Here is a 57,671-nt window from a genome sequence, read left to right as displayed (position 1 = left end):
ACGGCGTCGCCGGCGTGAACTTCTCGTCGCCCTTCAGCGGCAGGTCGCCGTACACCTCGTCCGTCGAGATGTGGTGGTACCGCACCCCGTGGCGGCGCACCGCCTCCAGCAGGGTGAACGTGCCCACCACGTTGGTCTGCACGAACGGCGACGGGTCCGTCAGCGAGTTGTCGTTGTGCGACTCCGCGGCGAAGTGCACGACGACGTCCGCGTCCGCGACCAGGCCGTCCACCAGCTCCGCGTCGGTGATCGACCCCTGCACGAAGCTCACCCGGTCCGCGACCGGGTCCAACGACGACCGGTCCCCGGCGTACGTCAACGCGTCCAGCACCGTCACCACGGCGTCCGGACGCTCCGACACCGTCTGCTGGACGAAGTTCGCCCCGATGAACCCGGCGCCGCCGGTGACCAGAACGCGCATGAGATCTGAACCCATCCGTGGAGGGACGACCGGCTCAGCGCCGGCCGAGAGCACGATACTGCCAGCCGCTGCCGGTCCACGCGGCGCGGTCCAGGGCGTTCCGTCCGTCGAGGATCGTGCGCTGCGCGACGAGCGTCCCCACCCGCTCCGGGTCGAGGTTGCGGTACTGCTTCCACTCCGTGAGCAGGAGGACGGCGTCCGCGCCCGCGAGCGCGGCCTCCAGGTCACGCTCGTAGTGGAGGTGCGGCTGCTTGGCGCGGGCGTTGTCGATGGCCTGCGGGTCGTGGACCGTGACGACCGCGCCCAGCTCGGACAGGCGGGTCGCGACGTCGAGGGCGGGCGAGTCGCGGACGTCGTCGCTGTCGGGCTTGAACGCGGCGCCGAGCACCGTGACCTCCGCGCCGTCGACCATCCCGCCCAGCACCTCGGACGCCAGGTCGACCATGCGGGTGCGGCGCCGCACGTTGATGGCGTCCACCTCGCCCAGGAAGGCGACCGCGTCGCCCGCACCGAGCTCGTCGGCGCGGGCACGGAACGCACGGATGTCCTTGGGCAGACAGCCCCCGCCGAAGCCGAGGCCGGCGTTGAGGAAGCGCCGCCCGATGCGCACGTCGTGGCCGATCGCGTCCGCGAGGCGCGCGACGTCACCGCCCGCCACCTCGCACAGCTCTGCCATGGCGTTGATGAAGGAGATCTTGGTGGCGAGGAACGAGTTGGCAGCCACCTTCACCAGCTCGGCCGTCGGGTAGTCCGTGACGATGCGTGGCACGCCCGCGGCGAGCGGTCCGGCGAAGACGGCGTCGAGCGCGGCCACGGCCCGCTCCCCCGCCGCGCCGTCGGGCACGCCGTAGACGAGGCGGTCGGGCCGCAGGGTGTCCTGGACGGCGAAACCCTCGCGCAGGAACTCCGGGTTCCAGGCGAGCACCGCCCCGGGCTGCGCCGCCGCGACGACGCCCGCGAGTCGCTGCGCGGTGCCCACGGGGACGGTGGACTTGCCCACCACGATCTCACCCGTCCCGAGGTGTTCGACCAGCTCACCGACCGCGGCGTCGACGAAGGCGAGGTCCGCCGCAGGGCCGTCCTTCCGCTGCGGCGTCCCGACGCACACGAAGTGCACCTGCGACCCGGCGGCCGCGGCCATGTCGGTCGAGACGGTCAGCCGGCCCGTGCCCATGACCTGCGACAACAGGTCGTCCAGCCCCGGCTCGAAGAACGGGGCCTTGCCCGCGGCCAGCGCGTCAACCCGTTCGGCGTCGACGTCGACCCCCACGACGTCGTGCCCGAGGTGGGCCAGGCTCGCCGCGTGCACCGCGCCGAGATAGCCCAGGCCGATCACCGAGATCTGCACGTTCGCTGTCCTTCATCGAGGCATCCGTGGGATGACAGGGCGTCCAGGGATGCCCGCGCTCACTCTAGGATGCGGGGCGATGACGTACGAGGGTGATGTTCGGCAGGGCGCTGGCGCGCGCCCGGCTGACCTGTACGCCGACCTGTTCGGCAAGCACGCCTCCACCCTCGAGGTCGTCTCCACCGGCCGGCTCTCGCAGGTCGGCGCCCGTCCCCCGATCCGCACCTACCTCGCGCAGCTGTGGAAGCGTCGGCACTTCCTCTGGGCCGAGGCGCGCGCCAAGGTCACCAGCGGCACGCGCGAGACGCTGCTCGGGCAGGCGTGGCTGGTCATCAACCCCATGCTCAACGGGCTGGCGTACTACCTGATCTTCGGGAAGGTGCTGAACTCCAGCAAGGGGATCGACAACTTTCTCGGCTACCTCATCATCGGCGTCTTCCTCTTCCAGTTCACGACCCAGTCCGTGACCGGCGGCGCGAAGTCCATCGCGAGCGGGCGCAACCTCATCCGGGCCTTCACCTTTCCGCGGGCGTCGTTGCCGATCTCCGTGGTGCTCCGCGGCGTCTTGAACCTGGCCCCGACGCTTGCGGCAATGTTCGTGCTGCTCCTGGTGCTGCCGGAGCAGGAGCACTGGACCGCGGCCGCCGCGCTGTTCCCCGCCGTTCTCGTGCTGCAGGTCGTCTTCACCACGGGGCTGGCACTTCTCCTGGCCCGGGCGGCGTCCGCACTGCCCGACCTCAACCAGCTCATCAGCGTGCTGATGCGGTTCTGGCTGTACGGGTCGGCGGTGTTCTTCTCGATCGACCGGTTCAAGGACTACCCGTGGATCGTCGGGATCATGGAGGCCAACCCGATGTACATGGTCCTCGACGCCGCTCGTGACACCCTCCTCTACGGGGCCGTGCCGAGCCTGTCGACCTGGCTCGGACTGGGCGGCTGGGCGATCGGGACGCTCGTCGTCGGCTTCCTCGTCTTCTGGCGCGCGGAGGAGTCGTATGGCCGTGTCTGACCTCGCCGACCCTTTCGCCCACGCGACGGTAGCCGTGCAGGACGTCAGCGTCCGCTACCGCGTGCCGTCCACCGACGCCGCCGAGCGCCGCCGTCGGGCCAACCCGATCGTCAAGGCGGCCCGGACCGTGCTCGGCAACGACCCCAAGGTGCTGGTGCGCGCCCTGTCGGGCATCTCGTTCGTCGCCCGATCCGGTGAACAGATCGGCCTGGTCGGGCAGAACGGCTCGGGCAAGAGCACCTTGCTCCGCATCATCGCGGGGCTCGAGAACCCCGCGAAGGGGCGCGTGCTCGCGGAGAGCACGCCGGTCCTCATCGGCGTGAACGCCGCCCTGGTCCCGGACCTGTCGGGCGAGGAGAACATCCGGCTGGGCTGCCTCGCCATGGGGCTCACGCCGGCGCAGGCGGAGGCGGCGGTCCCCGAGGTCAAGGAGCTCGCCGGCCTGGGCAAGTCGATCTACCTGCCGATGAAGACCTACTCCTCCGGCATGGGCGCCCGCCTGCGGTTCGCCATCGCGACCGCGTCCAACCCGCACATCCTGCTCATCGACGAGGCGCTCGCGACCGGCGATGCCGCGTTCAAGGAGCGCAGCGAGGCCCGCATGCAGGGGCTGCGCCAGAGCGCGGGCACCGTGTTCCTCGTCTCGCACGCCGCGCAGACCATCGAGGAGAGCTGCACCCGGGCCCTCTGGCTCAACCACGGCCGGCTCGTCCTCGACGGCCCCGCCGAGGACGTCGCGCTGCGCTACCGCAAGTGGGCCTGGGCCATCGCCAAGGACAAGCCGGACGAGGCCAAGCAGATCATCGAGACCGCCTTCTCGGAACGTGAGCAGACCACCGTGCGGGTGGAGGAAGCACAGTCGTCCCGTCGATACACTTCCCGTCACGTGAGGCCCCGATCGACGCCACGGCCTCGCAACCGAGGAGACAGGACATAGTGGCTAGCAGGCGCCCACGCATCATGACGGTGTACGGCACCCGACCCGAGGCCATCAAGGTGGCCCCGGTCATCAAGGCCCTCGAGGCCAGCGAGATGCTCGACTCCGTGACCGTGGTCACCGGCCAGCACCGCGAGATGCTGGACCAGGTCAACAGGACCTTCGAGATCGGCCCCGACCACGACCTCGACATCTTCGAGCACGGTGCGTCCCTGTCGATGATCGTCGCGCGGGTGCTCGAGAGGCTCGACCCCGTGCTGGTGGCGGAACAGCCCGCCGCCGTCGTCGTGCAGGGTGACACGTCGACCTCGATCGCCGCGGCCCTCGCCGCGTTCCACCGCGGGATCCCCGTGGTGCACGTGGAAGCCGGGCTCCGGTCGGGGAACATCTTGTCCCCGTTCCCCGAGGAGGCGAACCGCAAGATCACCTCGCGGATCGCCTCCCTGCACCTGGCGCCGACCATGAGCAGTAGGGACAACCTCCTCCGCGAGGGGGTCGACCCCGAGACCATCAGCGTCACCGGCAACACCGTGATCGACGCTCTCCTGATGACGGCCGAGAAGAAGACCCCCTTCACCGACCCCGGTCTGGAGAGCCTCGCGGACTCCGGGCGTCAGGTCATCCTCGTGACCACCCACCGTCGCGAGAACTGGGGTGCCATGGAGGGCGTCGGGCGGGCGCTGGCGCGCCTGGCGACGATCTTCCCGGACGCCCAGGTGGTCATGCCCGCGCACCGCAACCCCGTCGTCCGCGAGGCCGTGCTGCCGCACCTCCAGGGCCTGAACAACGTCACCGTGACCGAGCCCCTCGCGTACGGCGAGTTCACCCGCCTGCTCTCACTCGCGAGAGTGGTGCTGACGGACTCGGGAGGCGTCCAGGAAGAAGCGCCCAGTCTTGGCAAGCCCGTCCTCGTCATGAGGCAGGACACCGAACGCCCGGAAGCCGTCGACGCGGGGACGGTCAAGCTCGTCGGTACGGACGAGGAGCGCATCGTCGACGAGGTGACGACGCTCCTCACCCACCAGGCCACGTACGACGCGATGGCCCAAGCAATCAATCCTTACGGAGACGGCCGTAGCGCCGCCCGCTCCGTCTCGGCCGTCCTCCACCTGGTCTGCGGTGGTCCTCGGCCGGGTGACTGGAAGGGAGGGAGCCCAAGATGACCAAGAGCCGAGTCTTCATCTACGGCTCGTGCGTCTCGAGAGACGCGTTCGAGCACTTCGACACCGACAGGTTCGAGCTGGTGCAGTACGTCGCGCGGCAGTCGGCGCTCAGCGCCTACACCCGTCCGGTCACCCTCATCGACCCGCCGAAGCTCGAGTCCGCGTTCCAGCAGCGCATGCTCTCCGGGGACTTCGAGTCGAGTCTCCAGGCCATCGTGCCGCAGCTGTCGGGCCAGACCGACCTCGTCCTCGTCGACCTCGTCGACGAGCGGCTGGGTGCGTACGTCCTGCCTGACGGCTCCGTGATCACACGGTCCGTCGAGCTCGTCTCCACGGGAGTGGAGAAGGACCTCCCCGCAGGTTCCCAGCACCTGCCCTTCGGCGGCGACCTGCACTTCCAGTACTGGTCGCAGGGCATCGCCTCCGTCGGGAACCTCATCCGCCAGCACCTGCCGGACGCCGCGGTCGTCCTCCTGGACATCCCCTGGGCCTCGATCGACGACACCGGCACACCGGCACCCGACAGCTTCGGGCTCTCCGCCGCCGATGCCAACGCCCTGTACCCCCACTACGTCCAGGCCGCACAGACGTCCCTCGACGCTCATGTCGTCACGCTCGGCGAGCACGAGGTCCGCGCGGGCAGCGCCCACCGGTGGGGACCGGCGCCGTTCCACTACTCCGACAACGTCTACGGGTACATCAGCGAGACCGTCGAACGGCACATCGCACCACGGACACCCGCTGCGGAGCACACGCCCGCCGCTTGCCGCAGCACGAGCGCCGTTCGCACCGCTCCCGCACGCGACGAAGGCTCTTCGCCGATGCCCAACCTCATCATCGCGGGTGCCCACCGCGCGGGCACCCTGTGGCTCTACAAGCAGCTTGCACGCCATCAGGACATCGAGATGGCCCCGGGCAAGGCGTCGAACTTCTTCAGTCGTCCTGACGCCCTGAGCGACAAGGCCGCCCTCGAAGGCTACAGCGCCCACTTCCGTGACATCCGGACGTCACCGTGGCGTGGGGAACGAACTCCTACGTACTTCTGGCAGACGACGGAGAGCGGATTCGGCGTCCCCAGGCCCAGCACGCCTCGCGTCATCAAGGAGGCCCTCGGACGCGACGTGCACATCCTCCTCTCGCTCCGGGACCCGGTGACGCGCGCGGTCTCCGCCTTCTGGCACTATGTCGCGAACGGTCGCGCAAAGGTCGAGGAAGGCATCTTCAGGGCCAATCCCGCGCTCGGCATCGTCGACATCGGATTCTACGAGCGTCACTATCGTCAATGGAGCGACGCTCTCGGCGAAGAGGCCCTCCACACGCTGATCTTCGACGACCTGGAGGAGTCGCCACGAAAGTACTTGGGCTCCGCGCTCGACGCGGTCGGCGCCCGCGACTACCCCGAGTTCTGGGAATCACCGATGGTGGCGCGACGGTACAACCACCATCCCGGCATCGACGCGATCCGCCGGGCACGCCCGGTCTCCACGCAGGAGATCATCGCGCTCGCCCACCTGTACGAGCGCGACATCCGGTTCGTCCAGGAGCTGACAGGACGAGACCTCACCGCGTGGCGTGACATCGACGCGCTCATCGAGCGCAACCAGGCGAAATAGGGACGCGCGGCCCGCCCTGTCACGGCACCAGGGCGGCCGCAACGCACGTCACCCCGCCGACAAGGACGCCCCCTTGGCCTCCAGGAGAAGGCCGTTCAGGTACTCCGAGAACGCTGCCGTGGCGCTCTTGCGTCGGTCGGTAGCCAGCATGGGCCGCATGTCCCAGGACCGGAAGTCCTCCATCTCGTCGACCGACATCGGCTCGAGATACTCGTTGATGCGGGCGGTCGAGAACTCCCGCAGGTCCGACGGGACGTTGTCCATCGACGGCACGTACCAATGGTTCAGCCACTCCACCGAGTAGCCCGACACACGCTCGTTCAGCAAGCGCATGAACTCACTGTCACCGTCCGTCGGGTAGCGCCTCGCGAAGAACGCGACGACACCCTCGTGCTTGAGCGGCTCCTTGAGGAAGAGCTTTGGCGTGTCCGCGCCCACCGCCATGGCGTTGATCTCTTGCGCATCCGGCCATTCCCCTGAGAGGGCGGACTCGAGAAGGATCTTGCGGGCACACTTCCAGCACCGACGGCAAGGCTCGCCCACGAACCCGCGCATGCACGACTGAGCGTACGAACCGTACTCCGACCTGCCTGCGATGATCGCTGTACCCACTTCGCTGACACCGGCGACAGGGTTGTAGACCGGAAGACCGACCGCCTCGAACAGAGGGCCGATTCCCACGAACCACGGGCTCTTGACATAGTCCCGGAAACGAAGGGAACCCACGCGGTAGGTGGACTCGAGAATTGCCCCCCAAGCGATCGACCCCAGGGCGTCACGGTCTGCGCTCAGAACCGCCGGCACCGCGTTGGAGAAATCATGCGGAAACCCGACGGGAGACCGAACGAACTCCAGATCCGTCTCGACCATGTTCACCGTGCGCCCCGCCCTCGTCAGCTGCGCGCAAGCGTGGTGCGCGGCTTCCTTGCGGTAGAGCCCCCGCCACTTTTCGTCCGGCCGGGCGATCCGATCAAGAAAGTACGACACCGTGGAATCGGGCATGACCGTCAGCGCGGCCGTGCAGTCGGCTCCCCCGCTGTAGCACAGCCCGGGAACCGAGTCAGCGGGACGGGACCTCGGTGCCAGGGCGGGGTCGACGGGCCCGACGTCGAACCCGGCCGCGTCTCGAGCAGCGTCGGCGAATTGCGCGCTGATCCCGAACTCGAACTCGAAGCGTCGCGACCACGGCGCGAACACGAGGATCGCCGCGAGCGCCATGAGGTCTGGGTGGACCTGGACCTCGGACGGCAGCCGCACACGCGCGTCATGGGCGGCAAGCGAGCCCGGAGTCACGACAGGCGTGTCGCCGTCCTCGATCTCGCACGAGAACCTGACCCACGCCTCGTCCCGGACGGCAGAGACCTTCATCGACGTTCTCCCCTGATGTCAGTAGCTTTGGATGGCGACGCTCAGCAGTTCTGAGCACGGTTGATCTAGAGATGCGGAAAACGCCGGTTCATGGAGTCCGCGATCCTCTCCCCGGCCGCTCCGTCCCACAAGGGCGGACGCACGCTCACGCCGCGCTCCTCAGCGAGCACCCTTGTCGCCGCGCGAACCACGTTCTCACGGCCGACGAGCTGATTGCTCCCGTGCGTGATGGTCACCGGGCGCTCGGTGTTCGGCCGGAGCGTCAGGCACGGGACACCGAAGACGGTCGTCTCCTCCTGGACGCCACCGGAGTCGGTGACGACAAGGCGGGATTCTCGTACCAACCCCATGAACTCGAGGTATCCAAGTGGCGGCACGACGTGCACCCGATCGTGCTTCTCGAGGCCCTGACTCCGCAGGCGGGCGCTCCCCCGCGGGTGCACAGGGAGGACGACGTCGACCAGGTCGGCGACTCCGTGGACCGCTTCGACGATCTCGCGGGCGTCCTCGTCCGTATCGACGTTCCCGGGCCGGTGGACCGTGACGGTCGCGTACTCGTGGGGCAGTTGAAGGTCACGGCGCAAGGCTCCCGCGTCGAACCTCTCCATGGAGAGGAGCAACGTGTCGATCATCGGGTTGCCGACGAGCTCGACGCCGTCGCCCGTGATGCCTTCTGCGGCGAGGTTCTCCACAGCATCCGAGCTGGTCGCGAAATGGACCGAGGCCAAGTGGTCGGTCACGATGCGGTTGATCTCCTCCGGCATGGACCGGTCACGGCTCCGCAGCCCTGCCTCGACATGAGCGACCGGGATTCCGAGCTTGACCGCGACCGTTGCCGCCGCGATCGTCGAGTTCACGTCCCCGTACACGATCACGCACACGGGGTCGATCGACCTTGCGACCGCCTCGAACTCCAGCATGATCCGTGCGATGACCTCGGAGTCCGACCCACCAGAAACACCGAGGTTCCTCTCCGGAGCGGGCATACCCAGCTGCCGGAAGAACACTCCGGAAAGCGCGTCGTCGAAGTGTTGGCCCGTGTGCACCACGAACTGAGGGGCACCACGCCGCCGAAGCGCGTCGTACACCGGTGCCAGCTTCGGGAAGTTCGGACGCGCTCCCGCCACGTGCAGGAACGTGCCCGGCGGCGTCGGCTTCTCCATGAGGTCAGACCGCCGCGAAGGACAGCCGGCTGTTCTGGCTGCTGCGGCACCACCTGACGTAGTCGTCGACCGCGTCCACGAACGCCCCGGCCTCGATCGGTTGCCAGTCACCCAACCGGGCCTCGTGGTCCGCGTCGCGCTCCAGGCACGGAGCGACGACGTACCGGTCCCCGTCGGCACGGACGAGGAAGTCGTTCAGTTCCACCAGGTACTCGACGTCGGCCACGCCCGGTCCTACCACCGCGACGCGGACATACCCAGGAGGCGTCAGGCTCAGGCAGGTCCTGGCTCCGAGCTCTGCAGCGGCATCCCCGTCCGTGGCTGAGATGACCACGGTGGACCAGTCGCTGTCACGAGCTGCCGACAGCAGTGACGAGATTCCGTCGTCCTCACCTGCGCCGACGAAGACGACCTGGGAGTGCGCGTCCCCTCGGACCGCGTGGATGTCCACCGTCCGCTCGTGAGCCTTGACCTGCGAGAACCCCCATCGCAGGGCGCTTCCGCCGCTGCTCCACTCCCGCCACGACGAGTAGGCCTCGCCGGCGCCGCGCCGCTCGTCCAGCTGTTCCGTCGAGGTGGGCAACCGAGCCTGCACGAGCTCTGCAGTGAGGTCGCCGTCCGCCTCGGGGAGGAGGATCCCCTGAGCGCCGTACTCGCCGACCGCCCAGCGCAGCGACGCCACGGCGTAGGTCTCCCACTCGGCGGACGTCCGACGCCTTCCGATCCAGCTGTGCTCGTCCATGACGTGCTCGACGGCCCAGCCGTACGCACGCGCCCGCTTGAACAGGTCGTCCGAGGTGAACAGCACGACCCGGAAGCCGTCCGACGCGGCCTGCGCACCGTAGAGCTGTCGGAACAGTCGATCCAGCGCGCTGTCCGCAAGGTCGAAGACAGGGACGAGGTAGAGCGGGAGCGTCGTCGTCTCGTGCGCTCGCACACCCTTGGTGCTTCCCACGTCGAGCCTCGGACGAGACCGCAGCGGCAGGTCGGCCCTGATGTCCCGGATCAGGTCAGCGACCAGGGCAGGTCGTGTGGCGCCGTGCGTGGTCATCCGGCATGCACCCCCAGCAGCTCGGCGATCGCCGCAGCCGCGCGCGTCGCTCCATTTGTTCTCGGCAGGTCCTCGGCACGCTGACCGATCTTCTGTCGGACCTCCGTGGAACCCATCGTCCGGACAGCCTCGCCCACCGAGGCGACGGTCGGTTCGGGCACGTTCAGGCCCAGGCCCTCCCGCTCGGCGAACTCTGCGCGCGCGTCCTGGTCGTCGGTGATCGTGTCGTGGTTGGGCACCCAGATCGCCGGCAGCCCCGCGATGAGCCACTCGTGGTACGAGTTGTAGCCGGTCGCCGAGACCGCGAAGTCAAAAGCCATCGCATAGCGGGCCAGGGGGAACGCCGACACCTCGATCGCCTCGTCGACCCCCGAGCTGTCGGCGATCGGGGGCGTCGTCACGACCGCACGCCACTCGGGGCCGAGCCCTTGGACGGCCCGCACGAACAGTCCCTGCATGTCCACGATGTTGTTGATGTTGCCCGCGCCCAGCGTCACCAGTGCGAGCTTGTTCTCCCGAGGAAGGTTCAGCGCCTGCCGCGCCTCGTCCCGCCCGAGGAGCTCCCCGGAGGAGACGACGGTGATGGGTTCGACCCTCAGCGCGTCCGACACGGTCGTCGTCGCTCCACGATCCATGGACGCCGCGAAGTCGCCGGGTTCGATCACGAGGTCGAACCGGCTCGCCGTGCGCAGCTGGTCGGGCGAGATGTGAGGCTTCCACATCCCTCGGCGGACCCAGACCGAGCGGACGCCGGTGGCCTTGACCGCCTGGATCAGCCCTCCGTAGGGCCAGACCCCGTCGAACACCACGCAGGCGGCGTCATAGGTCTCGATCGCGCGCTTGAGACGCTCGCGAAAATACCTGTTCCACTGGTCGGCGGGTGCGTGCAACGCACTCGTGAAGGGCACGTACTCGTAGGGGAACCCGAACGTGCGCACCACCGGCACGCCCTGCGACAAGGAGACGAACACGGGATCCGCGAACGGCGCGAGCGCCCTCGCGATACCCAGCTCCCGGGTGAGGTGTCCCATGCCGGCCCCGTTGCTCGTCACGAAGAGGACGACGGGCCTCGCCCGCTGCCCGCGCGTCGCGGCCCGGGGGCTCGGACGGCCGGCGTCCCGCAGGGACCCGAACCCGTAGAGGTAGTGGACGAGATCCCGGGCGTAGGCGTCGTGCAAGGCACGCCCGACGGGCGACGGGGCGACGCCGGAGACCACGTCCGCCACGGCCTCGGCGATGCCGCGGTGCGAGTACGTGGGACCCGTCCAGCCGATCTCGTCGACGGCTCGTGCCGGGAGGATCACCCGGAATCCCGCGTGAGCCGCCCCGAGCGCCGCGCGCCACGTCGAGCTCGCGTCCGCGGCCCCGTCCCCGACCCACAGGCGGACGTCGCCGCCGTCGGCCTGGAGGGGACCGTGCGCGTCCATCGAGGCCCGCACCTGGTCGGCCAGCACCTCGGGGCAGAAGATGCTCAGCCCTTCCGCCTCGTACGCGAGGACGGACTCCGGCTCCTCCCGCCACGGCAGCTGGATCCAGTCCGCGTCCGAGGTCGCTCGACGGTCGATGCGAGACAGCAGCAGCTCGTCGCGGACGTGGCCGTCGATAGGCATCCACGTCGGGGGAATCCCGAGCCACGCCGTCAACGCCTCGTGCACCTGCGTGGCGTCGTAGTCGATCCCGTCGATCACCCGGCTCTGGTTCGCGACCACGAGCGCTCTGTCGGTGCGGATGCGCCGGCTCTGGGGCAAGGCCTCCGCCAGGAGCGCGGGGTGCCTGAGCACCGTCAGGTCCGTGGCGACCGTCGCCGTGGGCTCGACGACGAAGACGTTCGGGCGCTTCAGCACCTCAAGGATCCGCCGGTGCCACGGCGTCCCTCGCTTGAAGCGCGAGGTGTTGAGGGCCATCAGGCCCACCCGGAGTCCGAGGTCGCTGAGGGCTTCGACCTCCTCCGCCAGCCGTCGCCCGGACCCACCCGCGAACCGGAACTCGCCGATCTGCAGGACATCAAGCTCAGTGACTGGTGTCATCCCCTGGTCCTCCCGTGGGAACGAAGGCTCTCGGCGAGCAGCCGGGCCCGCGCTCCGTTCCGTGCCTGCGCCTCGCGAAGACGCTCGAGCTCGTGGACCGCGTCCAGCCTGCCGACCAGGCCCGCGACGCGATCGACGTCCGCAGCGACTTGTGCGACGGCGTCGGCCTGCCGCGCGTGGGCATCGGCCTGCTCTCGACGCATGTCGCCGATCGCCTCGGCGATCTTCGCGTCCGCGGCGCGCGTCATCTCCGTCAGGTGGCGGATCGCGCTCGTGTTGTCCCGCATCAGAGCGCGCGCACGCGCGTCGCGCATCGCGGCGCGCTTCTCGTCGCGGGCGCCCAGTGCCAGGATCGCGACGACACCCACGGCCGTCGACACCTGGAGCAGTGCGTTGCCGACCCCCGCGAGACCGAGGGCGATCGAGGTGAGCACGCCGGCCGCGACGACCGCGGCGACAAGACCCCGGAAGTGCCGCGAGACTCCCCCCGCCGGACCCGTACCAGGGGCGTTCATGCGAGCACCCCCCGGGTGTCGATCACCGAGGTCCGACGGATCGCATCCCCGGCGAGAGCCGTCCGGAAGTCGGAATGGTCGACGAGCACGATCGTCACGTCTGCGCCCCAGATCTGGTCGAGGTCCTTCAAGACGACGTTGCCCCGGCCTGCGAGGTCTTCGGGAAGTTCTCGGACGTGCGGCTCGACGGCGAGGATCTGTGCCTGTGGCAGCCGGTCCGCGAGCTCGGCGACGATGCGTCGCGCCGGTGACTCGCGCAGGTCGTCGATATCTGCCTTGAACGCCAGTCCCAGAGCCGCGATGGTCGGCGCTTCGATTCCCTCGACGGCGGCGACGGCCTTGTCGACGACCCACTGCGGCTTGCTGTCGTTGACCTCCCGCGCGGTGCGGACGAGGCGCGCCTGCTCGGGCGCGGCATCGACGAGGAACCACGGGTCGACGGCGATACAGTGCCCCCCGACACCGGGGCCGGGCTGCAGGATGTTCACCCGCGGGTGATGGTTGGCCAGCCGGATGAGCTCCCAGACGTCCACACCGACCTTGTCGGCGATGAGGGACAGCTCGTTCGCGAAGGCGATGTTAACGTCGCGGTACGAGTTCTCGACCAGCTTCGCCATCTCGGCGGTCACGGCGTCGGTGAGCAGGATCTTCCCCTGGCAGAAGACGGCGTACAGGTCCTTCGCCAGCCGCGCCGCCTCGGACGTGAGTCCGCCGACGATGCGGTCGTTGGTGACCAGCTCGATCATCACGCGCCCCGGCAGCACGCGCTCGGGGCAGTGGGCCACATGGATCTGTGGGCGACCGTCCGCGCCGTCCAGAGAGAGGTCGGGGCGCGCCTCAAGCACCCACTCGGCCATCGCGCGGGTGGCCCCGGGGGGCGAGGTCGACTCAAGGACGAGGAGCTCGCCGCCGCGCAGCTGCGGGGCGAGGGCCTTGGCCGCCTCCTCGATGCACGAGAGGTCGGGCTCGTGGTCGCCCTGGAACGGGGTCGGCACCGCCACGATGAAGGCGTCCGCCGGCTCGGGCGTGTCCGTCGCCCGCAGGGTGCCCTGCTGCACCGCACCGGCGACCTCCCTCGCCAGGTCCGGCTCGACGAACGGGACCTCACCGCGGTTGACTGCCTCGACGGTGGACGGCTTCACGTCCACGCCGACGACCTTGACCCCCTTCGACGCGAGGATCGCCGCGGTCGGGAGGCCGATGTAGCCCAGCCCGATCACGCCGACGGTGTTGATCTCCATCGACTTCCCTGTTCAGACGAGGACGTGCCGGTCGGCACGCCCGTAGAAGGCGACCGAGCCGCTCGCGAGCAGCTCGGCGTCGGTGACGGTCCAGGTGTGGCGGCCCTCGCCGGAGCGCACCTGGACGAAGTTGAACCGGTCCGCGGAGTAGATCCGCGCACCCTCGTCCATGGCCCTATGCAGGAAGGTCGTGTCTTCCCCGCGCGGTATGTCGCCGAAACGGACGCCTGCGGCAACCGGACGTCGCGCGACGATCGTAGGGCCCATGACGAAGTCTGTGAACCGGTGCTCCCGCTCCGCGAAGCGCAGCACGGTGGCGTCGTGGCCCTCGAGGTACATGTAGTGCGCCTGCTTGCCCACGACGTCAGCACCGCTGTAGTCCAGCGCGTACAGCTGGTCGGAGAGGTATTGCGGGCCGTACAGGTCGTCGTCGTCCAGCTTGGCGACGACAACTCCGTCCGCGGCGTCGAGCAGCAAGTTCAAGCAGCCGCCGAGCGGCACGTCGGTGCTCGCCCGCAGCAGCACGACGTCCTCGACCCCGGCCTCCTTCGCGCGCACGCGCAGGTCCGCCTCGTCCACCTCGAAACCGTGCGTCAGCAGCGCGAGCTGCACCCGCACGCCCTCCTGCGCGCCGACCGTGCGCAGGACGTCGTCGAGCCGGTGCGGGCGGTTCGTGGACACGAGCGCGGTGACGCTCGGCCGCGCCACCTCCGCCGACGGCGCCAGGCCGACGTCGTGCAGGACGCGCTGCACGCGCGAGCCGTAGGTGTGCTCGCGCCAGATGCGGCGCTGCCCGAGGTGGACGGCGCGGTCGCGCAGCTCGGGCGAACGCACGAGCGCGCGCACCGTGTCCGCGGCCTCGGCGCGCGTCGTCACGGCGAAGACCTCGTCCGCGGGGAAGAACTCCCCCGTCGCGGCGCTGGGCGCCGTCACGACGGGCGTGCCGCACGCCGTGATCTCGAAGATCCGCCGCGCGCACATGCTCGGCGAGTCAACCACCGAGTTCACGTTGAGGAAGGCGCTGTAGTCGCGGTACGCGGTAAGCATCTGCGCGTAGTCGAGAGAGCCGACGACGCGCGACGCGAACGGCTCCGGGAACTCGTACTGGTCCCCCTGGCCGCGGAACCGCGAAAAGATCTCGAGCCCGGTCTCCATGCGCGGCGACACGTCCAGCGCGCCGCCCAGCAGCATTTCCGCCTGCTCCCGGCGCTCCGGGTACTTGTGGGCGAACCAGGTGCCGGCGAACGCGACGTCACGCCCCGGGCCGTCGCCTTGGGTGCGCACGGGGTTGTGGATCGCGGGTTGCGCGCCGAACTCGAGCACGCCCACGCGGTCGTGGCCCAGCCGCCCGCGGTAGGCGTCGAGGCGCCCCGCGTCGGTCGTGTACACGCGGTCGAAAAGGGCCGCCGTGTCCACGAAGTCCTCGAAGTGGACCGGGTCCTCCTTGTTCCAGAAGACCGTCGGGACGCCCCGCTCACGGGCGGCGTCGAGCATCTCCACCAGCGCGGGCCGCGGCGCCGACGTTCCGGTGAGGTGGTACTGCCACTCACCGCCGTTGCCGCGCCACGCGGACTCGACGAAGATCAGGTCCAGCCCGTCCAGCTGCTCGCGCCACGACGACGGCTTGAGGAGCACCTGCTCCCACTCGTAGCCGAGCGCGAGGCGGGAGAAGTCGTCCAGGATCACGCCGGCGCGCAGCGCACGGGCCGGTTCGCGCCGCGGCATCGGCCACGGGTCGAAGGTGAGGCCGTCGCTCGTCATCCGGCCGGCGCCCGACCGCTGCTCCCCCATCGCCCGGCGACGCCGCAGGAACGCCCGCAGCTGGGCCGGGCCGCCGTGGCGCAGGTGCCACAGGGCCTTGCGGGCGGTCGCCAAGGACCACCGGCGGTCGGCTCGTGCGGGCATGCGTTCAGTCCTCGGTCGGGGGCGGGCGCGCTCCTCGTCGGAGAAGGCTTCCCGGGCACCGTCGAGACCCTGCCCGACGGCCGGGGCAATCGTAGCGGGGGCCTCCCCGGACACCGCACCGGATGACCACGGATCGGTCACGTTCCACCGCGGAAATCCGCCGCAACCGGGCAGAAGCCGCGGAACATTTCACCCACGCGCGACGACGGCCCCGGACCGGTCGCGAGGACCGGCCCGGGGCCGTGCGGGGCCGCTGTCGTCAGCCGCCGAGGCCGAGTGCGGTCTGGATCGGCTCGAGCGTGAAGTACACCAGGAACATGGCCGCGGCGACCCACATGAGCGCGTGGATCTGGCGCACCTTGCCGAGAGCGAGCTTGATGATGACGAAGGCGATGAAGCCGGCGCCGATGCCGTCGGCGATGGAGTACGTGAACGGCATGATGATGATCGTGAGGAACGCCGGGATGGCGATCTCGACGTTGCGCCACGAGATGCCCGCGACCTGCGCCATCATCAGGTAGCCCACGAAGACGAGGGCGGGCGCGGCGGCCTCGTAGGGCACCAGCGCGACGACGGGCGACAGGAACGTCGCGAGCAGGAACAGGACGCCGGTGACGACGGCGGCGAAGCCCGTGCGCGCGCCGGCGCCGACGCCCGTCGTCGACTCCACGTACGCGGTGTTGGACGACGTGCTGCCGACGCCGCCCAGGACGGCGGCGAGCGAGTCGGCCACGAGGATGGCGCGCGTGCGCGGCGGGTTGCCGTCCTTGTCGAGCAGCTTGCCCTCGGCGCCGACGGCCACCATGGTGCCCATCGTGTCGAAGAAGTCCGCGATGAGCAGCGAGAAGACGATGAGGACCACGGACACGGCCGCGATGTTCTGGAACGAGCCCAGCAGGGAGAACTGACCGATCAGGCCGAGGTCCGGCGTCGTGACCACGCCCGAGAACGTGGGCGCGTTGAGGTTGAAGCCGTCCGGGTTCTCCGCGCTCTTGGCACCGATGTGGAGCGTGTTCTCCAGTACGACGGCGAGCGCCGTCGCCGTGACGATCGCGACCAGCATGGCGCCGCGCACCTTGCGCACGAACAGGACGATGGTGAGCACGAGGCCGACGATGAACACGAGCATCGGCCACGTGCCGAGGTTGCCGAGTGCGACGATCGTGCCCTCGCCGGGCACGACGAAGCCGGCGTTGACGAGGCCGACCAGCGCGATGAACATGCCGATGCCGACGCTGATCGCCGTCTTGAGCTCCACGGGCACGGCGTTGAACACGGCCTCGCGGAACCCGGTGAGCACGAGGATCAGGATGATGATGCCCTCGATCACCACGAGGCCCATGGCGTCGGCCCAGGTGACGTTCTCGATGCTGGCGATCGAGTAGGCGACGACGGCGTTGAGGCCGAGGCCGGCGGCCAGGCCGAGCGGGTAGTTCGCGAAGACGCCCATGAGGAGCGTCGCGACTCCGGCGATCAGCGCCGTGGCCGCGGCGACCATGCCGAGCGACTCCGGCGTGGCCTCGGTGCCGCCGCCCAGCACCTGCCCGGTGCCGTCGGGCACCGTGCCGATGATCAGCGGGTTGAGCACGATGATGTAGCTCATCGCGAAGAACGTCACCAGACCGCCGCGGATCTCCGCGCCGATGGTGGAGCCTCGCTCGGTGATCTTGAAGAAGCGGTCGATCGCGCTCAGCTCGCCCTGCGGCGGCGCGGTGGTCTGGTTCGCCATGGGCAGAATCGTGCCAGATCCTGTGAAGGACTCCTGCACGGAAACCGCGTGGTGACGCGGATTTCACATCGGCGACTCGGGGCGAGGCGACGCCCTGTCAGTACGCCCCCCGCCCGGTGACCACGGCTTTCGCGGTCCGGGCAAGGATGAGCAGGTCGCCGAAGACGGTCCAGTTCTCCGCGTAGAAGACGTCGAGCCGCACGCCTTCCTCCCACGACAGGTCGGACCGCCCGCCCACCTGCCACAGCCCGGTCAGGCCGGGCTTGACGCGCAGCCGCCGGCGCACGCGGGTCTCGTACCTCGACACCTCGTCGGGCAGCGGCGGCCGCGGTCCGACGAGCGACATCTGCCCGGCGAGCACGTTGAACAGCTGCGGCAGCTCGTCGAGCGACAACCGGCGCAGCACCCGCCCGACGGCGGTGACGCGGGGGTCGTCGTGCAGCTTGAAGAGGACGCCGTCGCCGTCGCTGGGCCCGCTCAGCACGGTGTGCTCGCGGTCCGCGCCCTGCCGCATGCTGCGGAACTTCAGCATCTCGAAGGTGTGGCCGTCGCGTCCCACCCGGTCCTGGCGGAACAGCACGGGCCCGCGGCTCGTGACCCGCACGGCGAGGGCGACCACCGCCATCAGGGGCAGCAGGAGCAGCGTGATGAGCGCGGCCCCCGTCCAGTCCACGACCGACTTGAGCACGTACCGCGGCCCGGTGAAGCGCGGGGCGTCGACGTGCAGCAGGGACACCGACTGCTCGGGGGTGACGGTGATGCGCGGCCCCGCGACGTCGGCCAGCTCGGCGGTGAGCATGAGGTCCACGCCGACGGGCTCGAGCTCCCACCCGAGGCGCCGCACGACGTCCGCGGTGATCGCGTCGGACCCGCTGACCGCCACGCAGTCGGCGCCCACCTGGGCCGCCATCGTGCCCGCGGTGCGCAGGTCCCCGAGGACGGGGACGCCGAGGATCTCCTCGCCCGGCCGGATGTCGTCGGACGTCGGCACGCACACCCCGACGATCCGATAGCCGGAAGGGCGGTCGTTGAGCTCGTGCACGAGCCGCTCGACCTGGTCCCGCAGCCCCACCGCGAGGACGAGGGTGACGCAGCCGCCCTCGCGCCGCCGCCGGTGCAGCCACTCGCGGCACAGCCACCGCCCGAGCAGGAGCGCGACGACACCGGTGGGTACCGCGACGAGCAGGAACAAGGAGATGCCGGGGCGGGCGAGCAGCAGCGCGAGCAGCGCGAGCGGGGCCACGAGCCGCCACGACGCGTCGAACACGCGCTGGTACTCGGCCGGCCCGGACGCGAACACACGCACGTCGTAGGCACGTGCGGCCCACAGGCTGCCGAGCCAGGCGGTCACCAGCACGACGACGGACAGCAGCTGGTCGCCGAGCACCCACGGAGTGATGTGGTCGTGCACCACGACGCCCCGCACGACGGCCGCGGTCACGGCCGCGGCGACCACCACGACGACGTCCGTGCGCACCAGGCGGCGGCGGTAGGAGGTCTGCCACGACCCGGCGCGGAACGAGTCCCGCACCTCCTTGAGGCGCGCGGCCCGCAGCGCGGCGGTGCGCGACCGGAGCGGCTGGCCGATGTCCGAGACGGTGATCACGGTGGCCTCCTCTCCCGGGTCGAGCACCGCACCCGTGTGCGGTGGCGTCACCAAGGTAGGAGCGTCGCGGGGCTTTCGGAGAGCCTTCCGGCGGCCTTTCACCCCGCCTTTCACCCGACGCCGTTTTCACCCGTTGACCTGCGGTTTCACCCGCACTTCAACCTCTCCGTCGCGTCATGGTCGGGGTGCCCCGGACGACTGCCGCCGCGGGCCACGGTCCTGGCGGCCGAGACATAGGATGGGCGGGTGCCCTCGCTCGTCCGCCTGCTCACCCATCCCGAGGAGCGCCGTCCCGGTCCGCCGCCGCTGCGCGTGGACCTGCGGCGCGTGCTGCTCGGCGGCATCGGCCTGTGGGCGGTCGCGCTCGTCGCGACGGTGGTCGTGTACGCCCTCGGGAACGCGACGGAGGAGGCCGTGATCACCTGCGTGGCCGGCATCCTCCTCGGTGGCGCCGGCCTGCTGTGGGAGCGCAGGCACCGCGGCGAGTACCGCGGCGAGGACTGACGAGGAGCCTCAGCCCCAGGCGGTCGTGACCCACAGCTCTGCGGCACGCTCCGGCGCGGCGAGCACGGTCGCCAGCAGCGCGCAGCGGTCCGGCCGGCCGAGGACGTCGGCGAGCGCGGCGGCGAGCCCGGCCCGGTCGGTGGCGTGCGCGCGCCCCTCGGCGTCCACCCACCACGGCACGGGGCTGCCGGCCACGGACAGCCGGCCGTGCTCGAACCACACCGCGGGCAGCCGCGGGTCCAGGGCGGCGACGCGCTCGTCGAGCTCCCGCTCGCGGCCCGGCCCGTCGGGGGCGGGCAGCCCGTCCTCCCCCACGACCGGCAGGTCGAGCAGGTCGGCGACGGCCGCGACCTCCGCCTCGGGCACGGGCAGCACCGCGCCCAGCACGGCCCAGCGCGCCGTGCCGGCCACCTCGACGTCGTCGGCCCGGCGCACGACGACGTCGCTCGCGTCGAGCGTGGGCAGCCGGTCGGGCAGCGGGTCGAGGGCGGCCGCGCGGGCGGAGGGCGCGAGCCGCACCGCGAGGCCCGCGAGGCCGCGCCACACGCCGAGCGCGGTGGACAGCGGCACGGAGGTGCCGACGTCGGGCAGCCGGTCCAGCGCGGCCGGCCAGTCCAGCGGGTCGAGCCGGTCGAGCCCGTCGACCACGCCCAGCGCGCGCCGGGCCTCGGGGTCGAGCGCCGCGACGGCGGGCGGCGCGGGCGGCAGCAGCGGCACGCCGTCGTGCGCCGCGAACGGCCCGCCGAGCCGGTCGCGCAGCCACCACGCCGTGTACGACGGCGTCCCGGCCACGGGGGTGACGAGCGCGCGGCGCGCGTCCGGGTCCGCGACGAGCGCGGCGAGCACCGGCCCCCACGGGTCGCCCTCGTCCGTGCCGTCAGGGTCGTCGCCCGGGTCGTCGTCGGGGTCGCCCACCGCGTCGAGGTCCGCGACCGCCTCCACGTCCCCGACGTCGACCCCGGGGCCGACACGGTCGGCGAGGAACCGCAGGTAGTCCTCCCAGCCGGACAGCCAGCCGGCCGGGTCGTCGGGACCGTGCTCGGGCTCGGGGTCCGCGGGGTCGGGCGTGAGCACGTCGGCCACCCGGTAGGTGTCGACGTCGGCCCGCACCCCCAGCGCGACGAGCAGCGGCGCGGGGTAGTACGCGACGGCGGCGCGCGTGACGGGCGCGAGCCCCGGCATCGCCGCGGCCGCCCACGAGCCGGGCAGCACCGCCTCGCGCGCGGGGCGCCAGCCGTCCTCCGTCGGCACCGGCAGCTCGCCGAGCCAGAACGGGAAGTCGTGCCCGCCGCCCGCGTGCGCCAGACGCGCGAGCGCGAGCACGTTCTGCACCACCTCGCGCGGCCCCTCGTCCACCGGCCCGACGAGAGTGGGGGCCGCCACCGCGCCGGTCTCCGGCACCTCGTCCGCGCCGTCGAGCAGCGCCTCCGACGCCGCCAGCGCGAGCGCCCGCACCCCCGGGTCGTCCAGGAGCGCGCGCGGGCTGGTGGACGACGCGCCCGCCCGGACCAGCAGCGGGTGCGCCGCGTCCGGGTGCACGACGCGCACGCCGAGCGTCCGGGCGACGGCGGCGAGCGCGGGGTCGTCGTCGTCCTCCGGCAGCACGACCGTGCCGCGCACCCCGGACGCCGTCCGCCCGTCCGCGAGCGGCACCCGCGCGCCGGCCAGCGCCTCCAGCACCCCCGGGTCGGCGGCGTACGGCTCGAGCGCGTCGCACAGTGCGTACCAGCGCGCGGCGCGCAGGCCGCCGGGCAGGTCGGCGACGACGTCGGCGAGCGTCGTGGGCGTCGCGCCCAGCCGCCGCGCGACGCCCTGCTGCGAGGTCGTGAGCGCCACCAGTCCGGGCACGACGCCGGCCAGCACGCCGACGAGCCGCGGGTCGTCGCCCGCCGCACCCACGAGCACCGTCGCGTCGGCGGGGGCGACCCGGGCCGCGACGGGCCCCGTCTCCTCGGTGGGCGACGTCGTGTCGGGGGGCGCCGGGAGCAGGGGCGCCGACCGCAGCGCGTCGAGGGCGGCGTCGCGGACGGCGGCGTCGAGGTCGCCGGCCGGCATCCCGCCGGGCACGAGGTCGAGCACGTCCGCGCCCCGCTCGGGCGCCAGGCCGGCCAGCAGGTCGGCGTACGCGCGCCCGGCCTCGGCCGTGAGGCGGTCGGTCAACGGCCCCGGGAGCACGCGACGGCGTCCCGGGTCCACCGGGAACGACGCGACCAGCAGCGCCGGGAACGTGAGCGGCACGTCCGTCGGGGTGGGCGCGTGCAGCACGGCGCCGTCGTCCGCCTCCACGCCGTCACCGAACGTGCCGGCGTCGTCCCGTCGCACCGCCCACGCGACGGACCAGCGCGGGCGCCGCTGCTCGAGCGGCAGGTCCGCCGTCTCGTCGTCGGGCACCTCTCCCGACCGGCGCAGCACCTCCCACCGGTCGTCGACGTCGGCAAGCACCCGCGACGTCGTCGCCCCGTCCCCGCCGTCGCTGTGAGCGGGCGTCTGGCCCTGTTCCGGGCCCGAATCGGGGCCAACCGCCCGCTCACAGCACTCGACGGTGACCGAGGCGAGGGCGGGCAGCGCCAGCAGCAGCGCGTCGTCGACGGCGTCGAGCTGGGCGCGCACGGACGCGACCGCGGCGTCGTCGCGCAGCACCAGCTCGACGACGGTGGCGAACCCACCCCACTCGTCGTCGGCCCCGTCGGGCGCGTCGCCCAGGGCCGGCGCCGGGAACGGCAGGCGCAGCACCGGCAGGTCCTCGCCGCGCCCGGCGACGGCGTCGCGCAGGGCCGAGCCCTGCGGGGCGACGTCGTCGAGCAGCTCGCGCGTCGCCACCAGGGAGAACCGCACCCCGCCGGAGGTGGAGCGCACCGTGGCCTCGTCGGAGACCGCGCGCACCGCCGCGAAGCCGACGCCGAAGCGGCCCACCTCTGCGGAGGTCACCGTCGGGGCCTGGGCGGGCTCGACCGACGGGGCCGACTTCGCCGACGCGCGCAGCGACGCGAGCGACGCGACGCCGTCCGCAGTCAGCGGGGCGCCGGTGTTGGCGGCGGCGAGGACGGCGACGCCCCGCGGGTCGTCGGCGAGCTCGGTGAGGCGCAGCAGCAGCCGCCCGGGGAGACCCTCCCGCGCGGCCGCGTCCGCGGCGTTCTGCGCGAGCTCGGTCACCACGCGGTCGCGGTAGTAGCCCCGCGCGTGGTCCTCCTCCGCGTTCGCGTCCTCCCGGAAGCGCGTGCCCGACCCGAGCCACGCCTCCGTGACCGCGTGCCGCAGCGCGACGGTCCCGAAGACGTCGCCCGTCACTCGGCGTCGGGGCGCTCGGGAGCGGCGTCCGCCTCCGCGGCGTCGGTCGTGCCGGCGGTCTCGTCCGCGCCCTCGGCCTCGCCGGCGGCGGACGCCCGGGGCGTGCGCCGCCCGACCGTCACGGCCTCCACCCGGAGCTCGTCGATGAGCGGCGCGTCGGCCGGCCAGTCGCTCGGCGGGTGCGGGGCGTCGGTCTCCGAGTGCGCGCCGCAGCCGTGGTCCAGCGACACGACCTTGCCGTCGTCGGGCGACCACGCGTTGGCGCAGACGCCGAAGAGCTGGCCGAGCGGGCCCTGCAGCGGCACGAGGAAGCCGCACGTCGTGCACTCCGCCGGCGAGGCGACCGCACCCGGCGCCGTCGGGCCGCGCGATCCGCGGTACCAGCGCTCGGCGGCCTCGTCGCGACCCTGCGGGGACAGCACGCGCTCGCGCGCGAGGGCGAGCTCGTCGATCGCGACGGAGTCGAGCTCCTCGTCGCCGGTGGCCTTCCAGCCGGGCTCGAGGCGCGGGTCGTCGGCCTTGAACGGCAGCGTGTCGCCGGGGCCGACGTCGCCCGGGCGCAGCCGCTCCGACCACGGGAGCCAGGCCGGGGCGAGCAGGGCGTCGTCGCCGGGCAGCAGCTCCACCTCGCACACGGTGGCGACCTTGCCGCGCGGCACGCGCGCCAGCGTCACCGTCCAGTGCCAGCCCCGGTAGCCCGGCATGGTCGCGGCGAACCGGTGCGACATGAGGCGCTCGCCCTCGGCGACCGTGCCCAGGTGCTCGCCGACGTCCGACGGCGACGTCGCGCCCTCCTGCGCGGCCTCGCGCGCCAGGTCGACCGCGCCCAGCAGCACGGCGTCCTTGCGCGCGCGGGAGCTGACCCGCGTCGTGCGTGCGGGGGCGTCAGCGGCAGCGGTCACCATGTCGTCGTCCTCTTCGTGCTCGTCATGTCCTCGTCTCGGGCCCTCGTCTCGGGCGTGGTCGTCGGCCGGAGCGTCAGGAGTCGAGGTCGTCGGCGACGGCGCGCAGCAGCGTGGCGACGCGCTTGCCCGCCGCGGCGTCCGGGTACTTCCCCCGCTTCAGCTGGTCGCCCACGCGGTCGAGCACCTTGATGAGGTCCTCGACGATGCCGGCCATCTCGGACGGCGCCTTGCGCTTGGCCTTGGCCACGGACGGCGCCGGGTCCAGGAGCTTCACGGACAGCGCGGACGGGCCGCGGCGGCCGTCGGCCACACCGAACTCGACGCGGGCGCCGGGCTTGACGCTCTCGACGTCCGAGGGCAGCGCGGACGCGTGCAGGAAGATCTCCCCACCGTCCTCGCTGGCGATGAAGCCGAACCCGCGCTCCGCGTCGTACCACTTGACCTTGCCGGTGGGCACCTGAACCTCTTCGTGCTCGTCGTCGACTACGGCCCCGCGCCGGTGCGCGGAGCCGGATCCGGCCGGTGCACGGGCGAGCGCCCGGCACACCGGCCAGACGCTCAGGCTACCGGCCGGTGCGGCAGGGTGCCGCATCGGTCCGGGTCCGCGGCCCGGGCCCGGGGTCGTCAGCGGATGCCGAGGTCGGCGGCCAGGCGGAGGGCGACGGCGTCGAACCACGCCTCCGGGTCGGTGACGGAGCCGACGAGGTGCCCGAAGATCTCGAACGACACGGTGCCGAACAGCGTGGTCCAGGCCATGAGCGTGCGGACGACCAGCTCGGTGGGCGCGTCCTCGACGATGCCGCGCGCGGCGACGAACTGCCGCGCCGGGTCCACGACGGCGGTCGCGTCGGGGGTGCCGTCCGGGGCGGGCCGCGGGGTCGCGCCGGCCGCGTGGGCGCTCGCCACGACCGTCACCAGCACGCGGACGACGCGGGTGGCGGGGTCGACGGTGTCGCGCGGCGCGGCGTACCCGGGCACCGGCGTGCCGTACAGCAGCCCGAGCTCCGCGGGGTGCGCCACGGCCCACGCCCGCAGCGCGCGGCAGGCGGCGAGCCAGCGGGCGGCGGCGGCGTCGCGGTCGGCCACGGCGGCGTCGGCGTCCTCGACGGCGGCGCCGAGCTCGTCGTAGCACTCGACGATCAGGGCGGTGAGCAGCGCGTCGCGGCTGGGGAAGTAGCGGTAGACGGCGGAGGAGACCATCCCGACGTCGCGCGCGACGGCGCGCAGGGACAGGGCGGCCGGGCCGTCGGTCGCGAGGCGGGCGCGGGCGGCGCTGCGGATCTCGCGCGTGAGCGTCTCGCGGGCGAGGGCGCGTGCGGTGCGGGGGGCGTCGGCCATGCGCCTCAGCCTGGCACGCGAGAGCAGCGGCCACAAACAAGAGCATCGCTCTTGCCAGGAGGTGTCGGCAGTGCCATGCTCGCCCCGACAGAGAGCACCGCTCTCGGATTGGAGCACCAGTCATGACCGACCGTCACCTGATCGTCGGCGCCGGGCCCGTGGGTCGGCACGTCGCCGTCCTGCTCGCCGAGCGCGGCTCCGACGTCACCGTCGTCACCCGCACCGGCCGCGACACCGGGGTCGCCGGCGTCGCGCACGCCGCCCTCGACGCCTCCGACGCCGACGCCCTGAGCCGCGCGGCCGACGGCGCCGACGTCCTGTACAACTGCGCCAACCCCGGCGACTACACGCAGTGGGAGCGCGCCTGGCCGCCGCTCGCGGCCTCGTTCCTCACCGCCGCCGAACGCTCGGGCGCCGTCTACGCGATCACGGGCAACCTCTACCCGTACGGCCCGGTCGACGGGCCGATGACCGAGGACCTGCCCGACGCCGCCACCGACCACAAGGGCGTCCTGCGTACCCGGATGTGGGCCGACGCCCGCCGCGCGTTCGAGGAGGGCCGGCTGCGCGGCACCGTCGAGGTCCGCGCGTCCGACTACATGGGCCCCGGCGTCGGCGGCAACGGGCACGTCTCGCGCGTCCTCCCGGCCGCGCTGGCGGGGAAGCGCGTCACGATGATGGGCCGCACGGACCTGCCGCACTCGTTCACGGACGTGGGCGACGTCGCGCGCACGCTCGTCGCGGCAGCCGAGGACCCGGGCGCGCACGGCCGCACCTGGCACGTGCCGAGCAACGCGCCGCGCACCCCGGCGCAGGCCCTGACCGACGTGCTCGCCGCCGCCGGGCGCCCGCCCGTCCTCCCCCGCTCGCTGCGCGGGCCGGCGCTCGCCGCCGTCTCCGCCGTCTCCCCCTTCATGCGCGAGGTGCGCCAGCTCGTCTACCAGTGGGAGCGCCCGTACGTCCTCGACGACTCCGCCGCCCGGGACCGCTGGGGCCTCGAGCCCACCCCGTGGGACGAGGTCTGCCGCCGCACCGCGGGACTCTGATCTCTCGCCGACCATGCACCTGCGCACGTCCTGACGCCGAACTCGGTGCACGACTACCTGTTCGGCAGCGAGGTGGCGGCGCGTAGCATCGATCAGATGGCCAGCACGTCGCCCCGGGGCACGGCGGAGGCCGACGTCGCGGACGGCGCCGGCACCACGGACGCGCCCCGTACCTTCACCGAGGCGATCCGCGCACGCGACGACGCCGAGCTGCTCGCGCTGCTGCGCGCGCGGCCGGACCTGGCCACCCCGTCGCCGTCCACGCTGCGCTCCCTGGCGGCCCGCGCGTCCAGCCGCACGGCTCTCGAGCGGGCGCTGGCGCACGCGGACGCGCGCACCCTGCAGGCGCTGGAGGCGGTGGTCGCGCTCGCCGGGAACGGCCCGGTGACCCCCGACGACGTGCGGCGCGCGGTCGGCGCGGACGACGCCGCGACCGCCCGGAACGGTCACCGAGGACCCGACGACGGATCCGCCGTCGAGCGTTCGCTCGCCGACGCGCTGACCGCGGCGCTCCTCTGGGACGCGGGCGAGCCCGGGCGCCCGGACCTGCGCCCTGCACCCGGGCTGGACGACGTCCTCGGCCCGCACCCCGCCGGCCTCGGCCCGGCCCGCCCCGACGAGCGCCGACGCCCGGCGGTCGGGGGACCCGGGGCCCCGGCGGACGGGGACGCGCGCGACGTCACCCTCCCCGACCTGCCCCGCGGCGGGCGCGAGGTGCTGGACGCGCTGACCTGGGGCCCACCGATCGGCCTCGTCCCGGCGCCGGGCACGCCGGCGCGGGCCGCGGTGGACGCCCTGGTCGACGCGCGGCTGCTGCTGCGCACGGACGCCCGGCACGTGACGCTGCCGCGCGACGTCGGGCTGGCGCTGCGCGGCGGGCGCACGCACCGTTCCCCCGAGCTCGCCCCGCCCCGGCCGGACGGGCGCACCGTGCCGGAGCCCGCCGTCGACGCCGAGGCCGCGAGCGCCGCGCTGGAGCTGGTGCGCCGGGTGGACCTCCTGGTCGCCGCGTGGGACGACACGGCCCCGGCGGTGCTGCGCAGCGGCGGCCTCGGCGTGCGCGACCTGCGCCGCACGGCCCAGGCCCTCGGCGCGGACGAGGCGGACACGGCGTTCGTCGTCGAGGTAGCCGCCGCCGCGGGCGTGGTGGCCGACGACGGCGAGGCGCCGCCGTCGTACCGGCCCACGACCGTCGCCGACCGCTGGGAGGTGATGGACGACGCCGAGCGCTGGGCGCTGCTCGCGGCGGCGTGGGCGGGCTCGCGGCGCACGCCGTGGCTGGTGGGCTCGCGCGACGAGAAGGGCAACCTGCGGGCGCCGCTGTCCCCCGACCTGCACCGCGGCTGGGTCCCGCGGCTGCGCCGTCAGGTGCTCCAGGTCCTGGCCGCGCGGCCCGGCACGGCGCTCGACGTCGACGCCGTCATGACGGTGCTGCGCTGGCACGCGCCGCGCACCGTGCCGCCGGAGCAGGCGGTCGCCGGCCTGCTGACGGAGGCCGCACTGCTCGGCGCGACCGGCGCGGGGGCGCTGTCCGGCCCGGGCTCCGCCCTCCTCGCCCACCTGTCGGACGCACGGCCCGCCGGGGCGGACCGCGCGTCTGACGACGGCCTCGAGGGGGCGCTGCGCGCGGCGCTGCCTCCGGAGGTGGACGAGGTGCTGCTGCAGGGCGACCTCACCGGCATCGTGCCGGGCCGGCCGTCGCAGGCCCTGGCCCTCCTGCTGGAGCGGTCGGCCGACGTCGAGTCGCGCGGGGCGGCGACGACGGTGCGCTTCTCGCCGTCGTCGGTGACGCGCGCGCTGGACCACGGCACGACGGCGGACGAGCTGCTCGACGCGCTGGCGCACCGCTCGCGGGTGCCCGTGCCGCAGCCGCTGGAGTACCTGGTGCGGGACACGGCGCGGCGGCACGAGTCGCTGCGGGTGGGGGCGGCCGGGTCGTACGTGCGCGCAGCCGACCCGACGGTCCTCGCCGGGCTCGCGGCGGACCCTCGGCTCGCGCACCTGGGCCTGGTGCGCCTCGCCCCGACGGTCCTGGCCGCGGCCGTCCCCGCCGCCGAGCTGCACGACGCGCTGCGCGCCCGCGGCCTGCTGTCCGCCGTCGAGGGCCCCGACGGCCACGTGCTCAGCGCGCGCCTGCGCCGCCCGCCGCGCCCGGACCGCACCCCGCGCGACCCGCGCCGCGGCCCCGCCGCCGAGCCGGAGGCGACGTCGGACGACGCCCGCGCTCACCTCGTCGCCCGCCTGCGTGCCGCCGACGCCGGCGACGAGACGGCGGTGGACCGGCTGGCCGCCACGCACCGCGCGGCGGGGACGCCGTCGGGAGGCGGCGCCGCGACCCCGCGGGAGCCCGCGAACGGCGGCCGGGGCGCCGCGACGAGCGGCCGACCCCGCACCACCGAGCCCGGCGACGCGCTCGCCACCCTGCACGACGCGCTGCGCGACGGCCGCGTCGTGTGGATCGAGATGGTGGGCGCGTCGGGCACGATGGAGCGGCGCGCGCTCAAGCCGCTGCGGCTCGACGGCGGCCGGCTGCGCGCGCTGGACCCGGCGCGCGAGGCGGAGCTCACCGTCGCCGTGCACCGCATCGCCGGCGTGGAGCCGGTGGACGGCTGACCTCGCCCGACGGCCGCACGGAACAAGCGCGCCCGCTCACGGCGTTGAGACCCTGGATCCCCCCGATCGCCACCCCCCGGAAGGAGCCGCATGACCGACGGCCCGCTCATCGTGCAGAGCGACAAGTCCATCCTGCTGGAGGTGGACCACCCGCGCGCCGACGACGCGCGCCGCGCCATCGCGCCGTTCGCGGAGCTGGAGCGCGCGCCGGAGCACGTGCACACGTACCGGCTCACCAGCCTGGGGCTGTGGAACGCGCGCGCCGCGGGGCACGACGCGGAGCAGGTCGTGAACACCCTCATCGAGTACTCGCGCTACCCGGTGCCGCACGCGCTGCTCATCGACGTCGCGGAGACGATGGGGAGGTACGGGCGGCTGACGCTCGCCACCCACCCCACGCACGGGCTGGTCCTCGAGGCCAGCGACCGCGCGGTGCTCGCCGAGGTGCTCAAGTCCAGGCGCACCGCCGGCCTGGTGGGCGACCGCATCGACGACGAGACCGTCGTCGTGCACCCCTCCGAGCGCGGCCACCTCAAGCAGGTCCTGGTGAAGCTGGGCTGGCCCGCGGAGGACCTGGCCGGGTACGTCGACGGCGAGAAGCACGAGATCGCGCTCGCCTCCCCCACCCACCCGCGCACCCCGCACGAGGAGCCGAAGGCCTGGGAGATGCGCCCCTACCAGGCGCAGGCGGTGGACGGCTTCTGGCACGGCGGCTCCGGCGTCGTCGTGCTGCCCTGCGGCGCCGGCAAGACGATCGTCGGCGCGGGCGCGATGGCGAAGTCCGGCACCACGACGCTCATCCTCGTGACCAACACCGTCAGCGCCCGGCAGTGGCGCGACGAGCTGGTGCGCCGCACCACCCTCACCGAGGACGAGATCGGCGAGTACTCGGGCTCCCGCAAGGAGATCAAGCCCGTCACGATCGCGACCTACCAGGTGCTCACGACCAAGCGGAAGGGCGTGTACAGCCATCTCGAGCTGCTCGACGCCCGCGACTGGGGCCTCATCCTCTACGACGAGGTGCACCTGCTGCCCGCGCCGATCTTCCGCATGACGGCGGACCTGCAGGCGCGCCGCCGCCTCGGCCTCACCGCCACGCTGGTGCGCGAGGACGGCCGCGAGGACGAGGTGTTCAGCCTCATCGGGCCCAAGCGCTACGACGCCCCGTGGAAGGACATCGAGGCGCAGGGGTACATCGCGCCCGCCGACTGCGTCGAGGTGCGTCTCACGCTGCCCGAGCACGAGCGGATGGTGTACGCGACGGCCGAGCCGGAGGACAAGTACCGCCTCGCCGCGTGCGCGCCGGGCAAGAACCGCGTCGTGGAGCGGATCGTGGCGCAGCACCCGGACGACCAGGTGCTCGTCATCGGCCAGTACCTGGACCAGCTCGAGGAGCTCAGCGCGCACCTCGACGCGCCGCTCATCACGGGCGCGACGACGGTCCGCGAGCGGCAGAAGCTGTTCGCCGCCTTCCGGGAGGGCGAGATCAGCCGGCTCGTGGTGTCGAAGGTCGCGAACTTCTCCATCGACCTGCCGGAGGCGTCGGTCGCGATCCAGGTGTCCGGGTCGTTCGGGTCGCGCCAGGAGGAGGCGCAGCGGCTGGGGCGTGTCATGCGGCCCAAGGCCGACGGCCGGACGGCGCACTTCTACGCCGTCGTCGCCCGCGACACCGTGGACCAGGACTTCGCCGCCCACCGGCAGCGGTTCCTCGCCGAGCAGGGGTACGCGTACCGCATCGTCGACGCGGAGGACCTCGAGGCTCCCGACGCCGCGAGGTAGCCAGGGACGACTCGGCGTGCGGGCGTCCGCCCGCCGTCGGTGCCGCAATTGCGTCGGATGCCCGCGCGCGACACGATCGGGTCGTGAATCCCCGTGTCGTCCCCGCTGCGCCGCGCCGCGCCGCAGCGGCCGCCGGTGCGTGCGTGCTGGCCCTGCTGCTGGCCCTCGCCGGCGCCGCCGTCCTCGCGCCCAGCGCCTCCGCCGTCCCTCCCCTGACCCAGCTCGACAGCGAGATCACCGACCAGTCGGGGGTGCTCGACGACGGCGACGAGGCGCGGGTGCAGACCTCGCTCGACCAGCTCGCGGACGAGACGCCGTACCAGCTGTTCGTCGTCTACGTGGAGTCGTTCGACGGCACGGACGGCCGCGACTGGGCGAACCGCACCGCGACGGACGCGGGCCTCGGGGTGAACGACCTGCTGCTCGCCGTCGCCACCGAGGGCCGCGCGTACGGGCTGTCGGTGGACACCAACAACGGTCTCTCGGACGCGCAGCTCGACCAGGTGGAGCAGGTCGCCGAGGACCACCTGCGCGACGACGACTGGGCCGGCGCCGCGATCGCCGCCGCGGACACGATCCGCACCGGCGGCACGACGTCGTCCGGCGGCGGCTGGGGCGTGGCGGCCGCGGTGGGCGGCCTCGTCGTGGCCGGCGGGGTCGGAGGCTGGCTCTGGGTCCGGTCGCGCCGCAAGAACCAGGTCGCCACCGCCCCGGCGGGGCCGGGCGACGTGTCGGCCGTGCCGACGGAGGAGCTCGAGCGTCGGGTGGGCGCCGCTCTCGTCGAGATCGACGACGCGGTCCGCACGTCCGAGCAGGAGCTCGGCTTCGCGCAGGCCGAGTTCGGGCTCGAGGCCACGCAGGACTTCTCCGCGGCTCTGGAGGCCGCGAAGGCCGACGTCGCGCAGGCCTTCCATCTGCGCCAGGAGCTCGACGACGACGTGCCGGACAGCGAGCCGCGCCGCCGCCAGCTGCTCGCCGGCATCCTCGAGCTGACCGAGCACGCGGGCACGTCGCTGGACGCGCAGACGGACGCCTTCGACGAGCTGCGCTCCCTCCAGCAGCGCGCCCCGGAGCTGCTGGACGAGACCGAGCAGCGCGCCGGCGAGATCGAGGCGCGCGTGCCCGTGGCGCGCGAGACGCTCGACGGGCTCGCGGCGTCGTACCCGACGGCGGCGCTGGCGTCGGTCCGCGGCAACCCGGACCAGGCGACCGCTCTCGTGGCGCACGCCCGCGACGCCGTCGCGTCGGGCCGCGCCGCGCTCACAGGCCGCACCCGCTCCGCCGCCGTCGCGCACCTGCGGGCGGCGCAGAACGCGCTCGGCCAGGCCGCGACGCTGCTCGACGCCGTCGACCAGGCGGGTGCGCAGCTCGCCACCGCCGGCGCCGACCTGGACAAGGGCCTCGCGTCGATCGGCCAGGACGTGACCGACGCCGCCCGCCTCGCGCCCGCCGGCGCGGCCGACGGCCAGGCGGACCGGGCGGCCGTGGCCGCGGCGCTCGCCGAGGCCGAGGCCGCGCTGACCCAGGCGCGCGGCGCGCGCTCGGGCGGCGACCCGCTCGCCGCGCTGCGCCGGCTCACCGCGGCCGAGGCCGCGCTGGACGCCGCCCTCGCCCCGGCCCGCGAGAAGGCGGAGGCGGACGCGCGCGCCCGCGCCCTCCTGCGCGACACGCTCGGTCGCGTGGACTCGCAGGTGCGTGCCACGCAGGACTACGTCGCGACGCGTCGTGGTGCCGTCGGGCCCGAGGCCCGGACCCGTCTGGCCGAGGCGGCGCGGCTCGTCGCCGAGGCCCAGGCGCTCCAGTCGCAGGACCCGACGGCGGCCCTCGAGCGCGCCCAGCGGGCCGATCGGTACGCGCAGCAGGCGACGCAGCTCGCGGAGCAGGACACCTCGTCGTGGGGCGCGAACCAGGGCGGGCAGGGCGGGCCGAACGTCGGCGGCATGGTGCTGGGCGGGATCCTGCTCGACTCCGTGCTGCGCGGGTCCGGCGGCGGCATCAGCGGCGGGTTCGGCGGAGGGTACGGCGGCGGCCGGCGCCGGGGCGGCAACGGGGGGTTCGGCGGCGGCCGGGGCGGCGGCGGCTTCGGCGGCGGCCGGCGCAGCAGTGCCGGCGGGCGCGGCGGGAGGTCGCGCGGCGGCCGCTTCTGACCCCCGTGGCCCGGGCCGGAACCGGTCCGGCACGGCGCACGTTCTGGCAGGCACACGACGACGGCACACCATCTCAGCAGGGCGACGGAAGGAAGCACGACCATGACGCAGAAGCAGAGCATCCTCGGGCGCATCAGCCAGCTCGCGAAGGCGAACATCAACGCGCTGCTCGACCGCGCCGAGGACCCGCAGAAGATGCTGGACCAGCTCGTCCGCGATTACACGAACAACATCGCCGAGGCCGAGCAGGCCATCGCCCAGACCATCGGCAACCTGCGTCTCGCCGAGCAGGACTACAACGAGGACGTCCAGGCCGCCAGCGAGTGGGGCACCAAGGCGCTCGCCGCGTCGCGCAAGGCCGACGAGTACCGGACCGCCGGCAACACCGCCGACGCCGACAAGTTCGACAGCCTGGCCAAGGTGGCGCTGCGCAAGCAGCTCGACGCCGAGTCCGAGGTCAAGACGGCGCAGCCGATGATCGAGCAGCAGCGCGTCACGGTCGAGAAGCTCAAGACGGGCCTCGCCGCGATGAAGGACAAGCTGGGCGAGCTGAAGTCCAAGCGCGACCAGCTCGTCGCCCGTCAGAAGGCCGCCCAGGCGCAGCAGACCGTGCAGGGCGCGATCAGCTCCATCAACGTGCTCGACCCGACCAGCGAGCTGGCCCGCTACGAGGAGACCGTGCGCCGCGAGGAGGCCATGGCGATGGGCCAGGCGGAGGTCGCCGCGGCGTCCCTCGACTCCCAGTTCGCGGAGCTGGAGGCCTCCGACGCGGACATCGAGCTCGAGGCCCGGCTCGCGGCCCTCAAGGCCGGCAACGCGCCGGCGCCGCAGATCTCCCCGTCCGACCCGGCCTGACCCGCGAGGGAGGACGAGTCCGGCCAGGTAGTACGAGTCCCGGCGAGGTAGTTCCCAGGCTGCCTCGCCGGGCCGCGCACCGCCCCGGCGGCCGACACGGATACTCTGAGAGGCATGTCTCCCGCCTTCTCCGCGCCGGCCCCTGCGAGCGCGTCCACCCCCGCCGAGCCCGCGGGCCGCCGCACCTATCTCCTGGTGGACGGCGAGAACATCGACGCCACGCTGGGCATGAACGTGCTGAACCGGAGGCCGAACCCCGAGGAGCGTCCCCGCTGGGACCGCATCTCGACGTTCGCGCAGAAGCTGTGGGACCAGGACGTCGTCCCGCTGTTCTTCCTCAACGCCAGCAGCGGGCAGATGCCGATGGCGTTCGTGCAGGCGCTGCTCGCGATGGGCTACAAGCCGATCCCGCTGGCCTCGTCCGGCACGGAGAAGGTCGTCGACGTCGGTATCCAGCGCACGCTGGAGGCGCTGGCGGACCGGGACGGCGACGTCCTGCTCGCGAGCCACGACGGCGACTTCCTGCCGCAGATCGAGGCGCTGCTCGACGACGACCGTCGCGTGGGGCTGCTGGCGTTCCGCGAGTTCGTCAACGGGCAGTTCGCGCAGCTCTCCGAGCGCGGGCTGCAGATGTTCGACCTCGAGGGCGACGCCGACGCGTTCACCGCCCCGCTGCCGCGCGTGCGGATCATCCCGCTCGACGAGTTCGACCCGCTGCGTTACCTCTGACGCGTCGTGGGCCGGCTCAGTCGGCGGCGAGCAGCTCCCGGTACAGCGGGGTCGTGTAGCCGGGGGTGAACGTGCTCCCGCCCAGGACGGCACGCAGCCGCTCCGCCTCGGCGGCGACGGCGGCCTCGCCGTCCGCCCCGACGTCCTCGAGCAGGCGCCAGGCGACGTCGCCGCCCGGTCGCACGATCCACAGCCCGACGATCCGCCCCTGCCACCACACCGTCGCGCCCGCGTTGCCGGCGCTGTCGAAGATCCGCTCGCGGTGCGGGCCCAGGTACCAGTCGCGGGCGGTCCAGCCCATGGTGGTGGGGTCGAGGGTGGGCAGCAGCGCGGCGTGACCGTCCACGACGTCGTCCAGTGCGGGGTCGAGGTCGGCGTCCAGGTCGGTGTCGCGCAGCATGACGCCGTCGGCGACGACGGCGTCCTCTCCCGGCGGGCCGACCTCCACCTCGACCTCGCGCACGTCGAGGGCGGCGACGGCGCGGCGCGCCTGCCCGAGGTTCCAGCCGGTCCACCACTTGAGGTCCGCCACGGTGGCGGGCCCGAACACCTCGAGCCACGCCCGGGCGAGCTCCACCCGGGCCGCCTCCTCGTCCATCGCGAGGATCCCGTCGGGGAACCAGTCGGTCATCGGCGACCACACGTGCCGCGGCGACGACCACGCCCCGCGCGGCTCGCCGCGCACCACGGAGCCCTCGGCCGACAGCAGGGACAGCAGCGGCGACGTCATGGTGCGGCGCACGTCCCACGCCTTGTCCGTGGTGGGCAGGAAGGCGGTGCGCAGGAGCGGCGCCGCCCTCGAGAGCTCGGCGCCGTCGAGCGGGCCGGCGGCGAGGGCGGCGTGCACCTGCGCCTCGGCGGCCGCGACCAGCGCCTCGGGGTCGTCGACGGCCGGGTCCGTGGGCAGCGTCGCGAGCTCCTTGAGCAGCCGCGCCCGCAGCCGCGACGCGACCGGGGCCGACGCCGCCGCGTGCACCACCGGCACCAGGTCGCGCGGCACGACGAACATCGTGCGCCGCATGCCCAGCACCTTGACGAGGCTGCGCCGCTCGAAGAGAGCGTCGCGCACGTCGTCGAGACCGAGCCCGGGCACCCGCGCGAGGACCGCGAGGTGCACGCTCGGCGCGTCCGTCGCGTGCAGCGCGACCAACCTCCGCGTGACGTCCTCCGGCGTCGTCACCGCCGGTGACCCGGGCCGGCCCACGCCCAGCGCCAGCTGTCCTCCGACCAGGCGCCGCCGGCGCTGCTCCCCCGTGATCCGCACCCGCTCATCATGGGCCCCACCGCCGACACCGCGACGCGGAGAACGGCGCCACCCCTTGCAGTCAGCCTTATTACTCGTCTAGAGTAAAAACATGGACGCAGGAACCCCGGCCCAGGCCGTCGCCGACATCACCGCCGCGCGGACGGCGGCGGACCTGTTCGCCGGCGCACCGGCGGAGGCCACCGCCGCGCGCCGGGCCCGCCGGACCTACCGCCGCCTCGTCGCCCTCGTCCACCCCGACGTGGCGGTCGGCCACGGCGTCGCCCCCGACGTCGCGCAGCGGGCGACGGCGCGGCTCAACGACCTGTACGAGCAGTGGCGGCTCGGTGCCCCGGCGCGCACGGCCGGCCCGGCGGCACCGCACGTCGTCGGCCGGCACGACACCTACCGGCTGCGCGACCGCCTCCACCGCGCCGACCTGATCAGCACGTACGCGACCGACGACCCGCTGGTCCGCGTCATGCTCAGCCGCACCGAGAACCGGGGCACCGACCGGCTCCGGGCGGCGGCCCGGGCGCTCGCCACGGCGGGCGCCGCCGCGTTCGCCCCCACCCCGGTCGACGGCGGCACCACGGCCGACCGGGCGTGGGTCGCGGCCCGGCTGCCCGACGGGCTGCACACCCTGCGCGAGGTCCGCACGGCCTTCCCGGGCGGCCTCGACGGCCGCGACTGGGCGTGGATGGCCCGCCGCGTCCTCCTGGCCCTCGACCTCGCGGGAGAGCCGGCGGCCCTGGACGTCGACACCGTCCTCGTGCACCCGGCCCGGCACGGCGTCGTCCTGACGGGCTGGGGCGCGACGTCCTCCGACGCAGGGCTCGCCGCCCTGTTCGACGCGCTGCTCGACGACCGCCCCGACGCGGCCCGCCAGCGCGCCTGGGTCCGGGCCTCGGCGTCGCTCGACGCAGGTCGCCGTCGGACCGAGTACGACCTCCTGCTGCGCCACCTGTACGGCGCGCGGCGATACCGCCCGTTCGCCCTCCCGGGCGCGGCGTAGACCACGGGCCGACCGGCCCCGACGAAAGGAACCCCTCATGGGCGCAGGACAGTGGGACACCAGCACCTACACCGCCGCCGCGGCCGCGCGCAGGGCGCGCGGCCAGGACGACTTCGGGTACACCACGAGGATGCGGGGCGTGCCGCGCGACCAGCGCACCGCGGCCCCCGACCTCGACGCGTTCGGCGCGACGGCCCGCGAGGCCCGCGACAGCGCCGAGCACCCGCGCTCGACCCCGATCGCGGTCCTGTTCGACGTCACCGGCTCGATGGGGCAGGTCCCCATGACCCTCCAGCGGCGGCTTCCCGACCTCCTCGGCCTCCTCACGCGCGGCGGGTACGCACAGGACCCGCAGATCCTCGTCGGCGCGATCGGGGACGACGTGTTCGACGCCGTGCCCCTCCAGGTCGGGCAGTTCGAGTCGGACAACCGCATCGACGCCCAGCTCCGGGACATCTACCTCGAGCGCGGGGGCGGCGGCGACGGCAAGGAGGGCTACGCCCTGGCCGCCCACTTCCTCGCGACGCGGGCCCGGCTGGACTCGCTCGAGAGGCGCGGGCGCAAGGGCTACTGCTTCCTCATCGGGGACGAGGCCAACAAGGACCGGCTCTTCGCGAGCTCGATCCGGAAGTTCGTCGGCGACCGGGCGTTCCGCGACCTCGACGTGCGCGAGGTGTACCGCCGGCTGGAGGAGAAGTTCCACGTCTACTTCGTGGTCCCGAACCTCACCGCCTACTACGACGCCCCGTGGCTCGAGGAGCACTGGCGCGACCTCCTCGGCGAGCGGTTCCTCAAGCTCGACGACCCCGACGCGGTGTGCGACCTCATCGCGCTGACGGTCGGCATGATGGAGGACGCCATCACCCTCGACGAGGGCCTGGCCGACCTGGGCGCGATCGGGTCGACCGGGGCCGCCGCGGTCGGCAAGGCCCTGGCCGGCCTCGCCACGACCGGCCGCGACGCCGCCACCGGCGGCCTCCTGCCCGCCGACCTCTAGGGAGGACCCCATGATGCTGACCACGGCACCACGGCAGGCGATCGTCGTCGTGGGACTCGGGTACGGCGACGAGTCGAAGGGAGCCACCGTCGACCACCTCGCGGCCGGCACGCCCGACGCCGTGGCCGTGGTGCGGTGGTCCGGCGGCGGCCAGGCCGCCCACAACGTCCGGCACGGCGCCCGGCACCACACGTTCCGGCAGTTCGGGTCGGGCACCTTCCTGGACGTGCGCACCGTGCTGCGCGCGCCGATGCTCGTCGACCCGGTGCTGCTCGCGGCCGAGGCGCACGCGCTCGAGGGTCAGGGCGTCCACGACCCCCTCGGCCTGGTCGTCGCCGACGCCCGGTGCCTCGTCACGACGCCGGTCCACGCGGCCATGAACCGGGCGCGGGAGCTCGCGCGCGGCGCGGGCCGGCACGGCTCGACGGGCCTCGGCATCGGCGAGACCGTGGCCTACGACCTCGCCGTGCGCGCCCGCGCGCGGGCCGGCGACGCCGTCGGGAACTTCACCGCCCCGGCCGCCGCACCGCGCGGGTCCGCCCCGACGCTCGCGACCCTGCGCGACCGGCGTCGCACGGTCGCCGCGCTCGACGCGCTCGCCCGGTACGCCGCCCCCCTGCTCGAGTCGGTCGACGACGGGGACGTGGCGCACCCGTCCGTGTCGGAGATGGCGTCGCTGCTGTGCGCGATCGCCGGCGACGTCGAGATCACCGACGACATCGACCGCCGGCTCGGGGACGCGCTCGGCGCCGGCACGGTGCTCTTCGAGGGCAGCCAGGGCCTGCTCCTCGACGAGTGGCACGGCTTCCACCCGCACACCACCTGGTCGACGGTGACGCCCCGCCACCTGGTCCGCGAGCTCGAGGCCGCCGGCCACCGCCCGTTCGTGCTCGGGCTGACCCGGACCTACTCGACGCGGCACGGCGCGGGCCCCATGCCGACCGAGGACGCCGGCCTGGTCCTGCCCGAGCCGGACAACCGGGAGGGCCGCTACCAGGGCGGGTGGCGCACGGGGCACCTCGACCTGCCCGCCCTGCGCTACGCCTCGCGGGTCGCGGGGCGCGTCGACGGGGTCGCCGTCAGCCATCTCGACGCGATCGCCGCCGCCGCGGCCGCGGGGACCCCGCTCCAGGTCGCCGGCTCCTGGGGCGGGGACAAGCAGCCCCTCACGTTCGCCGCGCACCCGGACCTCGCCCGCGCCGAGCGGCTCACCGCGGCGGCGGCGAGCGCCCTCCCCGACCTCGCCCCGCTGCCCGACGACCCCGCCGCGGTCCTCCGGCTCGTCGAGGACGCCGTCGGGGCCCCCGTCGTCCTGACGGCGGACGGCCCGCGCCGCACCGACCGCTCGCCGCGTGTCGGGGACGGGCCCGCGAGCAGGGCAGCATGATCAGCATGACCCCGCCCGACATCTTCAGCGTCGTCTCCGTCGACGTGGTCGCCCTGACCTACGACCGGGCCGCGCGACGCGTCCTCTTCGCCGCCCCCGAGCGCCCGCAGGACCCGTACCGCGGCGAGATCGCCCTCCCGGGGGTCGTCGTGCACAGCGGGGAGCGCCTCGTGGACGCCGCGGCCCGGGCCCTCGACAAGGTGGCCGTGCCGACGGCGCCGGGGGCGCTCGGCCAGCTGCGCACGTTCGACGAGCCGACCCGCGACCCCCGCGGGCCGTCCCTGTCCGTCGCCATGTGGGCGGCGTGGTCCCCCTTCGGCGCGCCCGCGCCCGGCGGGCCGTGGTTCCCGGTCGACGACGCCCCGCACCTCGCGTTCGACCACGACCAGATCCTGGCGGCGAGCCGCGAGCTCGTCGCCGGGATGCTCTGGCGCGACCTGGGCCTCACGCGCGCGCTGACGGGGCCCGAGCTCACCGCCACCGACGCCGTGGCGATCACGGAGCAGCTCACGGGTCGCGTGCACCGCGGCAACCTGAACCGCGACCTGGCGCGGCTCCCCGGCCTCGTGGAGGCCGGCCTGGCGCACGGTGGCCGCGGGCGCCCGGCGAAGGTCTGGCGCTGGACCTGACGGCACCAGCACCGTCCGAGCCCCTTCCCAGGCAACGCTCAGACCCCGGTCGCACACTGAGGACATGAGCGCACCCGAGGCACGTCTCGTCGTCGTGGACGACGAGCCCAACATCCGCGAGCTGCTGTCCACGTCCCTGCGTTTCGCCGGGTTCGAGGTCCACGCCGCCGGTGACGGGAACGGGGCGCTGCAGCTCGTCCGCGACGTCGAGCCCGACCTCGTCGTGCTCGACGTGATGCTGCCCGACATGGACGGCTTCACCGTGACCCGCCGCATGCGCTCCACCGGCCGGCACACCCCCGTGCTGTTCCTCACCGCCCGCGACGACACGCAGGACAAGGTGCAGGGGCTCACCGTCGGCGGGGACGACTACGTCACGAAACCGTTCAGCCTGGAGGAGGTCGTGGCGCGCATCCGCGCGGTGCTCCGCCGGACGCACGCGGGCGAGCCCGAGGACGACGCCGTCCTGCGCGTCGGCGACCTGGAGCTCGACGAGGACTCGCACGAGGTCCGCCGCGCCGGCGTCGAGATCGACCTGTCCCCCACCGAGTTCAAGCTGCTGCGCTACCTCATGCTCAACGCCGGCCGCGTGCTGTCCAAGGCGCAGATCCTCGACCACGTGTGGCAGTACGACTGGGGCGGCGACGCGAACATCGTCGAGTCCTACATCTCCTACCTGCGCCGCAAGATCGACAACCTCACCGTCACCGGTCCCGACGGCGACGACCTCACGCTGCCGCCGCTCATCCACACCAAGCGCGGCGTCGGCTACCTGCTGCGGGCGCCCCAGGCGCCGCGATGAGCGCGCCCACGCCGGGCGCGCCGGGGACGGCGGACGCGACGGCCCCGCCGGGGACCGGCACGACGGCGGACGGCCGGGCCCTTCCCGCCGACCCGCGGTCCACGACCGACCCGCCCGCCGCGACGCCGTCCGGCCGGTCCGGGCGCTGGACGTGGCTGGAGCGGCTGCCGCTGCTCACCCGCCTCGTCGTGATCACGGTGCTCGTGCTGGCCGCCGGCCTCATCCTCGCGGCGGTCGTGACGCGCACCGTCGTCTCGACGTACCTGGTCGACCAGGTGGACCAGCAGCTGCGGCAGTCCGCCCAGGGGGTCGCGAACCTCACCCTGCGGCAGTCGGAGTCCCCCACCTCCGGCCCGCCCACCGACTACGTCGTCATCTTCCGGGACTCGACCGGCGAGGTCAGCAGCGACCCGATCGGCTGGACCCCCAACATCGAGAAGTACGGCACCCCGGACATCCCGGTCGAGACGTACAGCGAGGTCCACGACCGGCACGGCGAGCCGTTCACCGTCGAGGGGTCGGGGGGCACGACGCCGACGCAGTGGCGGGTCGCGTCCCTCGCCGACCCGACGAACCAGGTGATCGCGTACGTCGCCTACCCCCTGGCGAACGTGCAGCACACGGTCGCCTACCTCACGCGCTCGCTGCTGTTCTCGGCGCTCGGCATCGTCATCCTCGGCGGGGCGATCTCCTTCCTGCTGGTGCACCGGTCGCTGCGACCGCTGCGCCGGATCGAGGCGACGGCGGCGGAGATCGCCGCGGGCGACCTGTCGCAGCGCGTCCCCGAGCGCCCGACGTCGACCGAGGTGGGCTCGCTGTCCGCGTCGCTGAACACGATGCTGGCGCAGATCGAGCGCGCGTTCTCCGCCCAGGAGGAGTCGGAACGCCGCATGCGCCGGTTCGTCTCCGACGCGAGCCACGAGCTCCGCACGCCGCTGGCGACGGTCAAGGGCTACGGCGAGCTGTACCGGCTCGGCGCGCTCGACACGCCCGCCAAGGTGGACGACACCATGGGGCGCATCGAGGACTCGGCGCGCCGGATGAGCACGCTGGTCAACGACCTCCTGGTGCTCGCCCGGCTCGACGAGGGCCGGCCGATGCGCCACGAGCCCGTGGACCTCGGGGCGATGGCCCGCGACGCGGCCCAGGACCTGCACGCCCTCGACCCGACGCGCGAGGTCACGGTGACCGGGCTCGCCCCGGGCGCGCCCGCGCCGTCCGGCGTCGTCGTCACCGGCGACGGTGACCGCCTGCGCCAGGTGCTGACCAACCTCGTGGGGAACGTGGCGAGGCACACACCGGCCGGCTCGCCGGCCGAGCTGGCGGTGGGCCGGGCGCCCGACGGCGGCGCCGTCGTCGAGGTGCGCGACCACGGCCCGGGCATCACGCCGGAGCAGTCGAGCCGCGTGTTCGAGCGCTTCTACCGCGCCGACTCGTCGCGGAACCGGGAGTCCGGCGGCTCCGGGCTGGGGATGGCGATCGTCGCGGCGATCGTCGGCGCGCACCAGGGCCACGTGTCGGTGAGCGAGACGCCCGGCGGCGGGATGACGGTGCGAGTTCTTCTCCCGTCGGCGGACGGCTACGATGGCGCGTCGTCCTCCTCCACCTGACCGGAATGCCGACCAGCAGGCGTGGCCGGCACCCTGACCGCGGTGCGATGTCGCCCCCCGGTCGTAGTCTGACGAGGAGGAGGACAGTCCGAGTCCGACGACCGAAGGTCTGATTGCGATGGGCGTCATGAGCGCCGACGCGCCCCAGTGGTTCCTCTCCGCGTTCGTCCGCACCTGTCACGGTGCGGGAGCGACCGCCGACGACGCGGAGATCCGCTCCGTCGGGGAGGACCTCATCGACCGGTGGTCCGCCCCGGAGCGGCACTTCCACAACCTGCGCCACCTGGCCGACGTCCTGCACCGCGTGGACGAGCTGTCCCAGGAGACGCACGAGCCCGACCTGGTGCGCCTCGCGGCCTGGTACCACGGCGCGGTGTTCGACGCGACGCGCAAGGTCGCCCAGGCGAACCAGGGCGGCGAGCAGACCACGGTGAGCGCCAACCTCGCGCGCACGCAGCTCACCCAGCTCGGCCTGCCGGACGCCGCGGTGGAGCGCACCGCGCGGCTCGTCGACTCGATCGACCGGCACAAGCCGCTGCCCGACGACGTCGACTCGGCGGTGCTCAACGACGCCGACCTCGCGATGCTGGCGGCCGAACCGCAGCGCTACAAGGCGTACATGGCGAACGTGCGGGCGGAGTACTCGCACATCCCGCTGCCCGACTACCTCGACGCCCGCGTCCGCGTGCTCACCAAGCTGCTGCAGCGCCCGTCGCTGTACTTCAGCCCGATGGGTGCGGCGTGGGAGGAGGCGGCCCGGCAGAACCTCGACGGCGAGCTGCACCGGCTGCTCAAGGAGCGGCGCCTGCTCGAGGAGAAGCCGGCCTCCTGACCCTCTCCCGACCCGGTTCTCCACAGCCTGTGGACGACGGCGTCCGCGCGCGCCGCACCCTCCGTAACGTCGTCGTCGGCAACCCCGCAGGGGGCACGGCGACGAAGGAGGACACGTGCGGTACGAGGTCGACAGCGAGCGGGTGGCGCAGGCGAGCGCGGCGGTGAACGGTTCCGTGGCGGCGATCCGCTCCGAGGTGGGGGCGATGATGCGGCACCTGCAGGACCTGCAGTCCAGCTGGCACGGCGGCGCGGCCACCCAGTTCGCGGGAGTCATGGGTCAGTGGCAGGCCACGCAGACCCAGGTCGAGGCGGCGCTCGACGCGGTGACGGCGGCCCTGTCGTCGGCGTCGCGCACCTACGCGGACGCCGAGGCCCAGGCCACGCGGCTCTTCACGGCCCGCTGAACCGGACGGGGGCGTCCCGCGTCGTGCGGGGCGCCCTCAGCCGCGTCCGGGCGTCACGGCGGTCCCCGCGCGCTGGGCGGCGAGCGACCACACCTGCGCCAGGGGCGCGAACCCGTCCTGGCCGTCGGCATCGCGGAACACCTCGACCCAGCGCCCGATCGACGCCTGCCAGGCCACGTTGGCCGGGTCGTCGTCGAGCGCGGCCATCGCGGCGTCGAAGTCGTCGCAGTCGACGACGTGGAAGAGCCGCTCGCCCGAGCGCCAGATCGTCCACCCATGGATGCCCACCCGGGCGAACGCGGCGTCGAGGCCGGCGGGGATGGCGGCGTGCTCGACGCGGTAGTCGTCGACGGCGCCCGGCCGCAGGACCGAGTGCAGGGCGACGATCATGAGCGGCCCCCAGGTTCACGGTGCACGACCCGGATCCTCCGGGCACCCACGACGCCGTGTCAACCGCCGGACGCACGACGGGCCCCCACCCCGCAGGGTGAGGGCCCGTCGTCGAACCGTCAGGCTCTGGCCGGACTCCGGATCAGAAGTCCATGCCGCCCATGCCACCGTCGCCGGCGGGCGCGGCCGAGGCCGGCTCCGGCTTGTCGGCCACGACGGCCTCGGTGGTGAGGAACAGCGCGGCGATCGACGCGGCGTTCTGCAGCGCGGAGCGCGTGACCTTGACCGGGTCGTTGACGCCCGCGGCCAGCAGGTCCTCGTACACGCCGGTCGCGGCGTTGAGGCCCTCGCCGGCGGGGAGGTTCTTGACCTTCTCCGCCACGACGCCGCCCTCGAGGCCGGCGTTGATCGCGATCTGCTTCAGCGGGGCCGAGACGGACGCGGCGACGATCTGCGCGCCGATCGCCTCGTCACCCTCGAGCTCCAGCTTCGGGAACGCGGCGGCGCCCGCCTGGATGAGAGCCACGCCACCACCGGCGACGATGCCCTCCTCGACCGCGGCCTTGGCGTTGCGGACGGCGTCCTCGATGCGGTGCTTGCGCTCCTTGAGCTCCACCTCGGTGGCCGCACCGGCCTTGATGACGGCGACGCCGCCGGCCAGCTTGGCGAGGCGCTCCTGCAGCTTCTCGCGGTCGTAGTCGGAGTCCGACTTCTCGATCTCGGAGCGGATCTGGGCGACGCGGCCCGAGATGAGCTCGGCGTCGCCCGAGCCCTCGACGATCGTGGTCTCGTCCTTGGTCACGACGACCTTGCGCGCCTGGCCCAGCAGGTCGAGGGTCGCGTTCTCCAGCTTGAGGCCCACCGTCTCGGTGATGACCTGGCCGCCGGTGAGGATCGCGATGTCCTGCAGCATGGCCTTGCGGCGGTCGCCGAAGCCCGGGGCCTTGACGGCGACGGACTTGAAGGTGCCGCGGATCTTGTTCAGCACGAGGGTGGCCAGGGCCTCGCCCTCGACGTCCTCGGCGATGATCAGCAGCGAGCGGCCGGACTTCATGACCTGGTCGAGCACCGGCAGCATGTCCTTGACGTTCGAGATCTTCGACTCGACGATCAGGACGTACGGGTCCTCGAGGACGGCCTCCTGGCGCTCCGGGTCCGTCTCGAAGTAGCGGGCGAGGAAGCCCTTGTCGAAGCGCATGCCCTCGGTGAGCTCGAGCTCGAGGCCGAAGGTGTTCGACTCCTCGACGGTGATGACGCCTTCCTTGCCCACCTTGTCGAGGGCCTCGGCGATGAGCTCGCCGATCGCGGGGTCACCGGCGGAGATCGCGGCGGTGGCGGCGATCTGCTCCTTGGTCTCGATGTCGACGGCGGCGTTGAGCAGCTGCTCGGTGACGGCCTCGACGGCCTTCTCGATGCCGCGCTTGACGGCGATCGGGTTGGCGCCGGCGGCGACGACCCGCAGGCCCTCCTTGACGAGCGCCTGGGCGAGCACGGTGGCGGTGGTGGTGCCGTCACCCGCGACGTCGTCCGTCTTCTTGGCGACCTCCTTGACGAGCTCCGCGCCGATCTTCTCGTACGGGTCGTCGAGGTCGATCTCCTTGGCGATGGAGACACCGTCGTTGGTGATCGTGGGGGCGCCCCACTTCTTGTCCAGGACGACGTTGCGGCCCTTGGGGCCGAGCGTGACCTTCACGGTGTCGGCGAGCTGGTTGAGCCCGCGCTCCATGCTCCGACGAGCTTCCTCGTCGAACGCGATGATCTTGGCCATGGGGACTGATCCTCCGCTGGTGGCTGAGATGGCCGGCCGGCGCCCGCGACGGACGACCCACCCCGCGGCGTTCAGGTCACGCGCACGCGGAGGGTCTCACCGAACGACCCGAATGCTTCACCCGCGGCCCAGGAGAACGCCGCCCCGGGAGGCGGCTGTCACTCACAGGCCGAGAGTGCTAAGCCATTATTGGCACTCTCGGGTGGCGAGTGCAAGACGTTCGCCGAGGGCGTGCACCACCCGGGGACGACGAAGGCCGGCACCCCGGACGCGTCCCTGCGTCCTGGGTGCCGGCCTGTCACGGTCGACGGCGTGGCCGACGGCGCGGTCAGAGCGGGCGGACCTGCTCGGCCTGCGGCCCCTTCTGCCCCTGGCCGACCTCGAACTCGACGCCCTGGCCCTCGTCCAGGGTGCGGTACCCGTCGGTCTGGATGGCGCTGTAGTGGACGAACAGGTCCTGCCCGCCTGCGGCCGGGGTGATGAACCCGAACCCCTTCTCCGCGTTGAACCACTTGACGGTGCCCTGGGCCATGTACCTCTCCTTGTGCTACTCGGCCGCAGGGCAGGCACCCCACGGTGAGGGGGAGCCTAGTAGCGGCGATCGCGGCAAGGGAAGCACCGATGTCCGGAATGTCGGCATCCGAGATTCCGGACGTGCGACGACGGTCAGCCCACGGGCGACGTGAGGACCACCCAGACGGCCTGCTCGCTGGCCGTGACGTCGTCGGACTCCTGCACGTTCGCCGGGTCGACGCCGAGCGCCTCGGCGACGGCGCTGGCCGTGTCCGCGCGGTCCGCGCCGTACAGGACGGTCGTCTCCTCGTAGACGCCCTTCAGCGTGTCCGGCGCGTCCGTGGCCGCGACGTCGACGAACCCGCCGTCGCTCGAGAGGACGCCCTGACCGGCCGCGGCCTGGCCCTGGCCCGCACCGTCGTTGTAGACGACGACGGACGCCTCGAGGTTCGCGGCCGCCGGGTCGCCGGGCAGCTCGGTCGCCGTGTCGGAGGCGTCGTCGCCGGGCTCCTCGTCGGCCGGGTCCTCGCTCGCCTCGCCGTCGGCCGGCGGCTCCTCACCCTCGGCGTCGGCGGAGGCGGAGGCCTCCGGCTCGGCGCCGGCGCCCGCGGTCTGCTCGGCGGCAGGGGGCGTCGCGGGGTCGCCGTCGTCCGACAGGAAGGAGACGATGCCGACCGCGAGCCCACCGCACACGACGACGATCAGCAGGAACGGCCACACCGAGCTCCACCCGCTGCGCGGCTCACGATGCACACCGACCGGCGTGCCCTCGGGCCCGCGGACGTCGAACTCGTCGGGCGGGTAGGGGTAATGGCTCTTGCTCACGGCGGACAGGGTAGCCGTTCCGGGCGTCCGCCCGTCCAGGCCGCTCTCAGCGAGCACCTGGCCTGCCGGTCCGCCCGGGTCGCGGGCGCGTCGTCAGCCCTGACCGTCGGAGAGGCGCCGCGCGGAGCGAGCCCGCTGGCGCGTGGACCGCATCCGGCGCAGCCGCTTGACGAGCATGGGGTCGTGGGCGAGCGCCGCCGGCGAGTCGATGAGGGCGTTCAGCACCTGGTAGTAGCGCGTCGCCGACAGGCCGAACAGCTCGCGCACCGCCTGCTCCTTCGCCCCGGCGTACTTCCACCACTGCCGCTCGAAGGCGAGGATCTCGCGGTCGCGGTCGGAGAGGTCGCCGTCCGACGACGTCGCGGCCGATGCCGCGGACGACTCGGTCGCCGTCGTGCCCGACGCCTCCGGGTCCGGCTGGACCTCCTGGACCAGGATCTCGCTCATGGCGTCCCAGTATGGCGCGTCCGCGCGCCGGTCCCGACGACGTCGCCCCGCGCGCCGCGATCCCGCGACCTGTCGGGCCAGGACCATCGCAACGTGCCCTTGGCCCTGACGACTCGCGGGCGGGGTGCGCTAGCGTCGCGGCGTGGACACCCCGACGACGACCGGCCCCGGCACGACGACGCAGGAGCGGCCGCCGCTCGACCAGGTCATGGCGCCCGACTGGGCCGCCGCGCTGGCCGACGTCGAGCCGCAGATCCACGCGATGGGCGACTTCCTGCGCGCCGAGGTCGCCGCGGGCCGCACGTACCTGCCCGACGGTGCGCACATCTTCGCCGCGTTCTCGCGCCCCCTCGCCGACGTGCGCGTGCTCGTCGTCGGGCAGGACCCGTACCCCACGCCCGGACACCCCATGGGGCTGTCGTTCTCCGTCCAGCCGCAGGTGCGGCCCGTGCCCAAGTCGCTCGTCAACATCTACTCCGAGCTCGCCGAGGACGTCGGTGTGCCGACGCCGTCGAACGGCGACCTGCGCCCCTGGGCCGACCAGGGCGTCATGCTGCTCAACCGCGTGCTCACCGTGCGGCCCGGCACCCCGGCGTCGCACCGCGGCAAGGGGTGGGAGCAGGTCACCGAGGCCGCGATCAAGGCGCTCGTGGCCCGCGGAGGGCCGCTCGTCGCGATCCTGTGGGGCCGCGACGCCGCGTCGCTCAAGCCGTGGCTGGGCGACGTCCCGACCGTCGAGAGCGCGCACCCCAGCCCGCTCTCCGCGTACCGCGGCTTCTTCGGGTCCCGCCCGTTCTCCCGCGTCAACGCGCTGCTCGAGGAGCAGGGCGGGACGCCGGTGGACTGGCGCCTCGCCTGACGGCGCAGGACGGCGCGGCACGCCGTCCGGCGTCGTCGCCCCGAGCGCCCACCGCCGCGCGAGGAGCACAATGGCGGACGTGACCACGCAGGACTCCACCCCGACCCCTGACGGCACGACCCCTCGCGCCGCCCCCTCCTCCGTCCCCCCGTGGACGCGCTACGTCGCGATCGGCGACTCGTTCAGCGAGGGCCTGTGGGACCCGTACCCGTACGACGACGGCACGCCGGCCCCGGCGGGCACGGAGTCGGCGGCGAAGCAGCGCGGTTGGGCCGACCGGCTCGCCGGCGCACTGTCGACCCGCCGCACCGCTGCCGGCGCGCCCGGGATGGAGTACGCGAACCTCGCCATCCGCGGTCGGCTGCTGCGCCACATCCTGGACGAGCAGGTCGACGTCGCGCTGGAGATGCAGCCCGACCTGGTGTCGTTCGTCGGCGGCGGCAACGACATCCTGCGCCCGCAGGCCGACATCGACGTGCTCTCGGCCCGCCTGGAGCAGGGCGTGGCGACGATCCGCGCGACGGGCGCCGACGTCCTCCTCGGCACGGGCTTCAAGGCGGGCGCCGGGCTGAGCTGGACCCGCGGCCGCGTGGGCCAGTACAACGCGAACATCTGGACCATCGCGCGCAAGCACGGCGCGCACGTGCTGGACCTGTGGGGACTCGACCCCCTGTTCGACCTGCGCATGTGGGCCGACGACCGCATCCACCTCACCCCCGAGGGGCACCGCCGCGTCGCCGACGCCGCGCTCGTCGGCCTCGGCCAGGCGCCGGACGACCCCGACTACGCCGTCGCGCTCGACCCCCTGCCGCCGCAGGCGTTCGTCGAGCGGGCCCGCGCCAACGCGCAGTGGGCGCGCACGCACGTCGTCCCCTGGGTGCAGCGCCGGATCAAGCACACCTCCAGCGGCGACGGCCGCGCGCCGAAGTGGGGCGAGCCGACGACCTGGCCCCCGCCCTCCGCGAGATAGAGAACCCCGAGCGCGAGATAGAGAACCCCGAGCGCGAGATAGAGAACCCTGGACGGGGCCGCAACCGGTTGCGGCCCCGTCCAGGGTTCTCTATCTCGCGCTCGGGGTTCTCTATCTCGCGGGAGTGGAGCCGCCTGTCGGATTCGAACCGACGACCTTCCGTTTACAAGACGGGAGCTCTACCAGCTGAGCTAAGGCGGCGGGAGCGCGGCACAGCCTACCGGGGCGGGTAGGCCGTGCCGCGCGGCGGTCAGCTGCCGGCGGCCGCGGTGACGGCCTGGCCCAGGGCGCCCTGGGTGCCCCAGTCGCCGAAGACCTCGCCGTCGACGAGGACGGTCGGCGTGCCGAACGAGCCCGACTGCGGGTTCTGCAGCGCCTCGTCGGAGGTCGCCTCCTGCGTCGCCGAGTGGACGTACTGGCCGAACGTCTGGCGGGCGGTGCCGTCCTCGATGGCGGTCGCGACGTCGGCGGGCGCCCCCGCCTCCTCGGCGTACGACGCGAGCTGCTCGTCCGACAGCCCCTCGGTGTTCTCGGCCGGCTGGTTGGTGAACAGCGCCGCGTGGAACGCCGGGAACGCCTCGGGGGCCTTGTCGGCGACGTAGGCCGCGGCCGAGGCCGCGCGCGTCGAGTAGTCGGTGCCGGCGGACAGCCGGTCGAGGATCGACACGGGGTGGTAGACGACGGTCGCGTCGCCGGCCGCGACCATCTCGTCGATGTCGCCGGCGTTGGTCTGCTCGAACTGGCCGCACACGGGGCACATGTAGTCGAGGTAGACGTCGATGACGGGCGCGTCGGCGTTCTCGGTGCCCGCGGCGTTGTCGGCGCCGACGGGGATGCCGCCGTTCTCCTGCGCCGTCGAGGGCATCGTCACCTCGGCCAGGGGGACGTCGTCGACGTTGTTCTTCGCGCCCTGCTGCAGGATCATCCAGACCACGACGCCGAGCGCGACGAGCGCGACGGCGAGCACGGACAGGGTGATGATCCGGTTGCGCCGGTCGCGCTGCTGCTCCTTCTCGCGCAGGGCGAGCGCCTCGGCGCGCGCCGCGTCACGACGCTGCGCCTTCGTCATGTTCGGGTTCTTCGTCGACATCGTGTCCTCGAGGATCTCGGGAGGGCGGGGCGGCGCGGCAGCGCCGGACGGGGCGAAGCCTACCCGCGGCACCTGGACGTTCGCCGGGAATGTCCTGCCGGGCCGACCGACGGCGAGCGCGAGGAGTCAGAGGAGATCGGGGGGCCCGCTGATGGGCCACCACTCGATCGTCGGGTCGGAGAGCACGGGTGCGACGAGGATCACCGTCAGCACCAGGCAGACGGTCACGACGACGGCGGCGCCGACGCGGCCCGGGGCGATCTTCCCGAGGATGATGCGGCCGCCCTCGCGCGCGGTGCCGCCCGCCGGCCCGAACCACGTGGCCAGGAGCGCGACGACCATCACCCCCGCCAGGACGCCGTTGAACACGATGCCCTCGTTCATCCCGCCCTGGGAGCGCGCCTCCAGGTCGTCGCGGGGCAGCACGATGAGGTGGCCCGCGCCGAACAGCCACCAACCGGCCAGCAGCGTCAGCAGCCCGGCGCACGCGCCGACCAGCACGGCGGGGATCGACCCGAGCACGCCGAGGAGAGCGTGCCAGGGGAACAGCAGCGTGCCGACGAAGCCGTCGGAGCGGCGGACGCCCTTGTGCTCGCGCCGCGAGTGCAGCCGGTCGCCCGACGTCGCGACGGCGCGGCACACGAGGACGAGCGCGACGAGCGCGCCGAACCCGATGAGCGGACGGGTGGCCGCGAGGGCGACCAGCGGCAGCGCGACGGCGACGGCGGTCCCGGTGCGCCGTCGGTGCACGGGACGCACGTACGGGCCGGGGGGCTCGGGCGGCAGCTCCTCGACCAGCTGGTCGTAGCCCTTGTAGCGGACGTCGCCGACCGGGATGGCACGCGTGGCGCCGTCCTGCGCCTGCAGCCGGTCGCGCTCCAGGGCGGTCATGGTCTGCGTGGGGTCGTCGGCGTCGGCCGGCGTGGCGGGGGCGGACGTGGTGGGACGGTCCGGCGCGACGGGCGGCGGGGGCGGCGGCGTGCCCGGCCCACCGCCAGGGGCGACGGGGACGGCACCGGTCGGGGGGTACGACGCCGGGGCCGCGGCGGCCGCGACGACCTGCGTCGGCAGCCCCACCCGCTGGGTCGCGGCCGCCTGCGACTCGGTGGACTGCGCGATGCGCTGCGTGGCGTCCGGCGAGGCCCAGGGGTCGGGCGCGCCGCCCAGGGCGTCGTCGAGGTCCCGACGCAGGGCGCGCGCCACCTCGGTGGGGCCCCAGCGGAGCGCCGGGTCGGCCTGGAGCGCCCCCGCGAGCGCCCGCGCCGTGCGGGGCGGTACGCCGTGCAGGTCCGGCCTCCCCTCCCGGGAGCGGCGCAGCACCAGCTCGGTGGGACGGACGCCGAACGGCGAGCGGCCGGTGGCGGCGAACGACAGCAGGGCGGCCCAGCTCCACCAGTCGGTCTCCGCGACGGGCGCGCCGCCGTCGAGCAGCTCGGGCGCGATGTAGCCGGGGGTGCCCATGACGAACCCCGCGGACGTGGTCCGGGTGTCGCCCGGCCCCTGCGCGATGCCGAAGTCGATGAGCACCGGGCCCTGCGCGGTGATCATCACGTTCGAGGGCTTGAGGTCGCGGTGCACCACGCCCGCGTCGTGCACGGCCTCGAGGGCGGCGGCGAGCTGGTCGGCGAGGGAGAAGACGTCGGCGGCGTCGAGCGGGCCGCGCTCGTCCACCTCCTCCTCGAGGGTGACGCCGTCCACCAGCTCCGTCACGACGAACGCGTACGGGCCCTCCAGCTCGGCGTCGAGCACCTGCGCGACGGCGGGGTGCCGCAGCCGCTGCAGCGCCGCGGCCTCGCGCCGGAGCCGTTCGCGCCCGGCGGGGTCGGCGTCGACGTGCGCGTGCAGCACCTTGAGCGCCACGCGGCCACCGCCGCCGTCGACCGCCTCGTAGACGGCGCCCATCGCGCCGCTCCCGAGCGCCCGCACGACCGTGTACCCGCCGACCTCCGCGCCCTCGGCGAGGCCGCCGTCCCGGGTCCGGGAGACGCGCGGCGGGTGGTCCGACGACGTGCCGCCGCGCACCGTGCCGTCCTGCCTGCTGCCGTTCTGCCCGCCGCCGCCGTCGTCGCCGCGCGGGGCCGACGGCGGGCCGGGCACGGGGTTGCGCCCCGGGACCTGCATCGCGTCGACCTCACCCATGGGGCACACCGTATCGGGCCGGACCTCCCGGGGCGCGCCGTGCCGCGCGGGTCCGCGAGAGGTCACCGCCGGGTCGTGCGCAGGTCGCGGGCCGGTCGGGGAGCACTCGCGCGTCCCGCTGCGGCCGGGACGAAGCGGGTGACGTCGCGCCGCGCCGGGGCGAGGGCCTGGCCACGTCGGTACCCTGTCCGGGGAGGACGTCGTCCTTTCGCAGCCCTCCGGAGTCCTTGATGGATTCCTGGCAGAACCCGTGGAGAGAGGTCCCTTGACAGGCAAAGGTTCGTCAAGCAGCCATCGTCGGAAGGGCGACGGGTACGACCTGGTCGTCGTCGCCAACCGGCTCCCGGTCGACTTCACCGTCGACGCCGACGGCGAGGTGGACTGGCACCGCTCCCCCGGCGGCCTCGTCACGGCCCTCGAGCCGGTCATGCGGGAGGCGGACGGCGCGTGGGTCGGCTGGTCCGGCGCCCCCGACCTCGAGCACGAGCCCTTCGAGGCCGACGACATGCTGCTGGTGCCCGTCACGCTCAGCAGGGCGGAGATCGAGCGGTACTACGAGGGGTTCTCCAACGACACCCTCTGGCCGCTGTACCACGACGTCATCTCGCCCCCGACCTACCACCGGCAGTGGTGGGACGCCTACCGCCGCGTCAACCGCCGGTTCGCCGAGGCCGCGGCCGCGCAGGCGGCGGAGAACGCGGTCGTGTGGGTGCACGACTACCAGCTCCAGCTGGTGCCGAAGATGCTCCGCGAGCTGCGCCCCGACCTGCGCATCGGGTTCTTCGACCACATCCCGTTCCCCGCGGTGGAGCTGTTCCAGCAGCTGCCGTGGCGCACGCAGATCGTCGAGGGCCTGCTGGGCGCCGACCTCATCGGCTTCCAGCGCGGCGGCGACGCCTCGAACTTCGTGCGCTCGGTCCGGCGGCTCACGAAGCACACCACGCGCGGGCCGATCATCACGGTCGCGGAGGAGGACGGGCGCCCCGCCCGGCACGTGCGCGCCGCCGCGTTCCCCATCTCGATCGACTCCCACCACTTCGACGCGCTCGCCCGCGAGCCCGAGGTGCAGGCCCGCGCGAAGGAGATCCGCGCCGACCTGGGCGACCCGAAGGTGATGATGCTGGGCGTCGACCGCCTGGACTACACCAAGGGCATCCGGCACCGCATCAAGGCGTACGGCGAGCTGCTGCAGGACGGCCGGCTCGACGTCGAGCACTGCACGCTGGTGCAGGTCGCGAGCCCGAGCCGCGAGAACGTCGGGGCCTACCAGGACCTGCGCGAGCACGTCGAGGGGCTCGTGGGCCGTATCAACGGCGAGTTCGGCGAGCTCGGACACTCCGCCATCCACTACCTCCACCACTCCTACCCGCCCGACGAGATGGCCGCCCTGTACCTCGCGGCCGACGTCATGCTCGTCACGTCGTTGCGCGACGGCATGAACCTCGTGGCGAAGGAGTACATCGCGGCGCGCTCGGACGAGCAGGGGGTGCTGGTGCTGAGCGAGTTCACCGGCGCCGCCGACGAGCTGGCCCCCGGCCCGCTGCTGGTCAACCCGCACGACATCGACGGGATGAAGGACACCATCGTCGCGGCGGCGCACATGCCCGCACGCGAGCAGCGGCGGCGGATGCGCCGGCTGCGCCGCAAGGTGATGGCCGACGACGTCGCGAAGTGGTCCGAGACGTTCCTCGGCGTGCTCACCGCCGTGCCGGCCCGGTCGAGCCGCGGGTGAACGGGCCCGCGCCGGGCGGGGACGAGGCGGCCGTGGCCGCGGTGCTCGCGTTCGCCGGCCGGCCCGACCAGGCGACACCGCGGGTCGCGCGGCTCGTCGCGCTCGACTTCGACGGGACGCTCGCGCCCCTCGTCGACGACCCCTCGGCCTCGACGATGACGCCGGCCGCCCGCGCGGCCGTGGACCGGCTCGCCGCGCTCGCGGCGCGGCCGGCGCCGCCCGGGGGCGACGAGCTGCGCCTCGCCCTCGTCTCGGGCCGCAACCTCACGGACCTCGCCGCCCGGTCGGCGGCACCGGCGGGCACGTACCTGGTCGGAAGCCACGGCGCGGAGACCGGACGGGTCTCCGCCCACGGGGTCGACGCCGTGCCGCTGCGCCTCACCGAGGCGCAGGCGGACACCCTGGAGCGGTTGCGCGAGGGGCTGCAGGACGCCGTGGACGGGCGGCGCGGCGCATGGGTGCAGGACAAGCCGAGCGCCGCCGTCCTGCACACCCGGCTCAGCGGGCCGGACGACGCCCGCGCGGCCGCGGCCGACGCCGACGCGGTGGCCGCCCGGCTCGGCCTGCACGCGATGCACGGCAAGGACGTGGTCGAGATCGCCGTCGTCCCCACGTCCAAGGGGGTCGCCGTGGAGCGGCTGCGCGAGGAGCTGGAGGAGGGAGACGACCGGCTCCGCGGGCTCGTGCTCTACGCCGGCGACGACACCACCGACGAGGCGGCGTTCGAGGTGCTCGGGCCGGCCGACCTGGGGGTCAAGGTGGGTGCCGGGCCGACGCTCGCGACCGAGCGCGTGGCGGACGCGGACGCCCTCGCCGCCCTCCTGGAGCGCCTCGCGGACGCGCTCGAGGGCTGACGGACAACCCTTTCCGAGCGGCCGCGAGGCCCTGACCTGGGCTGTGTCAGAACTCACGCCCGGGGCATGTACGATCATCCCGGCGCACCGATCCGAGGCCGTCCGGCCGAGGCCCGGAGCGCACGACAACAGAATGTGTCACCGCCGACACGCCAGCGTGAAAGCAACGGCACCCACCCACAACGGATCGTCCGGCACGTACCTGCCGGTGGAGGGATTGCAACCATGGCTACGGTCACCTTCGACCACGCGACGCGCATCTACCCGGGCACGGAGCGCCCGGCCGTCGACCAGCTCAACCTGCACGTCGAGGACGGCGAGTTCCTCGTCCTGGTCGGCCCCTCGGGCTGCGGCAAGTCCACCTCGCTGCGCATGCTCGCCGGCCTGGAGGACGTCAACGGCGGCAGCATCCTCATCGGCGACCGCGACGTCACGGACGTCCAGCCGAAGGACCGCGACATCGCGATGGTGTTCCAGAACTACGCGCTGTACCCGCACATGTCGGTGGCGGACAACATGGGCTTCGCGCTGAAGATCGCCGGCACCCCCAAGGCCGAGATCCGCCAGCGTGTCGAGGAGGCCGCCAAGATCCTCGACCTCACCGAGTACCTCGACCGCAAGCCGAAGGCGCTCTCCGGTGGTCAGCGCCAGCGCGTCGCCATGGGCCGCGCGATCGTGCGCCAGCCGCAGGTGTTCCTCATGGACGAGCCGCTGTCGAACCTCGACGCCAAGCTCCGCGTCCAGACCCGTACGCAGATCGCGTCGCTGCAGCGCCGCCTCGGCGTCACGACCGTCTACGTGACGCACGACCAGACCGAGGCGCTCACCATGGGCGACCGCATCGCGGTGCTCAAGGGCGGCCTCCTCCAGCAGGTCGGCACGCCGCGCGAGATGTACGACACCCCGGCCAACGTCTTCGTCGCGGGCTTCATCGGCTCGCCGGCGATGAACATCGCCACCTTCAAGGTCGACAACGGCGTGGCCCACGTGGGCGCCGCCCGCGTGCCGCTGGAGCGGTCGACCGTGGAGCAGCTCACCGACGCCGACGGCGGCAAGATCACCATCGGCTTCCGCCCCGAGGCGCTCGAGGTGGTCTCGGACGGCACCGACAACGCGATGCCCGTGGCCGTCAACCTCGTCGAGGAGCTCGGCTCGGACGCCTTCGTCTACGGCACGCTCGTCGGCCCCGCCGCCGAGGAGGCCGAGGTCCGCTCGGGTGCCGGCGACAACCAGGTGATCGTGCGCATCGACCCGCGCAACGTCCCCATGAAGGGCGACACGATCCACGTGACGATCAAGCCGGGCCAGTCGCACCTCTTCTCGGCCGCGACGGGCAACCGCCTCAACTGAGTCAGTGCACCGCCCGAGGGGCGGGTCCGGCGATGCCGGGCCCGCCCCTCGTCGCGTACCCTGACGAGCCGGGCCATCCGCCCTCCGCGCGACATCTGGCCTCCCGCACGACACCTGGAGCGACGTGGAACAGCTGCAGATCACCTCGGCGACGCCGGACTCCGCGCTGCTCGACCTGCCGTGGCGCGCCCCTTTGGCCGAGTGGCCCGCGGACGTGCTCGCCGCCCTCCCCCGCGGTATCTCGCGGCACGTCGTGCGGTTCGTCCGCCTCGACGGGCGCGTGCTCGCGATCAAGGAGATCAGCGAGGCGGTCGCGTTCCGCGAGTACGACCTGCTGCGCCAGCTGCGCAAGCTCGAGATCCCGGCCGTGCGCCCCGTGGGCGTGGTGACGGGCCGCCGGGACGACGACGGCGAGCCGCTGGAGGCCGCGCTCGTCACGGAGCACCTCGCGTTCTCGCTCCCCTACCGGGCCGTCTTCAGCCAGGCGCTGCGCCCCGACACCGCGGCGCGCCTCATCGACGCGCTGGCCGTCCTGCTGGTGCGGGTCCACCTGGTCGGCTTCTACTGGGGCGACGTGTCCCTGTCGAACACCCTGTTCCGGCGCGACGCGCACCAGTTCGCCGCGTACCTGGTCGACGCCGAGACCGGCGACCTGCACCGCGAGCTCACCCCCGGTCAGCGCTCCTACGACGTCGACCTCGCCCGCACCAACATCATCGGCGAGCTGTTCGACCTCGAGGCGGGCGAGCTGCTCGACGAGGAGGTCGACGCCATCGCGATCGGCGACGCCCTCGTCTCCCGGTACACGGAGCTGTGGGAGGCGCTCACGGGCGTCGAGTCGTTCGGGTCCGACGAGCGCTGGCGGGTCGCGGCGCGCATCGACCGGCTCAACGACCTGGGCTTCGACGTCGGCGAGCTGTCGATCACCACGGACATCGACGGCACCACCGTCCGCATCCAGCCCCAGGTGGTCGACGCCGGGCACCACTCACGCCGCCTGTTCCGCCTCACCGGCCTGGACGTCCAGGACAACCAGGCCCGGCGGCTCCTCAACGACCTCGACTCCTACGTGGCGGCCACGGACCGCCAGGATGACGACCCGCAGATGGTGGCGCACGACTGGTCGCAGAACGTCTTCCAGCCGACCATCCGCGCCGTCCCGCGGGAGCTGCGCCGCAAGCTCGAGCCGGCGCAGCTGTTCCACGAGATCCTCGACCACCGCTGGTTCATCTCCGAGCAGGCCGGGCGCGACGTCCCGATGCTCGAGGCCACGGCGTCCTACGTGGAGCACGTGCTGCGCCACCGCCCGGACGAGAAGGCCCTCCTCGGCCTGCCGCCGGGCGAGCCCGACCGCGAGGGCGACGTCGACATCGTCGACATGGGCGCCGGCCCGGACTCCGCCCCGGAGGACGACCACTTCCACCTGTCGACCTGATCCGCGAGATAGAGAACCCCGAGCCGCGAGATAGAGAAGCTCGGACGAGACCGCAACCGGTTGCGGTCTCGTCCGAGC

General features: G+C 73.5%; 48 protein-coding genes and 1 tRNA gene (1 of these 49 running past the window's edge). 25 read left to right on the top strand and 24 right to left on the bottom strand.

Annotated elements, in window-relative coordinates; all coding sequences use genetic code 11:
* Together rfbB and ACQP6G_RS10890 are read right to left on the bottom strand one after the other, a co-directional pair.
* Positions 1-421, bottom strand: the 5' portion of a protein-coding gene (gene rfbB / locus ACQP6G_RS10895; protein WP_429764344.1) for a dTDP-glucose 4,6-dehydratase. It extends 575 nt beyond the left edge of the window; the window shows 421 of its 996 coding nt (coding positions 1-421); the start codon lies at positions 419-421; the stop codon falls past the left edge of the window.
* A 34-nt stretch (positions 422-455) separates the two neighbouring features.
* Positions 456-1,769 carry a UDP-glucose dehydrogenase family protein gene (locus ACQP6G_RS10890; RefSeq protein WP_429764343.1) on the bottom strand — a complete coding sequence of 438 codons (1,314 nt, stop codon included), beginning with the start codon at positions 1,767-1,769 and terminating at the stop codon, positions 456-458.
* 79 nt (positions 1,770-1,848) lie between these two features.
* Here ACQP6G_RS10890 and ACQP6G_RS10885 point away from each other — a divergent pair, with 79 nt between their 5' ends.
* From ACQP6G_RS10885 to ACQP6G_RS10870, 4 genes are read left to right on the top strand one after another with little or no spacing between them, the layout of a single operon-like run.
* Positions 1,849-2,778, top strand: coding sequence for an ABC transporter permease (locus ACQP6G_RS10885; RefSeq protein WP_429764342.1), 930 nt, complete (start codon positions 1,849-1,851; stop codon positions 2,776-2,778).
* Entirely contained in the window at positions 2,765-3,715 is a 951-nt protein-coding gene (locus ACQP6G_RS10880) for an ABC transporter ATP-binding protein (protein WP_429764341.1), read from the top strand. The genes ACQP6G_RS10885 and ACQP6G_RS10880 overlap by 14 nt, the downstream gene beginning before the upstream one ends.
* 23 nt (positions 3,716-3,738) lie before the next feature.
* Positions 3,739-4,878 carry a non-hydrolyzing UDP-N-acetylglucosamine 2-epimerase gene (gene wecB, locus ACQP6G_RS10875; protein WP_429764340.1) on the top strand — a complete coding sequence of 380 codons (1,140 nt, stop codon included), beginning with the start codon at positions 3,739-3,741 and terminating at the stop codon, positions 4,876-4,878.
* Positions 4,875-6,491, top strand: a complete 1,617-nt coding sequence (locus ACQP6G_RS10870) for a DUF6270 domain-containing protein (RefSeq protein ID WP_429764339.1) — start codon at positions 4,875-4,877, stop codon at positions 6,489-6,491. Before wecB (ACQP6G_RS10875) ends, ACQP6G_RS10870 begins: the two co-directional genes overlap by 4 nt.
* Before the next feature lie 48 nt (positions 6,492-6,539).
* On the opposite strand, the gene ACQP6G_RS10865 is transcribed toward ACQP6G_RS10870, so the two are convergent.
* The 9 genes from ACQP6G_RS10865 to ACQP6G_RS10825 all read right to left on the bottom strand — a co-directional run bounded on the left by ACQP6G_RS10865 (position 6,540) and on the right by ACQP6G_RS10825 (position 19,096).
* A complete protein-coding gene (locus tag ACQP6G_RS10865; protein WP_429764338.1) occupies positions 6,540-7,859 on the bottom strand; it encodes a DUF6395 domain-containing protein in 1,320 nt (439 codons plus the stop codon).
* A 65-nt stretch (positions 7,860-7,924) separates the two neighbouring features.
* The gene (gene wecB, locus ACQP6G_RS10860) at positions 7,925-9,022 is read right to left on the bottom strand and encodes a non-hydrolyzing UDP-N-acetylglucosamine 2-epimerase (protein WP_429764337.1); all 1,098 of its coding nucleotides are present in this window, start codon (positions 9,020-9,022) and stop codon (positions 7,925-7,927) included.
* A 4-nt stretch (positions 9,023-9,026) separates the two neighbouring features.
* Complete coding sequence (locus ACQP6G_RS10855) at positions 9,027-9,977, bottom strand: hypothetical protein (protein WP_429764336.1); 951 nt, start codon at positions 9,975-9,977, stop codon at positions 9,027-9,029.
* A 92-nt stretch (positions 9,978-10,069) separates the two neighbouring features.
* On the bottom strand, positions 10,070-12,100 hold the full coding sequence (locus ACQP6G_RS10850) for a hypothetical protein (RefSeq protein WP_429764335.1): 2,031 nt from the start codon (positions 12,098-12,100) through the stop codon (positions 10,070-10,072).
* On the bottom strand, positions 12,097-12,534 hold the full coding sequence (locus ACQP6G_RS10845) for a hypothetical protein (protein WP_429764334.1): 438 nt from the start codon (positions 12,532-12,534) through the stop codon (positions 12,097-12,099). Before ACQP6G_RS10845 ends, ACQP6G_RS10850 begins: the two co-directional genes overlap by 4 nt.
* 77 nt (positions 12,535-12,611) lie before the next feature.
* Positions 12,612-13,856, bottom strand: a complete 1,245-nt coding sequence (wecC, locus tag ACQP6G_RS10840; protein ID WP_429764333.1) for a UDP-N-acetyl-D-mannosamine dehydrogenase — start codon at positions 13,854-13,856, stop codon at positions 12,612-12,614.
* Between the two features lie 12 nt (positions 13,857-13,868).
* Entirely contained in the window at positions 13,869-15,761 is a 1,893-nt protein-coding gene (locus tag ACQP6G_RS10835; RefSeq protein WP_429764332.1) for a glycosyltransferase family protein, read from the bottom strand.
* 259 nt (positions 15,762-16,020) lie between these two features.
* Positions 16,021-17,490 carry an NCS2 family permease gene (locus ACQP6G_RS10830; protein ID WP_429764331.1) on the bottom strand — a complete coding sequence of 490 codons (1,470 nt, stop codon included), beginning with the start codon at positions 17,488-17,490 and terminating at the stop codon, positions 16,021-16,023.
* 97 nt (positions 17,491-17,587) lie between these two features.
* Positions 17,588-19,096: a sugar transferase gene (locus tag ACQP6G_RS10825; RefSeq protein ID WP_429764330.1), complete on the bottom strand. Its 1,509-nt coding sequence runs from the start codon at positions 19,094-19,096 to the stop codon at positions 17,588-17,590.
* A 246-nt stretch (positions 19,097-19,342) separates the two neighbouring features.
* On the opposite strand from ACQP6G_RS10825, the gene ACQP6G_RS10820 reads away from it, so the two are divergent.
* Positions 19,343-19,600, top strand: coding sequence for a DUF2530 domain-containing protein (locus ACQP6G_RS10820; protein ID WP_429764329.1), 258 nt, complete (start codon positions 19,343-19,345; stop codon positions 19,598-19,600).
* Positions 19,601-19,609: 9 nt separating this feature from the next.
* Here the strand turns inward: ACQP6G_RS10820 and ACQP6G_RS10815 are convergent, their stop codons facing one another.
* The 4 genes from ACQP6G_RS10815 to ACQP6G_RS10800 all read right to left on the bottom strand — a co-directional run bounded on the left by ACQP6G_RS10815 (position 19,610) and on the right by ACQP6G_RS10800 (position 25,131).
* Entirely contained in the window at positions 19,610-22,888 is a 3,279-nt protein-coding gene (locus ACQP6G_RS10815; protein ID WP_429764328.1) for a sacsin N-terminal ATP-binding-like domain-containing protein, read from the bottom strand.
* Positions 22,885-23,793, bottom strand: coding sequence for a DUF3027 domain-containing protein (locus tag ACQP6G_RS10810; protein ID WP_429764327.1), 909 nt, complete (start codon positions 23,791-23,793; stop codon positions 22,885-22,887). The genes ACQP6G_RS10815 and ACQP6G_RS10810 overlap by 4 nt, the downstream gene beginning before the upstream one ends.
* 73 nt (positions 23,794-23,866) lie before the next feature.
* The gene (locus ACQP6G_RS10805; RefSeq protein ID WP_429764326.1) at positions 23,867-24,250 is read right to left on the bottom strand and encodes a cold-shock protein; all 384 of its coding nucleotides are present in this window, start codon (positions 24,248-24,250) and stop codon (positions 23,867-23,869) included.
* A gap of 167 nt (positions 24,251-24,417) precedes the next feature.
* The gene (locus ACQP6G_RS10800; protein WP_429764325.1) at positions 24,418-25,131 is read right to left on the bottom strand and encodes a TetR/AcrR family transcriptional regulator; all 714 of its coding nucleotides are present in this window, start codon (positions 25,129-25,131) and stop codon (positions 24,418-24,420) included.
* Between the two features lie 122 nt (positions 25,132-25,253).
* On the opposite strand from ACQP6G_RS10800, the gene ACQP6G_RS10795 reads away from it, so the two are divergent.
* The 6 genes from ACQP6G_RS10795 to ACQP6G_RS10770 all read left to right on the top strand — a co-directional run bounded on the left by ACQP6G_RS10795 (position 25,254) and on the right by ACQP6G_RS10770 (position 34,300).
* Positions 25,254-26,177, top strand: a complete 924-nt coding sequence (locus ACQP6G_RS10795; protein ID WP_429764324.1) for an NAD-dependent epimerase/dehydratase family protein — start codon at positions 25,254-25,256, stop codon at positions 26,175-26,177.
* Positions 26,178-26,273: 96 nt separating this feature from the next.
* Positions 26,274-28,790 carry a helicase-associated domain-containing protein gene (locus ACQP6G_RS10790; RefSeq protein WP_429764323.1) on the top strand — a complete coding sequence of 839 codons (2,517 nt, stop codon included), beginning with the start codon at positions 26,274-26,276 and terminating at the stop codon, positions 28,788-28,790.
* Positions 28,791-28,880: 90 nt separating this feature from the next.
* The gene (locus ACQP6G_RS10785) at positions 28,881-30,569 is read left to right on the top strand and encodes a DNA repair helicase XPB (protein WP_429764322.1); all 1,689 of its coding nucleotides are present in this window, start codon (positions 28,881-28,883) and stop codon (positions 30,567-30,569) included.
* Positions 30,570-30,652: 83 nt separating this feature from the next.
* Complete coding sequence (locus tag ACQP6G_RS10780) at positions 30,653-32,716, top strand: TPM domain-containing protein (protein ID WP_429764321.1); 2,064 nt, start codon at positions 30,653-30,655, stop codon at positions 32,714-32,716.
* A 102-nt stretch (positions 32,717-32,818) separates the two neighbouring features.
* Complete coding sequence (locus ACQP6G_RS10775; protein ID WP_429764320.1) at positions 32,819-33,571, top strand: PspA/IM30 family protein; 753 nt, start codon at positions 32,819-32,821, stop codon at positions 33,569-33,571.
* Between the two features lie 114 nt (positions 33,572-33,685).
* Positions 33,686-34,300, top strand: coding sequence for an NYN domain-containing protein (locus ACQP6G_RS10770; protein ID WP_429764319.1), 615 nt, complete (start codon positions 33,686-33,688; stop codon positions 34,298-34,300).
* Positions 34,301-34,316: 16 nt separating this feature from the next.
* Here the strand turns inward: ACQP6G_RS10770 and ACQP6G_RS10765 are convergent, their stop codons facing one another.
* Positions 34,317-35,564: a winged helix DNA-binding domain-containing protein gene (locus ACQP6G_RS10765; protein ID WP_429764318.1), complete on the bottom strand. Its 1,248-nt coding sequence runs from the start codon at positions 35,562-35,564 to the stop codon at positions 34,317-34,319.
* A gap of 91 nt (positions 35,565-35,655) precedes the next feature.
* Between ACQP6G_RS10765 and ACQP6G_RS10760 the strand changes: the two genes are divergently transcribed.
* From ACQP6G_RS10760 to ACQP6G_RS10725, 8 genes are all read left to right on the top strand, one after another.
* Positions 35,656-36,558 carry a hypothetical protein gene (locus tag ACQP6G_RS10760; protein ID WP_429764317.1) on the top strand — a complete coding sequence of 301 codons (903 nt, stop codon included), beginning with the start codon at positions 35,656-35,658 and terminating at the stop codon, positions 36,556-36,558.
* 37 nt (positions 36,559-36,595) lie between these two features.
* Entirely contained in the window at positions 36,596-37,555 is a 960-nt protein-coding gene (locus ACQP6G_RS10755; protein WP_429764316.1) for a hypothetical protein, read from the top strand.
* A gap of 10 nt (positions 37,556-37,565) precedes the next feature.
* Entirely contained in the window at positions 37,566-38,942 is a 1,377-nt protein-coding gene (locus tag ACQP6G_RS10750; RefSeq protein ID WP_429764315.1) for an adenylosuccinate synthetase, read from the top strand.
* Positions 38,939-39,571 carry an NUDIX hydrolase gene (locus tag ACQP6G_RS10745; protein ID WP_429764314.1) on the top strand — a complete coding sequence of 211 codons (633 nt, stop codon included), beginning with the start codon at positions 38,939-38,941 and terminating at the stop codon, positions 39,569-39,571. Before ACQP6G_RS10750 ends, ACQP6G_RS10745 begins: the two co-directional genes overlap by 4 nt.
* Positions 39,572-39,635: 64 nt before the next feature.
* The gene (locus ACQP6G_RS10740) at positions 39,636-40,373 is read left to right on the top strand and encodes a response regulator transcription factor (protein WP_429764313.1); all 738 of its coding nucleotides are present in this window, start codon (positions 39,636-39,638) and stop codon (positions 40,371-40,373) included.
* Entirely contained in the window at positions 40,370-41,983 is a 1,614-nt protein-coding gene (locus ACQP6G_RS10735; protein ID WP_429764312.1) for a sensor histidine kinase, read from the top strand. Before ACQP6G_RS10740 ends, ACQP6G_RS10735 begins: the two co-directional genes overlap by 4 nt.
* 127 nt (positions 41,984-42,110) lie before the next feature.
* Positions 42,111-42,815, top strand: a complete 705-nt coding sequence (locus tag ACQP6G_RS10730) for an HD domain-containing protein (protein WP_429764311.1) — start codon at positions 42,111-42,113, stop codon at positions 42,813-42,815.
* Positions 42,816-42,930: 115 nt separating this feature from the next.
* The gene (locus ACQP6G_RS10725; protein WP_429764310.1) at positions 42,931-43,221 is read left to right on the top strand and encodes a WXG100 family type VII secretion target; all 291 of its coding nucleotides are present in this window, start codon (positions 42,931-42,933) and stop codon (positions 43,219-43,221) included.
* A 36-nt stretch (positions 43,222-43,257) separates the two neighbouring features.
* Here the strand turns inward: ACQP6G_RS10725 and ACQP6G_RS10720 are convergent, their stop codons facing one another.
* The 5 genes from ACQP6G_RS10720 to ACQP6G_RS10700 all read right to left on the bottom strand — a co-directional run bounded on the left by ACQP6G_RS10720 (position 43,258) and on the right by ACQP6G_RS10700 (position 47,164).
* A complete protein-coding gene (locus tag ACQP6G_RS10720) occupies positions 43,258-43,611 on the bottom strand; it encodes an L-rhamnose mutarotase (protein ID WP_429764309.1) in 354 nt (117 codons plus the stop codon).
* A 142-nt stretch (positions 43,612-43,753) separates the two neighbouring features.
* Positions 43,754-45,379 carry a chaperonin GroEL gene (gene groL / locus ACQP6G_RS10715; protein WP_429764308.1) on the bottom strand — a complete coding sequence of 542 codons (1,626 nt, stop codon included), beginning with the start codon at positions 45,377-45,379 and terminating at the stop codon, positions 43,754-43,756.
* A 328-nt stretch (positions 45,380-45,707) separates the two neighbouring features.
* Complete coding sequence (locus tag ACQP6G_RS10710) at positions 45,708-45,911, bottom strand: cold-shock protein (RefSeq protein ID WP_429764307.1); 204 nt, start codon at positions 45,909-45,911, stop codon at positions 45,708-45,710.
* A gap of 134 nt (positions 45,912-46,045) precedes the next feature.
* Complete coding sequence (locus ACQP6G_RS10705) at positions 46,046-46,717, bottom strand: LytR C-terminal domain-containing protein (protein ID WP_429764306.1); 672 nt, start codon at positions 46,715-46,717, stop codon at positions 46,046-46,048.
* 93 nt (positions 46,718-46,810) lie between these two features.
* The gene (locus tag ACQP6G_RS10700; protein WP_429764305.1) at positions 46,811-47,164 is read right to left on the bottom strand and encodes a DUF3263 domain-containing protein; all 354 of its coding nucleotides are present in this window, start codon (positions 47,162-47,164) and stop codon (positions 46,811-46,813) included.
* Between the two features lie 208 nt (positions 47,165-47,372).
* On the opposite strand from ACQP6G_RS10700, the gene ACQP6G_RS10695 reads away from it, so the two are divergent.
* Complete coding sequence (locus tag ACQP6G_RS10695) at positions 47,373-48,023, top strand: uracil-DNA glycosylase (RefSeq protein WP_429764643.1); 651 nt, start codon at positions 47,373-47,375, stop codon at positions 48,021-48,023.
* Positions 48,024-48,093: 70 nt separating this feature from the next.
* Positions 48,094-48,993, top strand: coding sequence for an SGNH/GDSL hydrolase family protein (locus ACQP6G_RS10690; protein ID WP_429764304.1), 900 nt, complete (start codon positions 48,094-48,096; stop codon positions 48,991-48,993).
* A 125-nt stretch (positions 48,994-49,118) separates the two neighbouring features.
* Here the strand turns inward: ACQP6G_RS10690 and ACQP6G_RS10685 are convergent.
* From ACQP6G_RS10685 to ACQP6G_RS10675, 3 genes are all read right to left on the bottom strand, one after another.
* Positions 49,119-49,194 (bottom strand) — tRNA-Thr (locus ACQP6G_RS10685).
* 49 nt (positions 49,195-49,243) lie between these two features.
* Positions 49,244-50,083 carry a DsbA family protein gene (locus ACQP6G_RS10680; protein ID WP_429764303.1) on the bottom strand — a complete coding sequence of 280 codons (840 nt, stop codon included), beginning with the start codon at positions 50,081-50,083 and terminating at the stop codon, positions 49,244-49,246.
* 126 nt (positions 50,084-50,209) lie between these two features.
* Positions 50,210-52,222 (bottom strand): serine/threonine-protein kinase, encoded by a 2,013-nt coding sequence (locus ACQP6G_RS10675; RefSeq protein WP_429764302.1) that lies wholly within the window; start codon positions 52,220-52,222, stop codon positions 50,210-50,212.
* Between the two features lie 265 nt (positions 52,223-52,487).
* On the opposite strand from ACQP6G_RS10675, the gene ACQP6G_RS10670 reads away from it, so the two are divergent.
* The 4 genes from ACQP6G_RS10670 (at position 52,488) to ACQP6G_RS10655 (ending at position 57,593) form a co-directional block, all read left to right on the top strand.
* Positions 52,488-53,954 carry an alpha,alpha-trehalose-phosphate synthase (UDP-forming) gene (locus ACQP6G_RS10670; protein WP_429764301.1) on the top strand — a complete coding sequence of 489 codons (1,467 nt, stop codon included), beginning with the start codon at positions 52,488-52,490 and terminating at the stop codon, positions 53,952-53,954.
* Positions 53,951-54,808 carry a trehalose-phosphatase gene (otsB, locus tag ACQP6G_RS10665; protein ID WP_429764300.1) on the top strand — a complete coding sequence of 286 codons (858 nt, stop codon included), beginning with the start codon at positions 53,951-53,953 and terminating at the stop codon, positions 54,806-54,808. The genes ACQP6G_RS10670 and otsB overlap by 4 nt, the downstream gene beginning before the upstream one ends.
* 225 nt (positions 54,809-55,033) lie before the next feature.
* Entirely contained in the window at positions 55,034-56,158 is a 1,125-nt protein-coding gene (locus ACQP6G_RS10660) for an ABC transporter ATP-binding protein (RefSeq protein ID WP_429764299.1), read from the top strand.
* 124 nt (positions 56,159-56,282) lie between these two features.
* Positions 56,283-57,593 carry a DUF4032 domain-containing protein gene (locus ACQP6G_RS10655; RefSeq protein WP_429764298.1) on the top strand — a complete coding sequence of 437 codons (1,311 nt, stop codon included), beginning with the start codon at positions 56,283-56,285 and terminating at the stop codon, positions 57,591-57,593.
* Positions 57,594-57,671 lie beyond the last annotated feature (78 nt).

This window comes from Isoptericola nanjingensis (assembly GCF_050311635.1).
GTDB classification, from domain to species: domain Bacteria; phylum Actinomycetota; class Actinomycetes; order Actinomycetales; family Cellulomonadaceae; genus Isoptericola; species Isoptericola nanjingensis.
Note: the sequence above shows the minus strand (reverse complement) of the source record. Positions and strands in the feature narration are given on the sequence as shown.

Bases quoted from the DNA above. Each gene is read 5' to 3' on its own strand.
- ACQP6G_RS10800 (WP_429764325.1), bottom strand. From the start codon at position 25,131: ATGGCCGACGCCCCCCGCACCGCACGCGCCCTCGCCCGCGAGACGCTC.
- ACQP6G_RS10755 (WP_429764316.1), top strand. From the start codon at position 36,596: ATGGGCGCAGGACAGTGGGACACCAGCACCTACACCGCCGCCGCGGCC.
- ACQP6G_RS10865 (WP_429764338.1), bottom strand. From the start codon at position 7,859: ATGAAGGTCTCTGCCGTCCGGGACGAGGCGTGGGTCAGGTTCTCGTGC.
- ACQP6G_RS10790 (WP_429764323.1), top strand. From the start codon at position 26,274: ATGGCCAGCACGTCGCCCCGGGGCACGGCGGAGGCCGACGTCGCGGAC.
- ACQP6G_RS10735 (WP_429764312.1), top strand. From the start codon at position 40,370: ATGAGCGCGCCCACGCCGGGCGCGCCGGGGACGGCGGACGCGACGGCC.
- ACQP6G_RS10695 (WP_429764643.1), top strand. From the start codon at position 47,373: ATGGCGCCCGACTGGGCCGCCGCGCTGGCCGACGTCGAGCCGCAGATC.
- ACQP6G_RS10660 (WP_429764299.1), top strand. From the start codon at position 55,034: ATGGCTACGGTCACCTTCGACCACGCGACGCGCATCTACCCGGGCACG.
- wecB (WP_429764340.1), top strand. From the start codon at position 3,739: ATGACGGTGTACGGCACCCGACCCGAGGCCATCAAGGTGGCCCCGGTC.
- ACQP6G_RS10675 (WP_429764302.1), bottom strand. From the start codon at position 52,222: ATGGGTGAGGTCGACGCGATGCAGGTCCCGGGGCGCAACCCCGTGCCC.
- ACQP6G_RS10795 (WP_429764324.1), top strand. From the start codon at position 25,254: ATGACCGACCGTCACCTGATCGTCGGCGCCGGGCCCGTGGGTCGGCAC.
- wecB (WP_429764337.1), bottom strand. From the start codon at position 9,022: ATGGAGAAGCCGACGCCGCCGGGCACGTTCCTGCACGTGGCGGGAGCG.
- ACQP6G_RS10850 (WP_429764335.1), bottom strand. From the start codon at position 12,100: ATGACACCAGTCACTGAGCTTGATGTCCTGCAGATCGGCGAGTTCCGG.
- ACQP6G_RS10810 (WP_429764327.1), bottom strand. From the start codon at position 23,793: ATGGTGACCGCTGCCGCTGACGCCCCCGCACGCACGACGCGGGTCAGC.
- ACQP6G_RS10700 (WP_429764305.1), bottom strand. From the start codon at position 47,164: ATGAGCGAGATCCTGGTCCAGGAGGTCCAGCCGGACCCGGAGGCGTCG.
- ACQP6G_RS10750 (WP_429764315.1), top strand. From the start codon at position 37,566: ATGATGCTGACCACGGCACCACGGCAGGCGATCGTCGTCGTGGGACTC.
- ACQP6G_RS10785 (WP_429764322.1), top strand. From the start codon at position 28,881: ATGACCGACGGCCCGCTCATCGTGCAGAGCGACAAGTCCATCCTGCTG.
- ACQP6G_RS10885 (WP_429764342.1), top strand. From the start codon at position 1,849: ATGACGTACGAGGGTGATGTTCGGCAGGGCGCTGGCGCGCGCCCGGCT.
- wecC (WP_429764333.1), bottom strand. From the start codon at position 13,856: ATGGAGATCAACACCGTCGGCGTGATCGGGCTGGGCTACATCGGCCTC.
- ACQP6G_RS10870 (WP_429764339.1), top strand. From the start codon at position 4,875: ATGACCAAGAGCCGAGTCTTCATCTACGGCTCGTGCGTCTCGAGAGAC.
- ACQP6G_RS10770 (WP_429764319.1), top strand. From the start codon at position 33,686: ATGTCTCCCGCCTTCTCCGCGCCGGCCCCTGCGAGCGCGTCCACCCCC.
- ACQP6G_RS10880 (WP_429764341.1), top strand. From the start codon at position 2,765: ATGGCCGTGTCTGACCTCGCCGACCCTTTCGCCCACGCGACGGTAGCC.
- ACQP6G_RS10745 (WP_429764314.1), top strand. From the start codon at position 38,939: ATGATCAGCATGACCCCGCCCGACATCTTCAGCGTCGTCTCCGTCGAC.
- ACQP6G_RS10730 (WP_429764311.1), top strand. From the start codon at position 42,111: ATGAGCGCCGACGCGCCCCAGTGGTTCCTCTCCGCGTTCGTCCGCACC.
- ACQP6G_RS10680 (WP_429764303.1), bottom strand. From the start codon at position 50,083: ATGTCGACGAAGAACCCGAACATGACGAAGGCGCAGCGTCGTGACGCG.
- ACQP6G_RS10830 (WP_429764331.1), bottom strand. From the start codon at position 17,490: ATGGCGAACCAGACCACCGCGCCGCCGCAGGGCGAGCTGAGCGCGATC.
- ACQP6G_RS10740 (WP_429764313.1), top strand. From the start codon at position 39,636: ATGAGCGCACCCGAGGCACGTCTCGTCGTCGTGGACGACGAGCCCAAC.
- ACQP6G_RS10775 (WP_429764320.1), top strand. From the start codon at position 32,819: ATGACGCAGAAGCAGAGCATCCTCGGGCGCATCAGCCAGCTCGCGAAG.
- ACQP6G_RS10690 (WP_429764304.1), top strand. From the start codon at position 48,094: ATGGCGGACGTGACCACGCAGGACTCCACCCCGACCCCTGACGGCACG.
- ACQP6G_RS10760 (WP_429764317.1), top strand. From the start codon at position 35,656: ATGGACGCAGGAACCCCGGCCCAGGCCGTCGCCGACATCACCGCCGCG.
- ACQP6G_RS10710 (WP_429764307.1), bottom strand. From the start codon at position 45,911: ATGGCCCAGGGCACCGTCAAGTGGTTCAACGCGGAGAAGGGGTTCGGG.
- ACQP6G_RS10720 (WP_429764309.1), bottom strand. From the start codon at position 43,611: ATGATCGTCGCCCTGCACTCGGTCCTGCGGCCGGGCGCCGTCGACGAC.
- groL (WP_429764308.1), bottom strand. From the start codon at position 45,379: ATGGCCAAGATCATCGCGTTCGACGAGGAAGCTCGTCGGAGCATGGAG.
- ACQP6G_RS10835 (WP_429764332.1), bottom strand. From the start codon at position 15,761: ATGCCCGCACGAGCCGACCGCCGGTGGTCCTTGGCGACCGCCCGCAAG.